Consider the following 56036-nt stretch of genomic DNA (forward strand, 5'->3'; position numbering starts at 1 on the left):
GAACACCGGCGGAGCCGGTGCCAGGCACCGCGTCGGATTCTTCGCGGGCACGCCCGCTCCCACACGGTACGCGGACCGCTTGCGCACTGAGTTCTCTGCGCGACAGCGCAGCCCAAAGGGCTGGGCAATCTCCCACAGGTAGCGCGCTGCCCTTCAGGCCTGCGCTATCCCTGTGGGAGCGGGTTTACCCGCGAAGGGGCCGGTGAGCCCGGCATCAATTCCAGGCCTTACTCGCGGTTCAACAGCAACTGGCTGAGCGCCCGGGTCATTTGCACGTTATGCACGGTATTGACCAACAACCCGATGCCCGGTTCGCCAGCGTTGGCGCAGATGTATTCGTCGAGGGTGTCCTCGATGCCAAGCAGCAACTGCGAGACGTATCGCAGTGCCTCGGGTGAGGGCAAGTCGTTGTTGATGGTGTAGAACGGGCGGGAGCCAGGTTTTACAGGTGGATCGGGCACAAGTTTATTCATTGCGTTTCCCTAGGTCGGTCAGGAGCTACCACCCCATTCCCTCTCACAGGATCGGGTGGCAGCCGTACGCGGGGTGAGAGACCGGAGACCTAGGAACCCGGCCAGGACCAAGCCTGCCCGCGCACAGCTACCGTTGAGGTTGCAACCAGATCAGCACGGGCTCTCACACCCGGTCGCCATTTTTGACGACCCGGGGAAATTAGCCCTGATGCTCCTGTTCAACAACAGAGAAACGGCTGCGGCGCGGGTAGGATAATTCCCAAGCTACTTCCAGCTGAAGCATTTGGTTTCAGGTTGGGAAAAGTCTTACATCTGAGGGGGCCAAGGCGAGGGCTTCGCCCTCGATCGCCGGCAAGCCAGCTCCCACAGGGATGGCACATGGCTTGCCGGTGAAAGGGCCGCAAAGCGGCCTCGGAAATCTCAACCCAGACAGCGCGTCACATGCTTGACCGACTGGTAGGCCGACAACCCCCAAGGCCCCAGCTCACGCCCGATCCCGCTACCCTTGGTGCCACCCCACGAGGTCTCGACGAACACCGCCTGCACCGAGTTGATCCACACATGGCCAACCTCCAGCGCATCGGCCACCCGCTCGGCGCGCTCCAGGTCGGCGGAGCACACCGTAGCCACCAGCCCGAAGCGGCTATCGTTGGCCTCGGCAATCGCCTGTCCCTCGGTCGCAAAGCGACGCGCGCACAGCACCGGGCCAAAGATTTCCTCGGTCCACAGGCGGCTGTCTTTCGGCACATCGGCATACAGCGTCGGGCTGACGAACCAGCCATCCCGGTCCAGCGCCTTGCCACCGGCCAGGCAATGCAGGCCTTCTTCCCGCGCCGTGGCAAAGTAGCCGGCCACCTTCAGCCACTGCGCCTGGCTGGTCAGCGGCCCCATTTCGACCTCTTCGGTCAATGGATTACCGACCCGTAGCTGTTCCAGTGCCACCTGCAAGCGCGGCAGCAGCGCATCGGCAATGCCGTCCTGCACCAGCAGCCGCGAAGTGGCCGAGCACATCTGCCCGGCGTTCCAGGTAATGCCGGCGACGATCCACTCCACCGCCTGGCCCACGTCGCAATCATCGAACACCACGATCGCCGACTTGCCGCCCAGCTCCAGCGTCACCGGCCGGCACTGCGCCGAAGCGCTGCGCATTACCTGGCTGCCGACACTATTGCTGCCAGTGAACGACAGCTTGTCCAGGCCATTGTGGTTGCTCAGTGCAGCGCCGGTCTCGGCCTTGCCGTTGACGATGTTCAACACCCCGGCCGGCAGCCCCAGGGCATCGGCGATCTGGCCGTAGGCCTGTTCGATCAGCGGGGTGACTTCCGATGGCTTGAGCACCACGGTGCAACCGGCGGCCAGGGCCGGGGCGAGCTTCCAGGCGCTGGTCACCAGCGGGAAATTCCACGGCACGATCAGGCCGACCACGCCCACCGGTTCCAGGCGGGTGCGAGCGCTGAAACCCGGTGCAGCCAACGGCACATCGCGGTTCTTCGATGGCAGTTGCTCGGCCAGTTCGGCGTAGTAGCCGAAGGTGGCGATGGCGTCGTCCAGGTCGATTTCCGCCTCGTGACGTGGCTTGCCGTTGTTGCGCATCTGCAAGGTGATCAACGCTTCACGGCGCTGCCCGAGCTGTTCGGCAAAGCCGCGCAGGTAGGCGGCGCGTTCGCTGGCGCTGGTGTTTTTCCAGGCGGGCAGGGCGCCACGGGCAGCGGTCACGGCCTGGTCTACCTGGGCGATGCTGGCGGCCATCAGTTCGGCAAACGGTTGCCCAAGGGCCGGGTCATTGACGCTGATGCAGTCGCTGCCCTGGCCTTCGACCCAGCGGCCGGCAATGTAGTGGGAAGTGGTCATGGTCGTTTTCCAGTCAGGCCATTTCGGCGGTGGTTACCGGCGTGTGCGCGGTGCTTTTGCAACGCACCCAACGTGGGCCCAGGGGGCCATACACGCCGGCAGGTTCGGGGAACAGGTTGAGCAGCAGCAGGTACAGCACGCCGGCCAGCCCCAGGGTGACCGGCAGGCTCAGGTCGATGCCGCCGGCCAGGTCGCCCAGCGGGCCGACGAACTGCCCTGGCAGGTTGACGAAGCACAGGCCCACCGCCGCGCTGGGGATCCACGCCCCCATGCCGCGCCAGTTCCAGCCATGCAGGAACCAGTAGTGGCCGCCACGCTGGCCGCGGGTGAACACCTGCAGGTCGTCGGCATGGTAGAAGCCGCGGCGGGTGATCAGGCCGAGGATCATGATCACCATCCACGGGCTGGTGCAGGTGATGATCAGCACGGCGAAGGTCGACACGCTCTGCACCAGGTTGAAGGTGAAGCGGCCGACGAAGATGAAGCCGATCGCCAGCACGCCGATCAGCAGTGTGGCACCGGCACGGCTGAGCAGGCGTGGGAACACGCTGGACATGTCCAGGCCGGTGCCGTACAGCGCCGTGGTGCCGGTGGACATGCCGCCGATCACCGCAATCAGGCACACCGGCAGGAAGAACCAGCTTGGCGCCACCGCCAGCAGGCCACCGACGTAGTTGTTGGCAGCGATGTAGTCCGGTGCCTGGGTGGCCACCAAGGTGGCGGTGCACAGGCCGAACAGGAACGGGATCAGTGTCGCGCCCTGGGCCGCGATCACCGCCAGCATGATGCGCGCCTTGGGCGTTTCACGCGGGATGTAGCGCGACCAGTCGCCGAGGAACGCACCGAACGACACCGGGTTGCTCATGGCCAGGATCGCCGCACCGACGAATGCCGCCCAGAAGCCCGCCTGGCCGAGGTTTACGCTGCCCGCGTAACCGGCATCGAACGGCCCGGCAAAGGCAACGATGCCCAGCAGGAACAGCAGGCTCGAGGCCCACACGGCGATCTTGTTGACCCACAGCATGAAGCGGAAGCCGAAGATGCACACCACCAGCACCAGCACCGCGAACAGGCCATAGGCCAAGCCCAGGGTCAGGTCGGTTTCCGGCAGGCCGGCCAGGCGCTTGGCGCCGCCGACCAGGGCGTCGCCCGAGCTCCACACCGACAGCGAAAAGAACGCCACCGCGGTGAGCAGCGACAGGAACGAACCGACGATGCGCCCGTGCACGCCAAAGTGCGCACCCGACGATACTGCGTTGTTGGTGCCGTTGAGGGCGCCGAACAGGCCCATGGGCGCAAGGATCAGCGCGCCCACGCCGACGCCGAGCAGGATCGCCCACACGCCGGCCTGGAACGACAGCCCGAACAGCACCGGGAAGCTGCCCAGCACGGCCGTGGCGAAGGTATTGGCGCCGCCGAAGATCAGGCGGAACAGGTCCAGCGGGGAGGCGTCGCGTTGATCGTCGGGGATCTGTTCGACGCCGTTGGTCTCGATACCGGTCGAGTGGCTCATGGTGATGCTCCAGCGCGGTTGTTGTGGGCCGGCGCAGTACGCGGGCCTTATTGTGGGTGCGATGGCAGGGCGGCAGGGCCGCGTAAATGGATGATCAGGCCGGCGATACGACCGACAGGTGCTCGTGGCAGGCCAGCCACTGTTCGCCGTGGCGGCGGAAGACAATGGTTTCGCGCTCGCTCAACTGGTGTTCTTCGCCGGCGATGCGGATGTGCGTGGCCACATCATGCATGAAGATCGCCACGTCACCTTGCAGGCTCACCTGGGCATTGCCCGATTCGCAGGCGAGCACGGCAAACCCGTCGGCCTGCCACTGGGCCCAGAGTTGCTCGTAGGCATGGCGCGACAGCAGCGGTTGCGGCAGGGTGTGGAAAAGGAAGGTGGCGTCTTCGCTGAAGCAGGCGAAATAGCGAGCAGTGTCGTTGCTGGCGAACGCCGCAACGAGGTCGGCGGCGGCTTGCCGTACCTGGAGTGTCTGGTCCACGGGAGTGGCCTCACGGTTCTTGTGATTGTGGTGAAGCGATTCTGGTGGCGGTTGGCGAGAGGAAAAATCGCTGCAGGCAAATAATCAGTTCAGGAATTTGTGAAGTGATGGCTGCGCTTTCTTTACCCCCGTGTGATCTGTGGATTAAGGTGGCAGCTGATCCCCATGGGCTGTAGGCAATGAGCAATTACCAGCCACCACTGACGGTGACCCCCCGCATTCTGGCTTTGGTTGCCGAAATCAGCGAGCAAGTGGGATTGTTGACTGCCTACCGTGATGGCGCGCTGACGCCACAGCTGCGCCGAGGCAACCGTATCCGCACCATCCAGGCGTCGCTCGCCATCGAAAACAACACCCTGAGCGTGGAGCAGGTAACCGCCTTGCTGGATGGCAAGCGGGTTCTGGGCTTGCCACGTGAAATCCAGGAAGTCCGTAACGCGTTCGCGACCTACGATGCGATGCCTGGTTGGCGCGCTGAGTCCCAGGACGATCTGCTCACTGCGCACGGCATGCTGATGTATGGGCTTATAGATGACGCTGGCCGCTACCGGCGTGGAGGGGTGGGCATCTATCGCGGCACTCGCCTTCTGCATATGGCGCCACCGGCCAGTCGGGTGGCGACGCTGGTGCAGGATTTGTTGCACTGGCTCGCGAACAACGATTGGCATCCGCTGATTACCAGTTGTGTATTCCACTACGAGTTTGAATTCATCCACCCATTTGCTGAAGGTAATGGGCGGATGGGACGGTTATGGCAGACCCTTCTCCTCAGCCAGTGGCGGCCGGTGTTGGCGTACCTGCCGGTGGAAACCGTTATTCGTGAGCAGCAGGACGCTTACTACGCTGCCCTGGCCGCCGCCGACCAAGCTGCTGAAGCAACCCCATTTGTCGAATTCATGCTCGAAGCCTTGTTGCAGGCGCTTATCGAAGCAGAAGACAGTGACCAAGTAACCGACCAAGTAACCGACCAAGTAGCGAGTCTCTTGAATGTGCTGCCTGCAGGCGTTGCTTTGAAGAGCAGCGAATTGATGCACCAGCTGGGCCTCTCGCACCGTGCCACATTCCGCAAGAGTTACTTGTACCCGGCACTCGCTGCCGGGTTGATCGAAATGACCGATCCCGAATCACCACGGAGCCCCAAACAGCAGTATCGGCGGGTTGCAAGGTAGGTTTCGCGCCGCGCACCTTGTGGGAGCGGGCGTGCCCGTACTCATAAGGCTGCACATAACTCATTGAATTAGCAGGGACCCTGTGGGAGCGGCTTTAGCCGCGAACACCGGCGCAGCCGGTGCCAGGCACCGCGTTGGATTCTTCGCGGCTAAAGCCGCTCCCACAGGGTATGCGGACCGCTTGCAAATTCGGCTCTCTACGCGACAGCGCAGCCCAAAGGGCTTTCCGCTATCCAGCTGTCATCTGACTGCAACGAATGTTCAGCAACCTTTCTGCCATCTCCCCGTGCCTCATTGCGAGTTCGAATGGGCCATCCCGCGTTGCATCTGCCACAGGAGCACGACCTGTTCGGCCTGCTCTACGCCTTCGCCTTCCGCCCTGGCCAGCCGGGGCGCGAAATCGATTCGGCGCAGTTGTTGCGCACGCTCGGCCAGCCGCTGGAACCTGGCGAGTTTCTGTGGGTACACCTGAACCTGGCCCATGCTGCCTGCGAGCGCTGGTTGCGCACCCACCTGCAGTTGCCCGAAGCCTTCTTCGAAACCCTGCGCGAAGGTTCGCGCTCGACCCGTATCGAACACGCCGACTCGGCGCTGCTGGCAGTGGTCAACGATGTGGTGTTCAACTTCGGCCTGGTGTCCTCGGACATCTCCACGCTGTGGGCCTGCGCCAGCAGCCAGTTGCTGGTGAGCGCTCGATTGCAGCCGTTGCATTCGGTGGACAAGCTGCGCTCGTCGGTCAAGCATGGCGAGCGCTTTCATTCGTCCATCGAGTTGCTGGTCCATCTGTTGCGCGACCAGGGTGATGTGCTGACCCAGATCGTGCGTGAAACCACCACCAGCGTCGACCGCATCGAAGACCAGTTGCTGTCTCAGCGCCTGAGCGACAACCGCGCCGAACTGGGCAGCATGCGCCGGGTGCTGGTGCGCCTGCAGCGCCTGCTGGCGCTGGAGCCAGGGGCGTTGCTGCGCCTGCTCAACCGGCCGCCCGACTGGCTGCAGGAACAGGACATACGCCAGCTGCGGGCGGCCACAGAAGAGTTCACCCTGGTGATCAGCGACCTCACCGCCCTCGGTGAGCGGATCAAGCTGCTGCAGGAAGAAATCGCCGCCAAGCTCAACGAACAGACCAACCGCACCCTGTTCACCCTGACCGTGGTGACCGTGCTGGCGCTGCCCATCAACATCATCGCCGGCTTCTTCGGCATGAACGTCGGGGGTGTGCCGCTGGCGGAAAACCCCCACGGCTTCTGGGTGCTGGTGGCCCTGGTGGCGACCTTCACCGTGCTGGTGGGGCGCTGGGCGTTTCGCAAGCGGCGCGAGTACTGAAGCGACAATCGTCGGTCAGTTCGCCTCCCGTACTGCACTGAGGAACGCCCGGGTCCGCTCCTGTTGCGGGTTTTCGTAGATCTGCGCCGGCGTCCCCTGCTCGTGGATCTGCCCCTTGTAGAAGAAGCACACCCGATCCGCGAACTCCCTGGCAAAGCCCATCTGATGCGTCACCATCAGCATGGTCAGGTTGTGCTCGCTGCCCAACCGGCGGATCACGTTCAGCACCTCGCCACACAGTTCCGGGTCCAGCGCCGAGGTCACTTCGTCGAACAGCATCACCTTGGGCCGCATCGCCAGCGCCCGGGCAATCGCCACGCGCTGTTGCTGGCCACCGGACAACTGCGACGGGTAATGCTCGAACTTGTTGCCCAGGCCAACCATCTCCAGCAGCTCGGCAGCCCGTTCGCGCGCCTCGGCCGGCTTCACGCCCAACACCTGGACCGGGGCCTCGATCACGTTCTGCAAGGCACTCATGTGCGGGAACAGGTTGAAGCTCTGGAACACCATGCCGATCTTCGCCCGCACTTTGCGTACATGGCGCTCGTTGGCGATGAGCTGCGCGCCGTTGCGCCCGGGCATGTGGGTGAGCGATTCGCCATCGACTTCGATCATGCCTTGGTCGATGCCCTCAAGCGTCATCAGTACCCGCAGCAACGTCGACTTGCCCGAGCCGCTGGGGCCGATGATCGCCACCTTTTCACCGGGGGCGACATCGAGGTTGAGGCCGTCGAGCACGGTGAAGCTGCCGTAGCGTTTGGTCACGTCCTTGAAGCTGACGATCGGTTGGGCAATGGCCGGTGTGGGCATGTGGGTGTCCAGCGGCTGGGTGGCGGTAGCAGTGGCGAAGTGGGTCACAGGGGCGATCATCAGCGGAGCTCCAGGCGCACTTCAAGGCGCCGAACGAGGTAGGCCAGAGCGACGCTCAAGGCCAGGAAGAACAGACCGACCAGGGTGATCGGCTCGAGGTAGCGGAAGCTTTCGGAGCCGACGTTCTTGGCCTGCTGCATGATTTCCACCACGGTGATGGCCGACAGCACCGGGGTGTCCTTGAGCATGGCGATCAGGTAGTTGCCTAATGGCGGCAGGATCGGCCGAATCGCCTGGGGCAGGATGACTGCCCGGTAGGCGGTCCACGGCGCGAAGTTGAGGGCGACCACCGCTTCCCACTGGCTGCGCGCCACCGAGTCGAGGCCGCCACGGTAAACCTCGGCCAGGTAACAGGCGTAGTGCACGCCGATACCGATGATGCCGGCCTGCATGGCCGTCATGTTGACCCCGTAGTTGGGCAGCACGTAGTAGAGGAAATACACCTGGATCAGCAGCGGCGTACTGCGGATGAACTCGATCAGCAATGCCACCGGCCACGACAGCCAGGCCTGGCGGCTGCGTCGGGCGATGGCCAGGAACAGGCCCAGCACCACTGCGATCAGGAAGCCAACCAAGGTGATGCCCAGGGTTTTCAGCGACGCCTGCAGCAAGTCGGGCAGGATTTGCGCGACGTAGTTCCAGTCCCAGAAATTCATGACAGGCTCCCCCGCAGGCGACCGCGGCTCAGGCGCCGTTCGACCCGACGCATGAGGAAGTTGATGACCTGCGCCAGGACGAAGTAGAGCAGCAGGGTGAGGCTGAAGATTTCCAGGGTCTGGAAGGTCGCCTGGTCCAGCTGACGGGCGCGGAAGCTAAGGTCCGACAGGGTGATCAGCGACACCAGCGAGGTGTTCTTCAGCAGTTCGATCAGCAGGTTGGTGCCAGGTGCGATGGCCGCCAGCAATGCCTGCGGCAGGATGATCCGCCGGAAGCGGGTGGTGGCGGGCATGTTCAGCGCGGTGCAGGCTTCGTACTGCCCCTTGGCCACCGAGCTGATCGCCCCGCGCATCACTTCGGCACCGTAGGCACCGATATGCAGCCCGAGGCCGACGATGGCCACGGTGTAGGCGCTGAGTTCGAGGTTGAACGGTGGCAGCGGCAATACGAAGAACAGCCAGAACAACTGCACCAGCAACGAGGTGCCGCGGAACAGTTCGATGTAGGCCACGCACAGCCAGCTCAATGGCCGCCATGACGAACGCCGGCCAAGGGCGGCGAGGATCGCGGCGACGATGGCTAGCAGCGAGCCGAAGAAGGTGACCTGGATGGTGATCCAGGCGCCTTGCAGTAACAACGGTATCAATTCACCCATGGTTCGACCTGAATAATCGGATTACACAGGGAATGGCACGGCAAGCGCCATGCCACCTCGATTCACTGCTGGGCACAGAGCTCGGCGGCGGTCTTGTCAGTCACGTTGCTGCGGTCGAAGCCGAACGGCGCGACGGTCTTCAGATGCTCCTCGCTGCCCAGCCACTTCTTCATCTCGGCGTTGACCGCGTCGCGCAGGGCTTTGTCCTCGGGGCGGAAGGCCAGGGCACCGTAGCCGGTGTGGGCCGGGTCATCGGTGAAGTCGCTGATCGCCTCGACCTTGTCGCCACCCTTTTTTGCCAGGCCCTTCATGGTCAGCTGGGTGCCCACGGCAGCATCGGCGCGGCCGGCGCGCACGGCCTGCAACTGGGCTGTGGTGTCCGGCACCTGAAGGATCTGCGCATCCGTGATGCCGGAGTCGCGGGCATAGGCGAGGTTGACCGTGCCGGCCATGATCGCCAGCTTCACGTCCGGGTTCCTGGCGATGTCGGCGTAGCTGTGCAGGTTCTTCGGATTGCCCTGTGCCACCAGCAGGGTGTCGGGCAGGGCGTACTGCGGGTCGGTGAAGATCACCTGCTTGCAGCGTGCCGGGGTGATGTACATGCCGGCGGCAATCACATCGAAGCGCCCGGCGCGCAAGCCCGGGATCAACGAACCCCACTCGGTGAGCACGCCATCGACCTGTTTGATGCCCATCTTTTCGAAGATGATCTTGGCGATTTCCGGTGACTCCCCGGTTACCCGGCCATCGGTCTCGGTGAAGGCAAACGGGGTTTCGTTGGCGTAGCCGATGCGGATGTGGCTGGTTTCCTTGATTTCGTCCAGGCTGGCGGCCTGGGCGCTGGCAAGCACACCGAAGGTGGCACAGGCCATCAGCAGGCGCTGGAAGGGGCGTGGAACGTTGAAAGGCTGGCTCATCAATGAAGCTCCTGTTTGTTATAAAAACCGTCGTCGACGGCTCTGTGTTAGGAGGCAGTGGAGCAAAACAGCGAAAGCAGGTCGGTCTTTTGTTCGAGGCTGCCAGGCAGCGGGAGTTCGACCTTGGGCCGAGCATACAAAAGCTGAAACGGCGATGGCATTGCACTAGGACAATTGCCCGAAGCACTTGTACGGGGGATGCTGTGACCCTGGCCCTGGCAAGTGAAGCGAACATCATGATGCACAGTTGGAAGGCAGCCCTGGACGCCGCCCGCATCGGCGAGTCCAAATACAAGATCCTGGTCCAGGCCGTCACCGGCGAGATCGAGCGCGGCGTATTGGTACATGACCAGCGCCTGCCACCGCAGCGGCAGGTAGCCGATGCCCTGGGCATCAGCGTGCAGACCGTGACCAATGCCTACAAGGAACTGGAGCGCCAAGGCCTGGTGCGTTGCGAGATCGGCCGTGGCAGTTTCGTCAGCCGGCGCATGAGCGACCGTGTGTCGGATGACATCATCGACCTGCCCGAGCGTACCCTGGTCGACTTCTCCATCACCCGCATCCTGCACACCCAGGTGCATGAGCGCATCTGGCGCGACACCTGCGCCGAGCTGGCCGTGGAAGAGGAGCAGCCGTGGATCCATGCCTACCGCCCCATCGCCGGTTTCGAGAGCCACCGCGAGGCCGCGGTGCGCTGGCTTGCCGGCCTGGGCATGCAGGTCGAGCGTGACGATGTGCTGGTCACCAACGGCGCCGCCCACGCCATCTTCCTGGCCCTGGCCTCGCTGGCCGGGCCGGATGATGTGGTGCTGTGCGAGGGGTTGACCGACCATGGCGTGATCGGCAATTCACAGGTGCTCGGTTTTACCCTCAAAGGCCTGGAGATGGACCGCGAGGGCATCAACCCGGAGCATTTCGAGGACATCTGCAGCAACGAGCGGGTGACCGCGCTGGTGTGCACCCCCAACCTCAACAACCCGACCGTCAGCCTGATGCCTGACAGCCGGCGCCAGGAGATTGCCGAAATTGCCCGGCGCTTTGGCGTGCATATCATCGAAGATGACGTTTACGGGCCGCTACTGGGTGGCAGCCATGCCAGGCCACTAAGTTCCTATGCGCCGGAGCTGTCGTTCTACTGCACCAGCATGACCAAGTCGGTGCTTACCGGCCTGCGCGTGGGCTACCTGGCCATGCCCAAGCGCCTGGCGCTGCGCACCGAGAGCATCTTGCGGGTCAACAGCTGGATGGCCACGCCCTTGGTGGCGGAAATTGCATCGCGCTGGATCAACGATGGGCGCGCGGCGCAGCTGGTGGCGCTGCAGCGCACCTTGCTGGGCGAGCGTCAGGCGTTGTTGCGTGAGTACCTGGGGGATTATGTGCGTGGTCAGCACGCGCATGCCCTGGGGGCGTGGCTGAACATTCCCGAACGCTGGGAAGTGGACAGCCTGGTGCGTGCCTTGCGCCGCCGGCAGATTGCGGTGACGCCGCCGGAGCCGTTCCTGGTGCGCGGTACACCGCGGCCACGGGCCGTGCGCTTGTGCGTGGGCGCCGAGTGTTCCGAGGCAAAGCTGCGCCAGGCCTTTGGCGATATGCGGGAGTTGTTCGGGCAGTATCCGCAGATCCACGAGCTTTGAGCGGCCTGTACCGGCCTCTTCGCGGGTAAACCCGCTCCCACAGGTTCCGTGCGAGGTTCAGGAAATGCGCGACTCCTGTGGGAGCGGGTTTACCCGCGAAGAGGCCGGTACAGGCTAAAACAAATTCCCACGCAAATTGCCCTAGTACATTCATCACGACAATTTTCGCCTCATACACTCCGCCCAACATCAGCTCACTTGTTGGGTCCCGGTCATGTCAGCGCTCTCGCTTCACGATCTCTACCTCGCCCGCCAGCGTATCCACGGCCTGGTGCGCAGCACGCCGCTGGAACTTTCCCCCAGCCTGTCGCGGCACCTGGGCACGCCGGTCTACCTGAAGCTCGAAGCCCTGCAGACCACCGGCAGCTTCAAGCTGCGCGGCGCCAGCAATGCCATCGCCGCACTCAGCGCTGAACAACGCGCTTGCGGCGTGGTTACGGCCTCCACCGGCAATCACGGACGGGCGGTGGCCCACGCTGCTGCGCAACTGGGCGTGAAGGCAACCGTGTTTCTTTCGCAACTGGTGCCAGCCAACAAGGTCCAGGCCATCCGCGACCTGGGCGCCGAAGTGTGCATCGTCGGCCACTCCCAGGACGATGCCCAGCAGGCCGCGCAACAACATGGCGAGCAACAGGGCGCAACGCTGATTCCACCTTTCGATCACCCTCAGGTCATCGCCGGCCAGGGCACTGTGGGCCTGGAAATCATCGAGCAGTTGCCCGAGGTGGAGCAGGTGCTGATTCCGCTCTCCGGTGGTGGCCTGTTCGCGGGTGTGGCGTTGGCCATGAAAAGCATCAAGCCGGCAATCACCACCCATGGCATCAGCATGCAGCGCGGCGCGGCGATGTACGCCAGCCTGCAGGCCGGCAGGCCAGTCGAGGTAGAGGAGCTGCCGACACTCGCCGACTCGCTTGGCGGCGGCATCGGCCTGGGCAACCAGCACACCTTGAGCATGACCCAGCGTCTGCTCGACCAACTCCACCTGCTGCCGGAAGCGTCGATCGCCAATGGCATGCGCCACGCCTACCAGCACGAACGGTTGGTACTCGAAGGTGCCGGCGCAGTCGGCATCGCCGCGCTGCTCGACGGCCTGGTGACGGCTCGCGGCCCGGTCGTGGTGGTGGTCAGCGGGCGCAACGTCGACAGCGCACAGCATCAGCGCGTCCTCAACGGCGGCGACGCCTGAAATTCACGTTTCCTTCACTGGAGGTATTCGAATGCCGGCCATCACCTTGCTCAGCGAAGCCGACCTGCGTAGCTGCATCACCCTCGACCGCAACGCGATCGATGCCATCGAACAGGCCTTTGCCCTGCTTGCCACGGCCAAGGTGGCGATGCCGCCGATCGTGCGCCTGGATGTGCCCGAGCACAACGGCGAGGTGGACGTGAAAACCGCCTACCTGCCAGGGCTGGAGCGTTTCGCGATCAAGGTCAGCCCGGGCTTTTTCGACAACCCCAAGCTTGGCCTGCCCAGCCTCAACGGCATGATGATGCTGCTGTCGGCCCGCACTGGCCTGCTCGATGCCTTGCTCCTCGACAACGGCTACCTCACCGCCGTGCGCACCGCTGCAGCCGGTGCGGTAGCTGCACGCTGGCTGTCGCGGCAGGACAGCCGCAGCGTGGCCTTGATCGGCAGTGGCGAACAGGCACGCCTGCAGCTGCAGGCACTGCGCCTGGTGCGGCCGATCGAGCAGGTCAAGGTGTGGGGGCGCGATGCGCAGAGAACCGCAGCGTTATGTGATGACCTGGGGCGTGATGGGCAACTGCAGGTACAGGCCTGCGACAGTGTCGACCAGGCCATGCAGGCGGTCGATATCGCCATCACCTGCACCCCCAGCCGCGAGCCGCTGATCCAGCCGCATCACCTGCAACCGGGGCTGCACATCACTGCCATGGGCTCGGATGCCGAGCACAAGAACGAGATCGCGCCCACGGCCCTGGCCCGGCTCGACCGTTATGTCGCCGACCGCCTGAGCCAGACCCGCGTGCTGGGCGAACTGCACCACGCCTTGCGCGCTGGCGCGGTCAGCGAGCAGGCCGTTCATTCCGAGCTGGGCCAGATCATCGCCGGCCTGCACCCGGGTCGTGTGCAGGCCGAAGAGGTCACCCTGTGCGACCTGACCGGCACCGGGGCCCAGGACACCGCCATCGCCAACCTTGCCTTCGAACGCGCAATCGCCGCCCACAAAGGCCTGGCGTTTCACAGCTGACAGTTTTCACAACCCACTCACAAGAAGGGCATCCGTATGTCACAGACAGTGGTCAACCTGCCGTTCGGTCGGCAGGAGTACGCCCAGCGCCTGGCCAAGACCCGAGCTGCCATGCAGGCACAGGGCCTGGAGCTTTTGCTGGTTACCGATCCATCGAACATGGCCTGGCTCACCGGCTATGACGGCTGGTCGTTCTACGTGCACCAGTGCGTGCTGCTGGCGCTCGATGGCGAGCCGATCTGGTTTGGCCGCGGCCAGGACGCCAATGGCGCAAGGCGCACGGTGTTCATGCAGCACGACAACATCGTCGGCTACCCGGACATCTATGTGCAGTCACGCGAGCGCCACCCGATGGACTACCTGTGCCAGGAGGTGATTCTGGCCAAGGGCTGGGGCGGCCTGAGCATCGGCGTGGAGATGGACAACTACTACTTCAGCGCGGCGGCCTACCAGGCGCTGTGCAAGCACCTGCCACAGGCGCGTTTCAGCGATGCCGCCGGGCTGGTCAACTGGCAGCGGGCGGTCAAGTCGCCGCAGGAAATCGAATACATGCGTATCGCCGCGCGCATCGTCGAACAGATGCACGGGTGCATCCTCGAACGCATCGAGCCCGGCATGCGCAAGAACGAGCTGGTGGCCGAGATCTACCGCAGCGGCATCCTCGGTGTCGATGGCCATGGCGGCGACTACCCGGCCATCGTGCCATTGTTGCCGACCGGCGCAGATGCCAGCGCGCCGCACCTTACCTGGGACGATTCACCGTTCACCCGCGGCGCCGGCACGTTCTTCGAGATTGCCGGCTGCTACAAGCGCTACCACTGCCCGCTGTCGCGCACCGTGTACCTGGGCAAGCCGCCGCAACACTTTCTCGATGGCGAAAAGGCGGTGGTCGAAGGTATCGCGGCCGGCCTCGATGCCGCGCGGCCAGGCAACACCACCGGTGACATTGCCAGGGCGTTCTTCCGCGTGCTGGAGAAGTTCGGCATACACAAGGACAGCCGCTGTGGTTACCCGATCGGTATCAGCTACCCGCCAGATTGGGGCGAGCGCACCATGAGCCTGCGCCCGAGCGACACCAGCGTGCTGCAACCGGGCATGACCTTCCACTTCATGCCGGGGCTGTGGATGGACGACTGGGGCCTGGAGATCACCGAAAGCATCCTCATCACCGAGACCGGGGTCGAGACCCTGTGCAACGTGCCGCGCCAGCTGTTCGTGAAGGACTGACCCATGAATGCGATCGCACAGGCCGCCGCCACGGTGGCCAACCCCATCACCTGTACCTTGGATTTCGAGCAGGACGGCGTGCAGCACGGCTTCCTCAAGCTGCCGTACTCGCGTGACGACTCGGCCTGGGGTGCGGTGATGATTCCGCTGACGGTGGTCAGGAACGGCAATGGCCCGACAGCCTTGCTCACGGGCGGCAATCACGGTGACGAATACGAAGGCCCGGTGGCGCTGAGCAAGCTGGCCCAGCAGCTGCAGGCCGGGCAGGTAAGCGGGCGGGTGATCATCGTGCCGTTCATGAACACACCGGCGTTCCAGGCGGGCACCCGCACCTCGCCGATCGACCGGGGCAACCTCAACCGCAGCTTCCCTGGCCGGCCTGATGGCAGCGTGACGGAAAAGATCGCCGACTATTTCCGCCGCACCTTGCTGCCGTTGGCCGATATCGTCCTGGACATCCACTCCGGTGGTCGCACCCTCGATTTCCTGCCGTTCGCTGCATGCCATGTGCTGCCCGACAAGGCCCAGCAGGCCCGTTGTGAAGCCGGCATGCAGGCCTTCGCCGCGCCCTACAGCATGCGCATGCTCGAACTGGATGCGCAGGCGATGTACGACACCGCGGCAGAAGAGCAGGGCAAGGTGTTCATCACCACCGAACTGGGCGGTGGTGGCACCTCTACGGCGAAAAGCGTGGCCCTGGCGGAGCGCGGCGTGCGCAATGTGCTGATCCACGCCGGCATCCTCGCCGGCGAAGTGGAGCAGGGCGAGACAACCCTGCTGGACATGCCCGATGGCGATTGCTTCATCGCCAGCGAGCACGACGGATTGCTGGAGATGTGCCGCGACCTGGGAGAAACGGTCAGCCAGGGTGAGGTGATCGCCCGTATCCATGACATCCGCCGCACCGGCAGCGCCCCGGTCGAGTACCGCGCTCGACGCAATGGCTTGCTCGCAGCCCGGCACTTTCCCGGCCTGGTGCAGTGCGGCGACACCCTGGCGGTGATCGCCGACGTACTGGCCTGAACCTGGCGCCACGACAACGAGGTATGGAGAACAGTCATGTCACACCACTACCCATTCAACAGCCTGTGCCACGTCGATGGCCAATGGCTGCACAGCCACAGTGGCAACAGCGTCGCCGTGCATGACCCGGCCAACCGCCAGGTCATCGGCCATGTGCCGCTGCTCGACCATGAGCAGATCGTCGCCGCGGTGGATGCCGCCCAGCGGGCTTTCCCGGCCTGGCGCCAGCAGAGCCTGGACAGCCGCGCTGCGCTGTTGCGGCGCTGGGCCGAATTGATGCTCGAGCACCAGGAGGCTCTGGCGCGCATTCTCAGCGAGGAGCAGGGCAAGCCGCTGGCCGAAGCACGCGGTGAAATCGCCTATGCGGCAAGCTTCATCCCCTGGTTTGCCGAGGAGGCCCGGCGCCTCAACGGGCAGACCATCCCCAGCCATATTCCGGGTGCCCAGCTGAGTACGCTGAAGGAGCCCGTCGGGGTCTGCGCGCTGCTCACCCCGTGGAACTTCCCCAGCGCCATGATCACCCGCAAGGCGGCTGCGGCGTTGGCGGCCGGCTGCACGGTGGTGGTCAAACCAGCCCACGAAACACCGTTCTCGGCGCTGGCCCTGGCCCAGCTGGCAGAGGACGCCGGCTTCCCGCCGGGGGTGTTCAACGTGGTGATCGGCGAGCCGCAGATGGCCATGGAAACCCTGGTGCGCGACAGCCGCGTGCGGGCGGTCAGCTTCACCGGCTCGACCCGGGTCGGCAAGCTGGTGCTGCAAGCCGCGGCTCAGGATGTGAAGAAAGTGGCGCTGGAGCTGGGCGGCAACGCGCCGTTCATCGTCTGCGCCGATGCCGACCTGGAGTTGGCCGTGCGGGTGGCCGTGGCCGCCAAGTTCCAGACGTCTGGCCAGGACTGCTGCGCGGCCAACCGGATCATGGTGCAGCGGCCGTTGTACGAAGCATTCCTGGCGCGCTTCGCCGAAGCGGTGCGGGCGCTGAAGGTTGGCCCGGCGATGGTCGATGGCGAGGAGACGGCGGCAGAGGTCGGCCCGCTGATGCACCAGGCCGCGTTCGACACCACCCAGGCCCGGGTCGAGGACGCCCTGCAGCGTGGCGCCCGGCGCCTGGTCGGTGGCGAGGGCCATGCGCTGGGTGGCTGGTTCTTCCAGCCGACGGTGCTTGCCGATGTCACGCCGGCGATGCGCATCTACCAGGAAGAAAACTTCGCGCCGATTGCCGGGGTCATGCCGTTCGACACGCTGGAGCAGGCCATCACCATGGCCAATGACACCGAGTACGGCCTGGCTGCCTACATCGTCGGCAACCGCCTCGATGTCGTGCACCCGCTGGTGCGCCGGCTCGACCACGCGATGGTGGCGATCAACGGCGTCAAGTTCACCGGCCACCCCATCCCGTTCGGCGGCATGAAGGCCTCGGGCCTGGGCCGCGAAGGCGGCAGCGAGGGCTTCGAACCCTTCGTCGAAACCAAATACGTTTGCTTGCACCACCACGGTCAGTTCTAAGGAGTGTTTGCCATGAGCCAAGATTTCAGCCAGCTGTTCGAACAGGACCGCGCCCACTTCATGCACCCCTCGACCCACGCCCATGACCACGCCAGCGGCGCGCTCAAGGGCCGGATCATCACCGGTGCCGAGGGCATCCGCCTGCGTGACCATGAAGGCCGCGAACTGATTGATGCCTTCGCCGGCCTGTACTGCGTGAACATCGGTTACGGGCGTACCGAGGTCGCTGACGCCATCCATCGCCAGGCCAAGGAGCTGGCGTATTACCACACCTACGTCGGCCACTCGACCGAAGCGATCATCGAGCTTTCCAGCCGCATCATCGACTGGGCGCCGGCCGGGATGAAAAAGGTCTATTACGGCCTGTCGGGGTCCGATGCCAACGAGACCCAGGTCAAGCTGGTGCGCTACTACAACAACATCCTCGGTCGCCCACTCAAGAAGAAGATCATCTCTCGCGACCGCGGCTATCACGGCTCGGGCATCATGACCGGCAGCCTTACCGGCCTGCCCAGCTTCCACCAGCATTTCGACCTGCCGGTGGAAGGCGTCAAGCATACGGTCTGCCCGCACTGGTACCGCAAGGCACCGGCCGGCATGGATGAGCAGGCCTTCGTGCGCTATTGCGCCGACGAGCTGGAGCAACTGATCCTGGCCGAAGGGCCCGACACCGTCGCCGCGTTCATTGGCGAGCCGCTGATGGGTACCGGTGGCATCATCGTGCCGCCGAAGGGCTACTGGAAGGCGATCCAGGCCGTGCTCGATCGCTACGACGTGCTGCTGATCGCCGACGAAGTGGTGTGCGCCTTCGGCCGCCTGGGCTCGAAGATGGGCAGCCAGCGCTACGACATCCGCCCGGACCTGATCACCACGGCCAAGGGCCTGACCAGCGCCTATGCGCCTCTGTCGGCAGTGATCGTTGGCGAGAAGGTGTGGAACGTGATCGAAGAAGGCTCGCAGAAGGCCGGCCCGATGGGCCACGGCTGGACCTACTCCGGGCACCCGATCTGCGCGGCGGCGGCGCTGGCCAACCTGGATATTCTCGAGCGCGAGAACCTGACCGAGAATGCCGAAGTGGTGGGGGCATACCTGAACCGGCGCATGCGCGAAACCTTCGAAGGCCACCCGCTGGTAGGTGAAGTACGGGGTGACGGCATGCTTTGCGCGGTCGAGTTCATGGCCGATCGCGAGGCGCGCACGGCGTTCGACCCGGCGTTGAAAGTCGGGCCACAGGTGTCGGCAGCGTGCCTTGAGCGCGGGATGATCGCCCGGGCCATGCCGCATGGTGACATTCTCGGTTTTGCACCGCCGTTGGTGCTGAACCAGGAGGATGCTGAAAAGATCGTCGCCATCACCAAGGCGGCGGTCGATGAGGTGGCTGGCAAGGTGCTCGGCTGAGCATTGCAGGGGCCGTCATGCGGCCCCATCGCCGGCCTCGGCAGGCGAACCGACTGACGGTCCCACCCACCCCGCATCCTTGCCTACGCTGATATTCCAACCCGCTGAAGCAAGGAGAACCGTCATGGCCTTCCAATACAAGCGTCTGGACAAGAACAACGCCGCCGTGCTGCTGGTCGACCACCAGACCGGCCTGCTCTCGCTGGTAAGGGACATCGACCCCGACCGCTTCAAGAACAACGTCCTGGCCCTGTCGGACCTGGCCAAGTACTTCAAGCTGCCGACCATTCTCACCACCAGTTTCGAGACCGGCCCCAACGGCCCGCTGGTGCCCGAACTGAAAGAGCAGTTCCCCGACGCCCCGTACATCGCCCGGCCTGGCAACATCAACGCCTGGGACAACGAGGACTTCGTCAAGGCCGTCAAGGCCACCGGCAAGAAGCAGTTGCTGATTGCCGGCGTGGTGACCGAAGTGTGCGTGGCCTTCCCGGCACTGTCGGCGCTGGAGGAGGGCTTCGAGGTATTCGTCGTCACCGATGCCTCCGGCACCTTCAACGAACTGACCCGTGACTCGGCCTGGCGGCGCATGGAGGCCGCCGGGGCGCAACTGATGACCTGGTTCGGCGTGGCCTGCGAACTGCACCGTGACTGGCGCAACGACATTGAAGGGCTGGGGACCCTGTTCTCCAACCATATTCCGGACTACCGCAACCTGATGACCAGCTACAACAAACTGGCCAAGTAATCCGGCCTCGAAGGCACCCCCGTACCTTGTGGGATCGGGTTCACCCGCGAATGCGTCGGTAGCTTCAATGACGCATTCGCGGGTAAACCCGCTCCCACACCCTCCCAGGAACACTCACCAGCACTTGCAGAATCAATGAGATAGAAGCAAGCCTGCGAAATCCACAAGCGAAGCGGCAAACTGCCATGGATCGACCATACTGACTCTTCATTCGCCCTCAGGAGAGTGCCATGTCGAAGTCGTCCAGGAAAAAAGACCTCAAGGACCAGCCGGAGAAACTGGGCGGCAAGGCGTACGAGAAGGCACTCAAGCAGCTGCATGTGGAGCTGGTGAAGCTGCAGGAATGGGTGGTGGCCAAGGGCCTGAAGGTGTGCATTGTCTTCGAGGGCCGCGATGGCGCCGGCAAGGGCGGTACCATCAAGGCCATTACCGAGCGCGTCAGCCCGCGAGTATTCCGCGTGGTGGCGCTGCCGGCACCGACCGAGCGGGAAAAGACCCAGATGTATGTGCAACGCTACCTGGGCCACTTGCCTGCCGCGGGCGAGGTAGTGATCTTCGACCGCAGCTGGTACAACCGCGCCGGTGTCGAGCGGGTGATGGGCTTTTGCAGCGAAGAACAGAGCAGCAAGTTTCTCACCGTGGTGCCGCTGTTCGAAAAGATGATGGTCGAGTCGGGGATCATCCTCATCAAGTACTGGCTGGAGGTCAGCGCCGAAGAGCAGACCCGTCGCCTGCAGGACCGCATCAACGATGGCCGCAAGCTGTGGAAGCTATCGCCGATGGACCTCAAGTCGTACACCCGCTGGGATGAATACACCCGGGCCCGCGACGACATGTTCGCCGCCTCCGATTCGTCCTGGGCACCGTGGTTCATGGCCCATTCCAACGACAAGCGCCGTGCCCGGCTGAACATCATCAGCCATCTGCTGACGCGCATCCCCTACAAGGACATTACCCGCGACGGGCTGGTGAAGTTGCCCAAGCGCGGCAAGATCGGCAAATACAAGGCCGTCAACTACCCGTTCAAAGTCGTCGAAGAGCGTTTCTGATCTCTCCCCACGGGGAGCAGCGAGGGTGCGAGCCTATGCCACATGATGGCAGCCTGTTGCAGGCGACGGTGGTGTTCCTGCTGGCCGTGGTGCTTCTGGTACCGCTGGCGCAGCGTTTGAAAATGGGGGCGGTGCCCGGCTATCTGCTGGCGGGCATCCTGATAGGGCCATCGGTGTTTGGCCTGCTGAACAACCCGGATAACGTGGCACGCCTGTCGGAGATGGGTGTGGTGATGCTGCTGTTCGTCATCGGCCTGGAGCTGTCGCCGCGGCGTTTGTGGAGCATGCGCCGGGCGCTGTTTGGCGTCGGCTCGCTACAAGTGGGCCTGAGTGCTGTGGTGCTTGGCCTGCTGGCGTACTGGCTGTTCGGCCAGTCGAAGCCGGCTGCCATCGTGCTGGGCCTGGGCCTTGCGCTGTCGTCCACCGCGTTTGGCCTGCAGGTACTGGCCGAGCGCAAGGACCTGGGCAAGCCGCACGGCCGCCTGGCCGTGGCGATCCTGCTGTTCCAGGACATTGCCGCGATCCCGCTGATTGCCGTGGTACCGCTGCTCGGTGGTGATGTCAGCACCGCCGACGAAGGTGCCTGGCCGGTGCTGGCGGTGGTGGTTGGCATAGGTGTGCTGATCATCTTTGGCCGCTACCTGTTGACCCCTGTCTTCAAATGGACAGTCGGTTCGGGCCTGCCCGAGCTGTCGACCGCTACCGCCTTGCTGGTGGTGCTGGGCACCGCCTGGGTGATGGAGCACGTGGGCGTGTCGATGGCGCTGGGGGCGTTTCTGGCGGGCGTGTTGATGGCCGAGTCGCCTTTCCGCCACGAACTGGAAACCCAGATCGAGCCCATCAAGGGTTTGCTGCTGGGGCTGTTCTTCGTTGGCGTGGGGATGAGCGCCGACCTGCGCCTGCTGTTCGGCATGCCGTTAATGGTGCTGGGGCTGACCCTGCTGCTGGTGGCCATCAAGTTGCCGCTGCTGTATGGCTTGGGCCGCACGGCGGGTGGGCTGAACCAGGCCCAGGCGCTGTGCCTGGGCGTGGTGCTGGCCTCTGGCGGCGAGTTTGCCTTCGTGGTGTTCAAGCTGGCGCTGGACCATCAGGTGCTGGCGCAGCAGGTGCATGACCTGCTGGTGCTGGCCATCACCTTGTCGATGGCGGTAGTGCCGTTGGTAATGATGGCCCTGGCGCGGCAGTTGCGTGACGACAGCCCCACACAGGCAACCCCTGAAGCGGGCCACTGAATCGCGCCACACGGCGCACCTGGAGTTCGGAGGTGATGCATGCAACCGGGTATCAAGCTGGACAGCCGCCTGTCGCGGGGCTTGCTCGATGTGCTCATCAAGGCCGGCCTGGTGGCTGCGCTGGTGATATTCGCCTTCCAGACGTTCCAGCCGTTCCTGGAGCTGATGCTGTGGTCGGTGATCCTGGCGGTGACCTTGTACCCGCTGTATTGCCGCATCCAGCGCCGCACAGGGCTCAAGGACGGGCTTTCGGCGACGCTGGTCGTTTTGCTGGTACTGGTCGTGCTGCTGGTGCCGATCTACTTGGTGGTGATGTCCATCGGCGAATCGGTGGACAGCCTGGTGACGCTGCTGAAAAGCGGGGCCTGGAGCGTGCCGGCACCTCCCGATTCGGTAGCGGCCTGGCCACTGATCGGGCCGAAGGTGCATGCCCTGTGGCTGGCAGCCTCGGAAAACATGGCCGGTGTGCTGAACCAGTGGATGCCCCAGCTCAAGGATGCCGGGCGCACGGTGCTGGGGGCTGCAGCCAGCGCAGGCGGCGCGTTCCTGTTGTTCATCGCGGCGATCATCGTCTCGGGCATCATCATGGCATTCGGTGACCGCGGCGAAATCGCGGCGCAGCGCATAGCCATGCGGGTGTCGGGCGAGGAGCGCGGCAAGCCACTGGCCAAGCTGTGCACCGCCACCATTCGCGCGGTGGCCCAGGGCGTGATCGGCATTGCCTTCATCCAGATGCTGCTGATCGGTGTCGGCTTCGTCATCAAAGGGGTACCGGGGGCCGGGATGCTGGCCATCGTCATCCTCATGCTGGGGATTGCCCAGGCACCGGCCACGTTGATCACGGTGCCGGTGATCATCTACATCTTCAACGTCGAAGGCTTTACCGTGGCGACCATCATCTTCGCCATCTACAGCTTCGTCGCCGGGCTTGCCGACAACGTGCTCAAGCCGCTGCTGCTGGGGCGCGGGGTGGATGTGCCGATGCCGGTGGTGCTGATCGGGGCATTGGGCGGCATGGTGGTCAAAGGCATCATCGGCCTGTTCATCGGCCCGGTGATCCTGGGCGTCACTTATGTACTGTTCTGGCAATGGGTGGCGCTGCAGGTGCCGGAAAACCCCGTCGAGCCGTCGGCGTGAGCCAAGGCCTGCCATGCCCGGACGCCTCTGTGGTTGCGCACTGAGCCTGGCTGCCACGTTGGTGGGCTGTACCCAGGTCGGCCCGGATTTCCAGCCGCCGCAGGACCCCTGGCTGAGCACCTGGAACACCCCGCTGCTGGAGCAAGCCGGGCAGCAGGCCGCGGCGCCCGACCTGCGCCAGTGGTGGGCCGTGTTCGCCGACCCGGCCCTGGATGCCTTGATCGCCGAGGCCGATGCCAACAACAGCAACCTGCGCGTGGCCGGCTTGCGCATTGCCGAAGCCCGCGCCCAGTTGGCCATCGTGCAGACTGGGCGTTATCCACAGCTGCAGCAGCTGCGCGCCCAGAGCTTGTACCTGAAGCAGGACCAGTCCGGCACCGCCACCGCGCGTGATTCGGTGTTCTGGCAATCCAGCGCGGGCTTCGACATCGGCTGGGAAATCGACTTCTGGGGGCGCTTCAGCCGCGCCATCGAAAGCGCCGACGCCGTCTACTTCGCCTCCCAGGCCAATTACGCCGATGCCATGTTGCTGTTGCGTGCGCAGGTGGCCGACACCTACTTTGCCCTGCGCACCACCGAGGCGCGGCTGGATATCGCCGAAGAAAACGCCCGCCGCCAGGCGCGCAGCCTGGAGATAACCGAGCGGCTGTTCCGTCATGGCGAAAACGACGAACTCGACTGGCAACAGGCGCGCACCCAGTACCTGGCTACCCAGGCCACCATCCCCGAGTTTCAGAACCAGCTCAATGCCCTGCGCAACGTGCTGTGCTCGCTGCTGGGCCGGCCGCCCGGGCCGCTGCCACAGCTGGATGCCGGCCACGGCCAGCTGCCGTTGCCGGACCGTGCCGTGCTGCAGGGCGTGCCCGCCAGCCTGCTGCAGCGTCGCCCGGACATCCGCGCCGCCGAGCAGGCGGTGGCGGCGCAGTCGGCGCTGGTCGGGGTGGCCGAGGCCGATCTTTATCCACAGCTGAGCCTGCTGGGCAGCATCGGCTGGAGCTTCGTCACGGCCAATCACCTGCCCGATACCTTCGACATCGCCGCCGGGCCCAGCCTGATCTGGAACCCGTTCGACTACGGCCGGCGCAAGAACGCCGTGCGCGTGGAAGATGCCCGCTTGCAGCAGTTGATCGAGCTGTATCACCAGGGCGTGCGCGAAGCCGCCCGCGAGGCCGACGATGCCGCCAGCGGGCTGGTGCGTTCGTTGCAGAGCGCAAGCATCCGCGACCAGGCCTCGCAGGCCGCGCAACGCTCGCTGAGCCTGGCCAGCTCGCAGTACCGCGAAGGCTTTGCCGACTTCCAGCGCGTGCTCGACGCCCAGCAACTGCTGCTGCAGCAACAGGACGGCTACCTGGTCAGCCGCGGCAATGCCGTCAGCAGCCTGGTGACGCTGTACAAGGCCCTGGGCGGCGGCTGGGACGCCAGCCGCGCACCGATCGACCCGGCCACCCGCCAGCAGATGCAGCAACGCACAGATTGGGGCGAACTGCTCGACGAGCCAGCCCCCAGCGCACATGCACAAGGTGAAACGAAATGAGCGACGCTACGCCGACGCCACCCCCGCCAGCCCCCGATCGTGGCATGCGCTGGGTGCTGCTGCTGATTGCCGTGAGCCTGCTGTGGTACCTGCTGGCCGACCGTTTCACGCCCTATACTCAGCAGGCCCGCCTGCAGGCCTACGTGGTGCCGGTGAGTGCCGAGGTGGCCGGGCAGGTGAAGCGTGTGGCGGTGGGCAACAACCAGGAAGTACGCAAGGGCGATGTGCTGTTCGAACTGGACCAGGAACAGTACCGCATCGCCCTGGCCCGCGCCGAAGCCGACCTGGACACGGTACGCCGGCAGATCGGCGCCCATACCGCTGGCATCGACTCGGCCCAGGCGGCGCTGGTGGCGGCCCAGGCCAACGAGCGCAAGGCGCGGCAGGACGCCGAGCGGCTCAAGCGCCTGATCGATGAAGACCCAGGCACGGTGTCGGTGCGCCGCCTGGAGGGTGCCCAGGCCAACCGCGACCAGGCCATCAGCCAGGTCGCGGCAGCCCGTGCCGAAGTGGAGCGGGCCCGTGAGCAGCAGGGCGGGGCGCAGGACGACAACGCCCAACTGCGCAGCGCGGCGGCCAATGTGGAAAAAGCCCGGCTGGACCTGGCGCGCACCGTGGTACGCGCCGATGCAGACGGGCTGATCACCGACCTGCGCACCGACGTTGGCCACTATGTCGGCGCCGGCAGCCCGATGATGACCCTGATCGCCATCCATGACGTGTGGATAAGTGCCGACATGACCGAGAACAACCTCGGTCGGCTGCGCCCTGAAACCCCGGTGTTGGTAGTGCTCGATGCGCTGCCCGGCACGGTGTTGAAGGGGCGCATTCGCAGCATCGGCTACGGCGTGAGCGTGGGCCAGAGCAACCCGCCGGGCACGTTGCCGACCGTGCAGAACAGCCGTGAGTGGCTGCGCTCGGCGCAACGCTTCCCGGTGATCGTCGAACTGGAGCGTGACCAGTTGCAGAACAAGAGCGGTTTACGGGTCGGCGGCCAGGCCGAAGTCATGGCCCTGCCAACCGAGGGCAACCCTTTGAACCTGCTGGGCCGGCTGTTCATGTGGCTGATGAGCTGGCTGTCGTATGCCTATTGAGCTGCGCCGCCTGCGCGCCCTGCGCCTGGCCTGGGGCGTGGCGCTGTGCCTGGCGGTGAGTTTCGGCATCGGCTTGCCGGTGCCGATCCTGGCGCCGGTGTTCGCGGTGTTGTTGCTGGCCATGCGCAGCCAGCCCTTGCCCCTGCGTGCGGCCCCGGCCCTGGCGGTGCTGGTGCTGCTTGCCTGCGGCAGCGGGCTGCTGCTGATTCCGCTGCTGCGCCATGCCCCGGTGAGTGGGGTGTTGCTGGTGGGGGTGGGGGTTTTCCTGACCTTGCGTTATGCGCTGAAGGGCGGCAACGGCCTGCTGGCCAATTTGCTGGTGATCGGCCTGACCATGATCGCTGCCGCCGGCACCAGCGACTTCAGCCTGGCGCTGTCGGTGGTCGAAGCGCTGGCCAAAGGCATGCTGCTGGCGGTGCTGGGTACCGCGGCAGCGCATGTGCTGTTTCCAGAGCCGGCCGATGCGCCGGCGCAACCGGCACCGCCTCTGCTCGACAGTGACCAGGTGAGCTGGGTCGCCTTGCGTGCCACGCTGATCGTCATGCCGGCCTTCTTGCTGGCGCTGATCGCACCGGACCAGTACATGCCGCTGATCATGAAGGCAGTGAGCCTGGGGCAGCAGGCCGGCGAAACCCGCGCGCGGCATGCCAGCCGCGAGCTGATCGGCTCGACCTTGCTTGCCGGGTTGCTGGCGATACTGATGTGGGGCGCGTTGAGCCTGTTCGTGCACCTGTGGATGTTTTTCCTGTGGGTGCTGCTGTTCGTCCTTTGGCAGGGGCGCAGGCTCTACCGTGCGGTGGATACCAGGCAAAGCCCGGCGTACTGGGTGAGTTGCCTGACGACCATGCTGATCTTGCTGGGGCAGTCGGTGCAGGACAGCGCGGGCGGGCAGGATGTGTACCGCGCCTTTGCCGTGCGCATGGCGCTGTTTCTGGCGGTGTCGGTGTATGCCAGTGCCATGCTGATCTGGATCGACCGGCTTCGGATGCGGCGTGGGCTTCTTCGCGGGTGAACCCGCTCCCACAGGTATCGCGTTGCCCATGGGATCACGCAATTCTTGTGGGAGCGGGTTTACCCGCGAAGAGGCCAGCCCAGGAAAACCTAGGGCTTCCAGTCAACCCCACTCTCTTCCAGGTAGGCATCCACCGCTGCCCCAACAGTGGGATGAAACGCCGACTCCCCCATATGCTCGAACAACTCGAACTGCCGCATCTTGTCCTTTACCGGGTCCTTCATCTCGGCAAACTGCAACTCCACCCCCCGCGCCTCCAGCGCCCGGTCCAACTCGGCCAGCATGTCCGCCGAGGTGATATCGATGCTGGTCACCGGCTCTGCCGCAATCACCAGCCGTTGAACCGGGGTAGGCGATGCATCCACCGCCGCCATCACCGTGCTCTGGAACTGTTCGGCATTGGCAAAGAACAGCGGCGCATCCCAACGCAGCAGCACCAGCCCCGGAATGCGTCGGGCCTGTGGATAACGCTGCACATCATGGTAACCGCGGGTGCCATCCACCCGTCCCAGCACCGCATGATGCGGCCGCCAGCCGTCCCACAGGAACTCGATCACCGATATCGCCACGGCAATGCAGATGCCGGGAATGGCCCCGAATACCGCTACGCCGACGAAGCAGGTGAACGACAGCCAGAACTCCCATTGCTGCATGCGGAAGATGCGCTTGAGGTCGGCAAACTCGAACAGGCCCAACGCTGCGGCAATCACCACCGCCGCCAGGGCGCTGTTAGGCAGGTGTTGCATCAGGTTGGGCGCCACCAGCAGCAACAGCGTCACCGCCAGCGCGCCGATGATGCCGGTGAGCTGGGTCTGCGAGCCGGCCGCTTCGGCCACGGGGGTGCGTGACGAACTGCTGCTGATAGGGATGCCCTGGAACAGCCCCGAGGCCAGGTTGGCCACGCCCAGGCCGAACATTTCCTGGTTGGGGTTGACCGGGGTCTTCATGCGCGCGGCGTAGGAACGTGACAGCACGCTGGTATCGGCGAACGACACCAGTGCCACCGCGATGCCGCCGAGCAGTACCTCCACCAGGTCGATATCGCTGACCCAGGGGAACACGAAGCTGGGTAGCCCCTGCGGCAGTTCGCCGAGCACTTTCACGCCTTGCTGGTCGAGCCCCAGCAGGCTCACCGCCAGCGTGGCCAGCACCACTGCAATGAGAATGCCCGGCAAGCGCTTGAACGGCTTGAGCAGCAGGATCAGCGCCAGGCTACCGCCACCGACCACGAAACTTGGCCAATGGCCCTGGCCGGCGAGCAAGGCCTGGATCAGGTTCCAGGTATCCCGCAGCGGGCCCTGGCTGTCGACCGACAGGCCGAACAGTTTGGGCAACTGGCTGATCAGCACCGTGAGGGCGATGCCGTTCATGTAGCCATAGCGGATCGGCTTGGACAGCAACTCTGTGATGAAGCCCAGGCGCAGCAGACCGGCGATCACGCAGAACGCCCCGGCCACCAGGGCCATCATGCTGGCGATGGCGATTGCCCGTTGCGGGTCGCTGGCGGCGTACTGCACCACCACCGCCAGGATCGGCGCGGCCAGTGCCGAGTCCGGGCCCAGCACCAGGATGCGGCTGGGGCCGAACACGGCATAGGCCAGCAGCGGGATGATGGTGGCGTACAGCCCGTAGATGCCGGGCACGCCAGACGCTTCGGCATAGGCGATGCCCACCGGCACCAGCATGGTGGTGAGCACCAGGCCGGCGGCGATGTCTTTGGGCAGCCAGGCGGGTTGGTAGTGGAGCAGGGTGACCAGGCCGGGTAACCAGCGTTGCCAGTCGAGGCGGGGTTTTTCAGGCATGGGGCGTGCGTCCAGGGGAGGGTGCTGAATCACAGCTTAGATGCTGAATTCCGGGGCCGCTCTGCGGCCCTTTCGCTTTGATGCGAGGTCCAGAAAATGCGTGGTACCTGTGGGAGCGGGCATGCCCGCGAACACCGGCGCAGCCGGTGCCATGCACCGCGTTGGATTCTTCGCGGCTAAAGCCGCTCCCACAGTGGGCGCGTGCTGCTTGCCAGATGCCAGAAAAAACAAAACCCCTTGAGGCGTTGGCCTCAAGGGGTTCGTGGGTACTGCAGTCTGCCGCTTAAACGTTGAAGCGGAAGTGCATCACGTCACCGTCCTTGACGATGTAGTCCTTGCCTTCCAAACGCCATTTACCGGCTTCCTTGGCACCGCTCTCACCCTTGAACTGGATGAAGTCGTCATAGGCCACCACTTCAGCGCGGATGAAGCCTTTTTCGAAGTCGGTGTGGATCACGCCAGCGGCTTGTGGTGCAGTGGCACCGACGCGCACGGTCCAGGCACGTACTTCCTGCACGCCGGCAGTGAAGTAGGTCTGCAGGTTCAGCAGCTCGTAACCGGCGCGGATAACGCGGTTCAGGCCAGGTTCTTCCAGGCCCAGGGCCTCGAGGAACATGTCCTTCTCTTCACCGTCTTCCAGCTCGGCGATTTCCGCTTCGATCTTGTTGCACACCGGCACCACTACCGCGCCTTCTTCCTCGGCGATGGCCTTGACCACGTCCAGGTGCGGGTTGTTGTCGAAGCCGTCTTCGGCCACGTTGGCGATGTACATGACCGGCTTGCTGGTCAGCAGGTGGAAGCCGCGGATGACCGCCTTGTCTTCGGCGCTCATGTTCTTCATCAGGCTGCGCGCAGGCTTGCCTTCGGTGAAGTGCGGGATCAGCTGTTCGAGGATGGCCTTCTGCGCCAGGGCTTCCTTGTCGCCGCCCTTGGCGTTGCGGGCAACCTTCTGCAGTTGCTTCTCGCAGCTGTCGAGGTCGGCGAAGATCAGCTCGAGGTCGATGATCTCGATGTCACGCTTGGGGTCGACGCTGTTGGAAACGTGGATCACGTTCTCGTCTTCGAAGCAGCGCACCACGTGGGCAATGGCGTCGGTCTCGCGGATGTTGGCGAGGAACTTGTTGCCCAGGCCTTCGCCTTTCGAGGCACCAGCCACCAGGCCGGCGATGTCGACGAACTCCATGGTGGTCGGCAGGATGCGGTTTGGCTTGACGATCTCAGCCAAGGCATTCAAGCGCGCATCGGGCATCGGCACGATGCCGCTGTTAGGCTCGATGGTGCAGAAGGGGAAGTTCTCCGCCGCGATGCCAGACTTGGTCAGGGCGTTGAACAGGGTGGACTTGCCGACGTTGGGCAGGCCGACGATGCCGCAATTGAAACCCATGGGTATTCCCCTCTCTAAAGGAAATCAGGCCTTCTGGCTGTGCAGCTCGCGCATCGCCTTGGCGAAGTCGCCGGCAAGCACGTCCGGCAGCACGCCGAGGGCAAAATCGATGCTGGCGTCGAGCTTCTCCTGCTCGGCGCGCGGCGCGCGGCCCAGGACGAAGTTGGAGACCAGTTTGGCGTCGCCCGGGTGGCCGATGCCAAGCCGCAGGCGGTGGAAGTCGTTCTGGTTGCCGAGCTGCGCGATGATGTCGCGCAGGCCGTTGTGCCCACCATGGCCACCGCCGCGCTTGAGCTTGGCGACGCCCGGGGGCAGGTCGAGTTCGTCATGCGCCACCAGGATCGCTTCCGGCTTGATGCGGAAGAAATTGGCCAAGGCCGCCACGGACTGGCCGCTACGGTTCATGTAGGTGGTGGGGATGAGCAGACGAACGTCGTTGCCCTGATGGCTGAACTTAGCCGTCAGGCCGAAATATTTGCGGTCAGCGGTCAACGAGACGCGCTGGGCGCTGGCAATGCGTTCAACGAAAAGAGCCCCTGCGTTATGCCGGGTCTGTTCGTATTCGGGGCCGGGGTTACCCAGGCCGACGATCAACTGGATGGCGGTCACGTCAGGGGCTCTTCCTTGGAGTTGGTGGGTTACAGGGCGCGCGGCACTGTAACCCGATCAACGCCGGCGCGCGAGTGGATTACTCGGCAGCGCCTTCTGCTTCTGGAGCAACGCGTGGAGCGTGAACGTTGGCAACAGCTTTGTCATCACCGTGGGCCAGAGCTACGAACTCTACGCCTTTCGGAGCTTTCAGGTCCGACAGGTGGATGATGGTGCCGATTTCAGCGTTGGCCAGGTCGACTTCGATGAACTCAGGCAGGTCTTTGGCTTCGCAGGAAACTTCGATCTCGGCTTCTACGTGGGAGATCTCGCCGCCTTTCTTGACCGGGGCTTCTTCGTTGATGAAGTGAACCGGTACCTTGGCGGTCAGTTTCTGGCCAGCAACGACGCGAACGAAGTCGGCGTGCATGATGAAACCTTTGGCCGGGTGGCGCTGCAGAGCCTTGACCACGACGTTTTGCTTGGCGCCGTCGACGTTCAGTTCCAGAACGTGGCTGAAGGCAGCCTCGTTTTCGAACAGCTTGGTGATTTCCTTGGCCAGGATGGTCAGGGACTGGGCGTCCTGGTTACCACCGTAGACAACGGCTGGGATGTTCGCGGAGTGACGCAGGCGGCGGCTCGCACCTTTCCCCAGGTCAGTACGCGCTTGGGCGTTCAGAGTGAATTCGGTCATTTTGTTTCTCCAAAATAGCCCCCCGAGGGCGTTTGCGACCAGCGCCAACGGGGATGGCAAAAAAGCCCCGCCCCAACAACCAGTGTTGGGGCGGGGCGCTTTTCGTCAGCGTGTGTTCCGCTTAGCGGAACATCGCGCTGATCGATTCTTCGTTGCTGATGCGGCGGACCGCTTCAGCGACAACCGGTGCGATATCCAGCTGGCGGATACGGTCACAGGCTTGAGCAGCGGCGGACAGCGGAACGGTGTTGGTCACCACCAGCTCGTCCAGTACCGACTTCTCGATGTTCTCGATCGCGCGGCCCGACAGGACAGGGTGCGTGCAGTAGGCGTAAACCTTGGCAGCGCCGTGTTCTTTCAGGGCTTTGGCCGCGTGGCACAGGGTGCCGGCGGTGTCGACCATGTCGTCTACCAGGATGCAGGTGCGCCCTTCGACGTCGCCGATGATGTGCATCACCTCGGAGTGGTTAGCCTTCTCGCGGCGCTTGTCGATGATACCCAGGTCGACGCCCAGGGACTTGGCGACGGCACGTGCGCGCACGACACCACCGATGTCCGGGGAGACGATCATCAGGTTCTCGAAACGCTGGTCCTCGATATCGTCGACCAGTACGGGCGAGCCGTAGATGTTGTCGACCGGGATATCGAAGAAACCCTGGATCTGGTCAGCGTGCAGGTCGACGGTGAGTACACGGTCGATACCTACGACAGTGAGCATGTCAGCGACGACTTTGGCGCTGATGGCTACACGTGCCGAACGCGGACGGCGGTCCTGGCGGGCGTATCCGAAGTAAGGAATCACGGCGGTGATTCGGGATGCTGAGGAGCGGCGGAAGGCGTCGGCCATCACTACCAGTTCCATCAGGTTATCGTTGGTCGGGGCACAGGTCGGCTGAATAATGAAGACGTCTTTACCGCGGACATTTTCATTGATCTCAGTGCTGATCTCGCCGTCGGAGAACTTACCGACAGAGACGTCACCGAGAGGGATATGCAGCTGACGTACGACACGCCGAGCCAGATCGGGGTTGGCATTCCCCGTAAAGACCATCATCTTGGACACGCGCAGTACCTGAAGGCTGAGGGTAACCTGGATGAGTATAAGGAAAATGGCAGGGGCGGCTGGATTCGAACCAACGCATGGCAGGATCAAAACCTGCTGCCTTACCGCTTGGCGACGCCCCTGTATCTGTTGCTGCGAACGCTTATGCGCTCGACTTCTTGACCAGACTTTGCAGCTTGCGATGCAACATCGAAACGTTGCTTCCTTTCGCCACAAACCCTGTTTGGGTCGCTGAAAGAAGGGCCAGAACTTTATCAGCTTCGGCTTTGCTTGGGAAGGCCCCAAACACACAACTTCCAGTACCGGTCAGTCGAGCCTCAGTGAATTTACCCAGTGAATTCAACGCATTGCGAACTTCCGGGTAACTCTGCTCTACCACCGGTTGGCAGTCATTTCGACTGTTTCCCTCGGGAACGGGGCGCATCTTAAGGGGGAGTGAATCACGTGTCAACTGTGGATGTGAAAAAATTTCTACTGTGCTGACAGACACTTGCGGCACCAGCACGACATACCACGGCTCTTCCGGGTCGACCGGGGTCAGTTGTTCACCCACGCCCTGGGCGAACGCCGCGTGGCCGCGCACGAATACCGGTACGTCGGCGCCCAGGCTCAGGCCCAGTGCGGCCAGGCGGTCTTCGTCCCAGTCCAGTTGCCACAGGTGGGCGAGGGCCAACAGGGTAGTGGCGGCATCCGAGCTGCCACCGCCGATGCCGCCGCCCATGGGCAGCACCTTGCTCAGCCAGATGTCGGCGCCCATCGTCGTGCCGGATTCTTCCTGCAGCTTGCGCGCGGCACGCACGATCAGGTTGCTGTCGTGCGGCACCGCCTCGATCTCGGTATGCAGGCGGATCACGCCGTCATCACGCACGGCAAAGCTGAGTTCGTCGCCGTGATCGAGAAACTGGAACACGGTTTCCAGCTCGTGATAGCCGTCCGCGCGGCGGCCGATGATGTGCAGCCACAGGTTGAGCTTGGCCGGGGCGGGCAGGGTGAGGGTTTGCATGTATCAGTGCCCCAGCTGGCGCGGCTGCCAGTCCTTGACCACCAGGGTCACGTCGAGGTTTTTGCCGTGCAGCTTCAGGCGCTCGGGCAGCCAGTAGCCGTTCTGCTCGGTGTAGCTCAGGTACTGCACCTGCCAGCCATCCTGGTCGAGGCTGGCCAGGCGGCTGTCGCCGTCCAGGGTCAGCTTGCTCTTGCTGTCGGGGGCGGGCAGGCCGCGTACCCACCAGACCAGGTGCGAGACCGGCAACTGCCAGCCCAGTTGTTCTTCCAGCAGTGCTTCGGGGCTGGGGGCCTCGTAGCGACCCTGGTTGGCCACTTCCAGTACCACGCCGCCGGGGCGGCCGGTCAGGCGTGCGGCGCCACGGCCCAGAGGGCCGGCCAGGCGAATGTCGTAGTAGTCCTGGCGTTGCAGCCAGAACAGCGTGCCGCTGCCCGAGTCGCGCGGGGCACGGATGCCGACCTTGCCGTTGATCTGCCAGCCATCGAGGCTGCTCAGCTGCTCTTTATGGGCGCGCCACTGCTGCGGGTCGCCGTGGCCCTGCAGGGCCTCGCGGCTACCGAAGCCGGCACAGCCGGCCAGCAGGGCGATCAGGGTGAAGGTAATGCAATGGCGCAGGAACATGGCGTTAGAGAGTCTCGGATCCGGTCAGGCGCAGGATGGTCTTGCGCAGGATGGGGCTGTCGGCCTGGGCTTCGAAGCCCTTGGCCCAGACCTGGCGGGCTTCGCGGCGCTTGCCGTTGGCCCATAGCACTTCGCCCAGGTGGGCGGCCACTTCGTGGTCGGGGAAGCTGGCAAAGGCCTTGCGCAGGTAGGTTTCAGCCTCGTCGAGGTTGCCCAGGCGGTAATTGACCCAGCCCAGGCTGTCGAGCACCGCCGGGTCGTCCGGGGTCAGCTGGTGGGCCTTGTCGATCAGCGCCTTGGCTTCGCTGTAGCGGGTGGTGCGGTCGGCCAGGGTGTAGCCGAGGGCGTTCAGGGCCATGGCGTTTTCCGGTTCGCGGGCGATGATGGCGCGCAGGTCTTTTTCCATCTGCGGCAGGTCGTCACGCTTTTCCGCCAGCATGGCGCGGGTGTACAGCAGGTTGAGGTCGTCCGGGTAGCGCTGGATGGCTTGCTGCAGCACCTGGCTGGCCTGGGCGTCCTTGTTGTTGTTGCTGTAGCTTTCCGATTCGATCAGGAACAGCTGGATGGCGTAGTCCGGCTGGGCTTCGCGGGCATCGGCGAGCAGGCGCGAGGCTTCGGTACCACGGCCGTTGGCAATCAGGATGTCGGCCTGGCGCAGTTGCGCCGGCAGGTAGTCGGGGCCTGGCCCGACCAGCGCGTATTCACGCAGGGCGCCTGCAGGGTCGTGGCGCTCTTCGCGGATTCGGCCCAGGTTCAGGTGCGCGGCGTCGACGTTGCTGTCGCGCTCGATCAGCTCCTGCAGGTAGCCCTCGGCTTCATCCCAGTCCTTGTTCTCCAGGCACACCAGGGCTAGCGAATAGCGCAGCTCGTCGTCCTCGGGGTATTGCTGGACCAGGCTGAGGAACTCGCCCTTGGCATCGGCGATGCGGTCCTGTTCGACCAGGGTGCGGGCGTAGGTCAGGCGCAGGCGCTTGTCGTCCGGGTTGTCGCGAATCGCCCCGCGCAGCAGTGGCAGTGCTTCGGGGCCGCGGTCCAGGGCCTGGAGCAGGCGGGCGCGCAGCAGGATCGGGGCGATTTCGCCGTTTTGCGGCGGGTGCGACTCGAGCAGTTCCAAGGCTTCTTCGGCCTTGCCGTCCTGGTTCAGCAACAGGGCCTTGCCGAACACCAGTTGACCGTTGTCCGGGTACTTCCCCAGCAGGCGTTCGAAGCTTTGCAGCAGGCCGTCGCGAGTGCTCTGGTCGGTTTCGGCGGCGGACAGGGCGAGGAAATCGAAATGGGTGTCGCCCTGGCCTTGCAGGACCTTTTCCATGTACGTCATGGAGTCGTCATAGCGGCCGGCGCGGGCCAGCTGGATGGCGGCGGCGCGCTGGGCATCGAGGTTCTGCGGGTCGTTGCGGGCCCAGACCAGGGCGTTGTCCAGTGCCGGTTCGTCGGCGCCGAGGTATTCGGCAATGCGGTAGGCGCGCTCGGAAACCCCCGGGTCCTGGGTTTTCGCGGCCTGGTCGGTGTAGTTGGCCAGGGCGATGTCGAAGCGGTTGCGCTGGCCGGCCAGCTCCGCCACCAGCAGGCTATAGAGCGTGTCCTGCTTGAACGAGCCATACACCACGGGCTTTTCCGCCTCGCTCTTGCCGGCCTCGGCGACGGGGGGCTCGGCCTTTTGCGGGGCCAGGCTCTGGCAGCCCTGGAGCAGGGCGAAGGCAAGCAGCAATGCGTATGGTTTGTTCATAGAAGGCTTTAAGAGGACTCACCGGCGGTCGGAGCATGATGACACAAGCGCGGGGGCAAACCCACCTGCGAAGGTCGTGGTTTACAGGCTGGGTGGTGCAGAGTGGGACAGCGGGGTGGGGGAGAGGTTCGAAGGGGCTTCTGACACAATGACCCAGCCCCTGCCTGTATATTTTATGGCCTGGAAGCAGGAAATGGGAGAGCACAAGCGCCATGAGAAGCGTAATGTGCGGAGTTAGGGGCTGTTCCCGTTTTGCGGGTGTTGCCGGCTTGGCTTTTCCCTATGGCCTCAACCTTGCCACTGGCAGCACCGGCACTGTGCGGGTGGGCCTTGGCATAGCTGCCATCAATGAACATCCACTCCATGTCCGGTTCGGCCACCAGAGCCTGAAAAACCTTGAGCCATTTACCTAATGCGGACCAGGCGTACTCGTCAACTTCTGTAGCTGTCATATTCCGGGGACTTTTACTGTACCCAATTTTCACTTGGTGTGAGAGACACTCAAACGGTCGCGGTAGTAACGGTAGTTACCCGCTGCGATCCTCGAATCTACCTTCAGAGTTATAAGTCGCGAGTTCAAGGCCGTAAAGTGAGGACAGCGCGCGCAGGAAGCGATTGCCCTTTTTCGCCGCAGCGTAGGGGCAGTCGTCCTCAACGATGACGTGGCCAATTGTGCCGATGTTGCCGCTATAGACGTTTACCGCCTGGCCAGGCGCAACGTGGGCGGTGCAAAACCGGATGTTGTACTTGTCCAGTAATGGCTGTAGGGAGTCGGGGGCGTAGTCGTTGGCGATATGACCGCCATTGCGGGAGGCGACAGTTACGACGCTACCTGCGCGCTGAAGCACTGAGTCGTCAATTAGAATGGGCTCGCCTAGGTGCAGACGGACTAACAGTTCGAACGGGTCGATGCCGGTCAGCATCCGGTACATCTGCGGCGCTACGCTACCCATCATGCGTGCGTTGATCTCCACTAGACAGGGCCCTTTGGCATCGCGCAACAGTTCAACATGATAAAGGCCAACATCCAGCCCCAGAGCGCTGAACACTGCCTGCACATATGCTTTGATCTCGTCGCGCTGTGCTGCGTCAAGGCCTGACGGCATGGTCGCGGTCATTTCTAATATTTCGCTATGGTCGGCGCGGAAACGGATGGTGGTCGCAAAGCAGGAGACTTTGGCGTCTTGGACGATGACTTCCGCTGAATGCAATGTACCGTCGATGTATTGCTCGACCAGATAGTCGCGGCTTATCAAGTGGTCGATCATAGGATCAGCACCCTTGCGACTCTGGCGCAGCTCGGCGAGAAAGGCGTCAAAGTCGGCCTGGCTATGGCAAATGGCGGAAAACTGCTTGGCGAATCCGCGGGTCGGCTTGACAACGAATGGCAGCGACAAACTCGGAGCGACCCCGTTGATCAGTTGCTCTTCGCTCAGTACTTCAAAATCAGGAGAGCGTAGTCCGTGTGCCCGCAGCGTCTCGCGCAATCGACTCTTGTATACCGCCCCGCACAGAGCTTCGTACCTCGGGTAGAGGGTGCCGATACGCTGGGCCTCACGCGCCACCGGTACTATGGCTGCTTCAGAGGTAGAGATGAGGGCGTCAATAGGACGCTCTGCGTGCAGGTTGGCCAACAACTGGCTGAGTTCGCCGTCTTCCAGGTTATCGATACGCAAATAAGTATCCACATATCGCAGGTAAGGCTCGAGACGGGAGGTGTCGTCCTTGATCGAGATCGTCAGGAACGAGGCGTCGCGCTGATGAATGAAGGTGACATGGCAGCCAAGCCGTTTGGCTGCCTCAAAAGCCAGCAGGCCGCTTACGGTGCTGTCGACGAAAACCACGTGTTTCATTGGAACCTCGGATTACCAGGGATGAAAGTAAATGGTGCTGAGCCCGAACAGCATTGCGAAGCAAGCGACCGTCGAAGGTGCGCCATACTTGGGAATTCTCAAGCTGGTGACTTGGAGGATGCCGACCAGGGCCACCAGGCAGACGATCACACCGGCACCGTAATGCCCGGCCGATAGCCCCATCAGCGCCAGCGCAAAGACAAATCCTGAATATGTGGTGGGTAGCCCCTGATATCCCTCGTCAGCCGACGTGCTGGGCATGCCAAACAGCGATAGCCGCAAAATGGCCGTGAAAACCAGAGTTGCTGCGGCCAGCGTGGCCAAAAGAGACTGGTCGAGGATTAGGATGACAAGGGCTGGCGTGATGCTGAAATTGAGCAAGTCTGCAAAACTGTCTAGATGCTTGCCGAAGGCCCGTTGCGCGCTGTTCGCCGCCAGGTAGCGTCGGGCTATGTGGCCGTCAAGGAAATCGAGCATCGCGGCCAGGCAAATCACCGTTGCCGCCAGAACGAACCGTCTTTGCAACGCAAAATAAACAGTACCGAAGGCCAAACCGATATTGAACATTGTTAATATGTTCGCCAAGTCCAAAAGACGGACGAACGGAAATACACGCGCTAATGTGGGCATATTGTTCTCCTTGAAGAAACTATTTAGACGGGTTGTTTTCCCTTGATCGCAACTGTCTTTCGAAGGGCGTTGGTTGCGATGAAATAGAAAGCAACGAAGATAACGCTCGTGCTGAACAGGCCTGCATACTTAACCAGAATTGAACCGGCGAAGATGGTAATTATCATGCCTAAGTACACCCCGGCATACTGGACAGATGCCATCAACGGCATGGCACTGGTAGGTGTGCTCCTGACAAGATCGGCTTGCAACTTGAAAAATGTCAGTTCGAAAAAGAATATGTATAAAAAGTACGCGATGTAACTGGACTGAATATCATGGCCGAACGCTGCGAGCATCATGAACAGGCCGCTGACTACAGCCATCGGCATAGGTAGCGGTCGCAAATTGTACTTGTCCAAACGATAGAACAGTACTGCGCCCACCAAAGCTGCCACACTATTGACGGCCTGCAACAAGCCGACATACACCTCTCCCAAGCCCAGCACATGGGCCGGTAACAGCACCCTGGATACATTGAAGAAACCCTGAAAAAGGCTGACGAAGACGATGAACTGATAGAGGCTGAGGCGTAGCGCGGGATACTCCTGCAAAAGCGAACCAAGGGCAGTCAATAGTCTTGGTGCGACCTGCACGGTGATCGGAGGCTTTGTTGGCGCAGGTAGTAGATAGGCCGCCAAGGCCGCGATGGAAAAAAGACTGACAGTAATGAGCAGGGCTAACCCAGGCGTCATGTTGGCTTTGAACAGTACCAGACTGATGCCTGCCAGGCCGCCGGCAATGAATTGTGCGGTGAGTGTCAGAGGCACTGAGCTGGCGATTTGCGAACTCGGGAAATAACACTTGATGGCAACAATACGCCCTACCCGTTGCAGCGCATCCAGGGCGCCAATGACTACCGCGCCTAACACGGCGACTTCCACATGATGTGGCAGGATCTTGTAGGTGGCCGCCGCGCAGCCCAGCGACAGCAAGTTGGCACTCCACAGCAAGGTGCGTGGCGCTAGATAGTCAGCCAGGCGGTAGATAGGAGCGACAAGAATTACCGGCAGAACCATTGGCGCAAACAGCACCACTTGGGAAAGTATTAGGCTGGCAGTATTAGCATAAATATAGTAGGAAAGATAAATATAACTCAGCGTAGAGGCCGAAATGGCACACAAGTTAACGCCCCAAAGGAGCACTGAGTGCCTACGAGATGCTGCAAACTCTTCCATTGCTCGCGCCTATTATATAGCTTCCTGCCATGCATGAAGCATACCCTGCATAGAAAATCGTTTTAAGATAGGTTAAACAAGAATTAAAAAATGCTTGTTTTGGGTGCGTCACCAAGTAAATGTGCATCATTGCAGTCCGTCAACATCTTTACTAATCCTCACCAACATAGCTTCTAATCATCAGCAAAATTAGTAGATAGAAATAAGCCGACTGACTGATAAAGCCATGCTATCCCACTCGTATCGCTGTCTCGGTGAGGAATATCGATGTAGCGGCGTCAAGACTAGGTGCGGAAGGAGGGTAGGGCAACAGCTGGGCATGTATTTGGGAAATGGACTACAAGACTGTGGATAAGTCTTATGGACATATGTCAAAAGTCTTCTCGACCTAGTCGGCGTAGTTGGCTAGGGCGATGTCGAGCCGATGGCTCTGGCTTTTGCTGTGACTGTTGCTTCTAAGCGCGCGGTAGATCAGGTGCTGCAGATTGTGACTTCAGGAGGCCCAGCGTAGGGCTTGCTCCCGGGAGGACTGCGCTGCAGGCCTCATTCTGGGGCCCAGCGCTTGACGGGCATCCATGCCCGTCACCTCCATGCGCAAGGCCTGCGTTCGGCCTCCTGCAGTCGCGAAGATCAAGATCAGGATCAAAAGCCGGAAAGACCTGAAAACACCGCTAGGTCAGGCTACGAAAAGGCGATAGCCGCACGACTATCAGCGCAATAGCGAACGGTGGTTGTCCAAAAACCTGCGAAAGAGGACAATTATCGGCTTCCCGTCACAACCAGCGACCTTGCATGGCCTTTCTTGCACTTGGTATCAACCATAAGACTGCCTCGGTAGACGTACGCGAGCGCGTGGCGTTTACCCCAGAGCAGCTGGTAGACGCCCTGCAGCAGCTCTGCCGGCTGACATCCAGCCGCGAAGCGGCGATTCTGTCGACCTGCAACCGTAGCGAGCTCTATATCGAGCAGGACCACCTGTCCGCCGATGTGGTGCTGCAATGGCTCGCCGACTACCACCGCCTCAGCCTGGACGAGCTGCGCGCCAGCGCCTACGTGCACGAAGAGCACGAGGCGGTGAAGCACATGATGCGGGTGGCCTCCGGCCTGGACTCGCTGGTGCTCGGCGAGCCACAGATCCTCGGCCAGATGAAGTCCGCCTACGCCGTGGCGCGTGAGGCTGGCACCGTCGGCCCATTGCTCGGGCGCCTGTTCCAGGCCACTTTCAGTGCCGCCAAGCAGGTGCGCACCGACACCGCCATCGGCGAAAACCCGGTGTCGGTGGCGTTTGCCGCGGTCAGCCTGGCCAAGCAGATCTTCAGCGACCTGGGCCGCAGCCAGGCCCTGCTGATCGGCGCCGGCGAAACCATCACACTGGTCGCCCGCCACCTGCATGAGCAGGGCGTGCGCCGCATCGTCGTGGCCAACCGTACCCTTGAGCGGGCCAGCATCCTGGCCGAGCAGTTCGGTGCGCACGCCGTTCTGCTGGCCGACATCCCCCAGGAACTGGCCAACAGCGACATCGTCATCAGCTCCACCGCCAGCCAGTTGCCGATCCTCGGCAAGGGCGCGGTCGAGAGCGCGCTGAAACAGCGCCGGCACAAGCCGATTTTCATGGTCGACATTGCTGTACCGCGCGATATCGAAACCGAAGTCGGCGAACTCGACGACGTCTACCTGTACACTGTCGATGACCTGCACGATGTGGTGGCGGAAAACCTCAAGAGTCGCCAGGGCGCGGCCCAGGCCGCCGAAGAGCTGGTGTCGGTGGGGGCCGAAGACTTCATGCTGCGCCTGCGCGAGCTGGCCGCGGTGGACGTGCTCAAGGCCTATCGCCAGCAAAGCGAGCGCCTGCGCGACGAAGAACTGCAAAAGGCCCAGCGACTGCTGGCCAACGGCGGCAACCCCGAAGACGTACTGGCCCAACTGGCCCGGGGGCTGACCAACAAACTCCTGCACGCACCCAGCGTGCAATTGAAAAGGCTCTCGGCCGAGGGCCGCCTCGATGCGCTGGCCATGGCCCAGGAACTCTTTGCCCTCAACGAGGGCTCGACGGACAAATCCCCGCAATGAAAGCGTCGCTGCTGAACAAACTGGAAATCCTCCAGGACCGCTTCGAAGAACTCACCGCACTGCTCGGTGATGCCGAGGTCATTTCCGACCAGACGCGCTTTCGCGCCTATTCCCGTGAATACGCCGAAGTCGAGCCGGTCTACGCTGCTTATAAAGAGTGGCGCAAAGTCCAGGACGACCTCGAAGGTGCCCAGGCGCTGCTCAAGGACAGTGACCCGGACCTGCGCGAAATGGCCGTGGAAGAAGTGCGTGAAGCCAAGGAACAACTGCTGACGCTGGAGTCGCAGCTGCAACGCATGCTGTTGCCCAAGGACCCCAACGACGGCCGCAACGTGTTCCTCGAAATCCGTGCCGGCACCGGTGGCGACGAGGCGGCGATCTTCTCCGGCGACCTGTTCCGCATGTATTCGCGCTACGCCGAAAAGCGTGGCTGGCGCCTGGAAATCCTCTCCGAGAACGAAGGCGAGCACGGCGGCTACAAGGAAATCATCGCCCGCGTCGAGGGTGAGAGCGTGTACGGCAAGCTCAAGTTCGAGTCCGGCGCGCACCGCGTACAGCGCGTGCCCGAAACCGAATCCCAGGGCCGTATCCACACCTCCGCGTGCACCGTGGCAGTACTGCCCGAGCCGGACGAGCAAGCGGCCATCGAGATCAACCCGGCCGACCTGCGCGTGGACACCTACCGCGCATCCGGTGCCGGCGGCCAGCACGTCAACAAGACCGACTCGGCGATCCGTATCACCCACTTGCCCACCGGTATCGTGGTCGAGTGCCAGGAAGAGCGCTCGCAGCACAAGAACCGTGCTCGCGCCATGTCCTGGCTGTCGGCCAAGCTCAACGACATGCAGACCAGCGCCGCGCAGAACGCCATCGCCACCGAGCGCAAGCTGCTGGTCGGCTCGGGTGACCGTTCCGAGCGCATCCGTACGTACAATTATCCACAGGGCCGGGTGACCGACCACCGCATCAACCTGACCCTGTACTCGTTGGACGACATCCTCGCCGGCGGCGTGGAGGCGGTGATCGAACCACTGCTGGCCGAATACCAGGCCGATCAACTGGCCGCCCTGGGGGACTGATGACCATCATCGCCAGCCTGCTGCGCAACGCGCAGTTGCCAGAATCGCCCACCGAGCGGCTGGATGCCGAGCTGCTGTTGGCCGCGGCCATCGGCAAGTCGCGCAGCTACCTGCACACCTGGCCCGAGCGAATCGTCAGCAGCGAAGATGCCGAGACCTATGCCGGCTACCTGCAGCGCCGCCGTGGCGGCGAACCGGTCGCCTACATTCTCGGGCTGCAGGGCTTCTGGAAGATCGACCTGGAGGTGGCGCCGCATACCCTGATCCCGCGGCCGGATACCGAGCTGCTGGTCGAAGCCGCGCTTGAACTGCAACCCGCCACGCCGGCCAAGGTCCTCGACCTGGGCACCGGCACCGGCGCGATTGCCCTGGCCCTGGCCAGCGACCGCCCGGCCTGGCAGGTAACTGCAGTTGACCGGGTGGAGGAGGCCGCCGCCCTGGCCGAGCGCAACCGCCAGCGCCTGGGCCTGGCGAACGCCCAGGTACGGCTCAGCCACTGGTTCGACAGCCTGGCCGGCGAGCGTTTCGACCTGATTGTCAGCAACCCGCCCTACATCGCCGCCGCAGACCCGCACCTGGTCGCCGGTGATGTACGCTTCGAACCCAGCAGCGCGCTGGTGGCCGGCGCCGATGGCCTGGACGACTTGCGCGTAATCGCTGCCCAGGCCCCCGCGCACCTGGTACCGGGTGGCTGGTTGCTGCTGGAACACGGCTACGATCAGGCAGCGGCGGTGCGCGCCTTGCTGGCTGAACAAGGCTTCATCGAGGTCGCCAGCCGCACGGACCTTGGCGGCCATGAACGCATTACCCTGGGGCGCCTGCCATGCTGAGTGATCAGGAACTGCTGCGTTACAGCCGGCAGGTATTGCTGGCCCAGATCGACATCGACGGCCAGTTGCGGCTCAAGCAGAGCAAGGCGCTGATCGTCGGGCTCGGTGGCCTTGGCTCGCCAGTCGCCTTGTACCTGGCCGCAGCCGGGGTGGGTGAGCTGCACCTGGCCGACTTCGACACCGTCGACCTGACCAACCTGCAACGCCAGGTGATCCACGACAGTGCCAGCGTCGGCATGAGCAAGGTCGATTCGGCCTTGCAGCGCTTGCAGGCGATCAACCCGGAAATCAGCCTGGTTGCCCATCGCCAGGCTCTGGACGAGGACTCGCTGGCGGCGGCTGTGGCAGCGGTGGACCTGGTGCTGGACTGCTCTGACAATTTCGGTACCCGCGAGGCGGTCAACGTCGCCTGTGTCGCGGCTGGCAAGCCGCTGGTCAGCGGTGCGGCGATCCGCCTGGAAGGGCAGTTGTCGGTATTCGACCCACGGCGTGACTACAGCCCTTGCTACCACTGCCTGTACGGCCATGGCAGCGAAGCCGAACTGACCTGCAGCGAAGCCGGTGTGATCGGCCCGCTGGTGGGCCTGGTGGGCAGCCTGCAGGCGCTGGAGGCGATGAAGCTGCTGGCCGGGTTCGGCGAGCCGCTGGTCGGCCGCCTGCTGCTGATCGATGCTCTCGGCACTCGTATCCGCGAATTGCGGGTCAAGCGCGACCCGGCCTGTGCGGTCTGCGGCAAGCGCGATGGCTGAGCGCTCGGCGCCGGTCGGCGTGATGGATTCCGGGGTCGGCGGCTTGTCGGTGCTCGCAGAGATCCAGCGCCTGCTGCCCAACGAGACGCTGCTTTACGTGGCCGATTGCGGGCACATACCCTACGGCGAGAAGTCGCCGGACTATATCCGTGAGCGTCTCCGACGCATTGCTGCGTTCTTCCATGAGCAGGGCGCCAAGGCCATGGTACTGGCCTGCAATACCGCCACGGTGGCGGCGGTGGCCGACCTGCGCGAGTTGTACCCGACCTGGCCGCTGGTGGGCATGGAGCCGGCGGTGAAGCCCGCTGCCGCCGCCACGCGCTCGGGCGTGGTCGGTGTGCTGGCCACCACCGGTACCCTGCAGAGCGCCAAGTTCGCCGCCTTGCTCGACCGCTTTGCCAATGACGTGCAGGTCATCACCCAACCTTGCCCGGGCCTGGTCGAGCTGATCGAGACCGGCGACCTGGCCAGCCCGGCGCTGCGCCAGCTGCTGCAAGGTTATGTGCAGCCGTTGCTGGCCGCTGGCTGCGACACGTTGATCCTCGGCTGCACCCATTACCCCTTCCTGCGCCCGTTGCTGGCCGGCATGGTGCCAGCCGACGTGGCCATCATCGACACCGGTGCCGCAGTGGCGCGCCAACTGCAGCGGCTGCTGGGCGCGGATGACCTGCTGGCCGATGGGCCAGCCCGGGATACCCGCTTCTGGACCAGTGCCGATCCGCAATCACTCAGACAAATCCTACCTTTGCTGTGGCATAAGTCCGACAGTGTGCAAAGCTTTTCATTGTGAAAAAAATGTGAAAAGAAGCTGAACTATCGTACCACTGCCGTTTTCTATCGCTTTGCCTGACATGAGGCGGATACCAATAACAGCAAAGAAGGATGTTGCTCATGAAGAAGCTGCTTGGCTTGGCGGCGGCTGCCGTCTTCACCCTGGGGCACTCACTGTCGGCGCAGGCTGCCGACGTTTCGTTTTCGGTGGGGCAGACCGGTGACTCGACCATGGTCTATCGGTTGGGGCTGCAATCGAATTGGGATGCGAGCTGGTGGCAGACCAGCGTCGGGCGCCTGACGGGGTACTGGGATGGGGCCTACACCTATTGGGATGGTGACGAGACCGCGAGCAACCATAGCCTGTCGTTCGCGCCGGTGTTCGTCTATGAGTTTGCCGGGGAGTCGGTGAAGCCTTATATAGAGGCGGGGATTGGCGTGGCGGCATTCTCCAGCACCGAGCTGGAAGACAACGAGCTGGGCTCGGCATTCCAGTTCGAGGACCGTATCGGCTTTGGATTGCGCTTTGCCGGTGGGCATGAGATTGGCGTGCGGGCTATTCACTATTCCAACGCAGGCATCAAGCAGCCCAACGATGGGGTGGAGAGCTATAGCCTGCATTACCGCATGGCGCTCTGAGCTCTCCTGTGCCGGCCTCTTCGCGGGTGAACCCGCTCCCACAGGGGGGGCTTACATAGCTTGACATCTATGAGCTACCTGGGGGAGCAACTGTCTTGCTCCATTACTCAGGCTACCTCATCACCTTGTAGGAGCAGCCTTGTGCTGCGAAGAAGCCATTGCTGCAGAAGAACATCTGCTGCCCTACTGCCCTCTTCGCAGCACAAGGCTGCTCCTACAGGTTATGCGCATGACTTCAAGCCGATGCGGTCGAGGTGGGAGCCGGCTTGCCGGCGATAGGGCCGGAACGGTCACCACATCGATTACTTGAGTGGCAAAGGCCACAGGCTAGTCAGATCCAAAGCCTCCAGCACAAGCTCGGGCTCCCTCTGCGGCCACCGCCGCAGCAGCTCTTCTGCCGCATTCTGCGGCGTCCACGCCTCCGGTATTGCCTGCGCCGGTGTCACAGGTGTCTTCAACGACTGCGGCGCCACCACGGTCAGCTCAACCCCCTGCGCCTTCAACGCCTGACGCTGCTCGCGCATCCACTGCGGCATGTTGTTCCAGCCCGCAGGCGCCTGCGTCGGTGCATGCAGCTGCAGCGCCGAATAACGGTTGAACACCGCCATCACCTGGGGTGAGTCACCCTTCGCCAGCAAAGGCAGCGCTTTGGCCAGGCAATGCTCGCCGGCCAACTGGTTGTCAGTGACGATCGCCTCGAACAACTCGCTGTCCGCCACATCGTCCGCCAGGTAATCGCTGGTACCGGCATTGATGATCAAACCGTCCAGCGCGCACCAGGCATGGCATATCTGCTGGCTGGCCTGGGCCGCCTGGTGTTCTTCGTGCAACTGCCACGGCAAGCGCAACAGCTGGCTGCCATAGCGTGCGGCCAAGGCATCCAGTGCCTCGCCATGCCTGCCGCTTGCAGCTACCCGGTGCCCTTGCTCGAGTAACCCTTCCACTAACGCCAGGCCTAGTCCATTGCCTGCTCCCGTCACCCAGATACTGCGTGCGTTGTTCAAGATGCTGCCCTCTGATCCTGCCGGCGCGGGAGGTTCTTGAATGCCTCCAGTGCGCGCTGACGACTGCTGTCGAGATCGACAATTGGACTGTGATAGGAATATCTAGCAAAAAGATCGGCCGACTTCACAGGGAAATGAATGGCTTTTTCATCCAGCCCCTGCAATTCCGGCAGCCAGTGCCGAATGAAACGCCCTTGCGGGTCGAAACGCTGCGACTGTGAAACCGGGTTGAAGATGCGGAAATAGGGCACTGCGTCGGTGCCAGTGGACGCGCTCCACTGCCAGCCACCGTTGTTGGCGGCCAGGTCGCCGTCTATCAGGTGGCGCATGAAATGCCGCTCGCCCTTGCGCCAGTCGATCAACAGGTTCTTGCTGAGGAACATGGCCACGATCATGCGCAGGCGGTTGTGCATCCACCCGGTATCCAGCAGTTGGCGCATGGCGGCGTCGATGATCGGGAAGCCGGTCCGGCCCTGTTCCCAGGCTTCGAGGTCGGCCGGTGCATCGCGCCAGGGCAGGGCTTCGGTCTGGGCGCGGAAGGCGCGGTGACGCGAGACCTGTGGATAACCGGTCAGGATGTGTTTGTAGAATTCGCGCCAGAGCAGCTCGTTGATCCAGGTTTGCACGCCGCTGCTACCGCTGTCGAACTCGCCGCGGTTGCTGGCCAGGGCGCCGTGCAGGCACTGGCGCGGCGAGATCACGCCTGCGGCCAGGTAGGCGGAGAGCTGGCTGGTGCCGGGCTTGGCAGGCAAGTCGCGCAGCTGTTGGTAGTCGTCGATGGTTTCGTCGAGAAAACGGGTCAGCCGCGCCTGCGCTTCAGCTTCGCCGGCCGGCCAGTGGTCGCGCAGTGCTTGCGCGGTTTTTTCGAAGCCGTCCACGTGCTGGGGGATCGGGTCGCTGCTGACCTGCAGCGGTGCCTGGCGTTTCACCCGCTGGGCCAGTGCGGGGAGGCCGCGGTGCAGGTGCTCCAGGCAGTTCTTCTTGAACTGGCTGAACACCTGGAAGTAGTCGCCGCTGCGGGTAAGGATGGTGCCTGGGCTGAACAACAGTTGGTCGAGGTGGCTGCGGGCCTGGATGGACGACTTTTCCAGCAACGCGCGGGTGGCGTCGTCGCGACGTTGCTCGTTGATGCCGTACTCCTCGTTCCAGTGCACGCTTTGCACCAGATGTTGGCGGCAGACATCGAGTACGGCCTGTGGCGCCTGGTCCCAGGTGTCGATCCTGCGGATCAGCAGGGGGATGTTCAAGCGCTCCAGCGCCTGGCGCAGTTCGCGCAGGTTGCGCAGCCAGAAGTCGACTTTGCAGGCGGCGTCGTCGTGGGCCAGCCATTGCCCGGGGCTGACCAGCCACAGGGCGAGGGTCGGGCCGCGTTCGCAGGCGGCGCTGAGCGCGGTGTTGTCATCGATGCGCAGGTCGCTGCGCAGCCAGGTCAGGTGCATGGTGCGGTCATCTCTCCAGGCTGGCGGTCATGGGCTTGCAGCAAACGCAATGCCGCCTGAGGGGTATCGAACAGGGCAAGGTTGGGCAGCCTGAGGGCACGCAGCCGGGCTTCGTGCAGCGCCAGCATCGGCCCGCCGGCCAGGGTCGGCACGGGCAGGTTGGACAGGGTGCGTTGCAGCGCCTTGTCATCGATGCGTGGCCCCAGGTGCAGCAGCACGGCGCGCGGCTTGAGCATGGTTACGGCGCGTTGCAGGTGCGCGCCGGCAATGGTGTGCTCCAGTACTTCGACTGGCAGGCCGTTGCTGGTGAACAGCCAGGCGCACAACCACAAATCGGGGCTGAAGGTGTGTTCGCTGTCTTCGGTCAGCAAGATGGCAGGGCCTTGCAGCAACTGGTTGTCGTGGTAGACCCGGGCGCCCAGCTTGCTGCGCAGCCAGCTGTGGAAAAACACCTGCTCAAGCCGTGCATTGAAATAGTTGCGCCAGCGCAGGTCGAGGAGGTCGAGCAGCGGCAACAGCAATTGCTCGCACAGGGTGACGGCCGGGTACAGGGCCATCGCCTGGTTGAGCTGCTGGTCAAGGGCGCGCTGCGACAGCGTGGCGATGGCCTCGACCAGTTGGAACTGCCGGGCTTGCCAGTCGCCTTTCGGTGGCGTGCTGGCCGGTTTGTCGAGCAGCTCGCGTACCTGGCCGACGGAGGCGCCGCGTTGCAGCCAGGCGAGGATCGCTTCGACGCGTTCGACCTGCTCCAGCGGATACAGGCGATGGCCTTTGGCGGTACGCTGGGGCTTGAGCAGGCCGTAGCGGCGCTCCCAGGCGCGCAGGGTGACGGGATTGACGCCCGTGCGGCGAGCCAGCTCGCCGATGGGCAACAGGATTTCAGACGGCATTGCGCAGGCCCAGGCGCTCGGGGTGCGGCTGCAGGTAGGCCTGCTGCTGCAGATACGGGTCGGGGTGCTTGCGCAAATGGTGCTTGAGCAGGGTCAGAGGCACTACCAGCGGTACCACGCCTTGCTGGTATTGGCCGATGATGGCTTGCAGCTCGGCTTTGTCCTGCTGTGTGAGGGTGTCCTTGAAGTAGCCGCTCAGATGCTGCAGCACGTTGCAATGAGTGCCACGGCTGGCACAGCGACGCAGGGCCTGCATCAGCTGGCTGAAATAGCGCGGGCCGATGCTTTGCGGGTCATCATCCTTGCTCATGCTGCCGAGCAGGCGCCCAAGGCTGCGATAGGCCTGCGGGTTGTTGGCCATCAGTAGGTACTTGTAGCGCGAGTGGAACCGCACCAGGGCGCCACGGCTCAGGCCTTCGGCCAGCAGGCGCTGCCAGTCGGCATAGGCGTACACACGGCTGATGAAGTTCTCGCGCAGCACAGGGTCGTGCAGGCGGCCTTCTTCTTCCACCGGCAGGTCCGGGCGCCGTGCGCAGAACGCCTGGGCATACACGCCCCGCCCACCGTGGAAGGCCGGGTGGCCATTGTCCTGGTACACCTTGACCCGCTCCAGGCCACAGGAAGGCGATTTCTGCATGAAGATGTAGCCGCAGATATCGTCGAGTTCGGCTGCCATTTGCTCGCCGTAGTTGCGCAGCGGGCCGGTCAGGTCCATGCCGGGGTTACGGGTGCCTACCACTTCCGGCTGCTCGGGGTTGCCGACCAGTCGGATCGGGTCGCGCGGCACGCCCAGGCCGATGGCCACCTCCGGGCACACCGGCAACCAGTCGAAATGTTCCTCGAGTTGCATACGGCACAGGTCGGAGGCCTTGTGGCCACCGTTATAGCGCACGCTGTGCCCGGTCAGGCAGGCGCTGATGGCGATACGCGGCTTGCTGTGGGCAAATGAGTCGTGCATGGGCTGCCTCCAAAAACCTGTACGAGACTAAAAAATTGTACAGGTTCATTCCAGCACAGCCCGGAAGTTATGCAAACCAGTTTTTTTGTATAACCCTACATCACTCGAGGTGTTCGAGCAGCCGACGCGCCGCTTCCTGGCCACTGAGCCAGGCGCCCTCGACACGGCCGGACAGGCACCAGTCGCCGCAGGCGTACAAGCCCTGGTCAGCATCGGCCAGTGCGCCCCATTCATGGTTGCTGCTCGGGCGGGCATAAAGCCAGCGGTGGGCCAAGGCAAAAGTAGGTGCCGGCACCACGCAGCCGACCAGTTCGGCGAACTCGCCCCACAGCTGTTCGATCACCTCTTCCTTGGGCAGGTCGATGTGTTGCCGGCTCCAGTCCGAGGTGGCGTGCAGTACCCAGGTGTCGAGCTGCTCGTCACGCCCGGGCTTGCTGCGGTTGCGCGCCAGCCAGTCGAGCGGGTTGTCCTGCACGAAGCAGCCTTGCATCGGGGTTTCCAGCGGGGTCTGGAAGGCCAGGGCGACGGCCCAGGTGGGCTCCATCTGCACACCGGCGGCCACGGCAGCGAGCTTCGGGGTAGCGGCCAGCAACGGCGTGGCCTGTGGTGCCGGCACGGCGATCACCACGCGGCTGTAGGGGCCGTGGCTGCAGCCTTCAGTGTCCTGCAGGTGCCAGTACTGCTTGCCGCGGAACACTTCGGCGATGCGGCAGCCGAAATTGACCGTCACATCCTTGAGCAGGCCGCGGGTGATTGCACTCATGCGCGGCACGCCCACCCAGCGTGTCTGCTCGTCGGGTGAAGGGGTGAGTTCACCATCGCGGTAATTGTACAGCTGTGGCTTCCATTGCTCGGCCCAACCAGCGGCAACCCACTGCTGTACCTGCTCGACAAAGCGCCGGTCACGGGCGGTGAAATACTGGGCGCCGAGGTCCAGCGCGCCAGCTTCGCTGCGCTTGCTGGCCATGCGACCGCCGCTGCCGTGGCCCTTGTCGAACAAATGCACGGATTGCCCGGCCTTCTGCAAGGCCTGGGCGGCTGACAGACCGGCGATACCGGCCCCGATGATGGCAATAGGTACTGTCATGATGGCCTCTTCAAACCTTGCTGTAAGCAGACTACGCTGTCAGGCAAACCTGTACAATGCTCAAATGTTGTATAAGGTTATTCCGTGTTGGCAGGCAGGTTGGCCTATGTTTATCCGAGAGCGTCGGGTCAAAAAAGTGCCTTGATGTTAAAAATAGACCACCGCCGCATTCTGCGAGGACACAGCCATGCATATATTGCTGACAGGCGGCACCGGGTTGATTGGCAAGCACCTGTGCCAGTACTGGCTCGGCCAGGGTCATCGCTTGACGGTGTGGAGTCGGCGACCTGAGCAGGTGCCGAAAATTTGTGGGAACGGCGTGCGTGGCATTGCCCGCCTGGAGCAACTGGAGGCGGATGATCACCTGGACGCAGTGATCAACCTGGCCGGTGCGCCAATTGCCGATCGGCCCTGGACGGCGGCCCGGCGCAACCTGCTGTGGGCCAGCCGCGTCACCCTTACCGAGCAGTTGCTGGCTTGGCTGGGCAGCCGCGAGCAGCGCCCGGAAGTGCTGATCTCCGGCTCTGCGGTGGGCTGGTATGGAGACGGTGGCGAACGCGAGCTGACCGAGGCTTCACCGCCGGTGCGCGAAGATTTTGCCAGCCAGCTGTGCATTGCCTGGGAAGAGACAGCGCTGCGTTCCCAGGCCCAGGGCATTCGCGTGGTGCTGGTGCGTACCGGGTTGGTTCTGGCCAGTGATGGCGGCTTTTTGTCGCGCCTGCGCCTGCCCTTCAAACTGGGGCTGGGCGGGCCTTTGGGCGACGGGCGGCAGTGGATGCCTTGGGTCCATATAGAAGACCAGGTCGCCCTGATTGATTTTCTCTTGCAGCACAAGGATGCCAGCGGTCCTTATAATGCCTGCGCCCCGGAGCCGGTGCGCAACCGCGAGTTCGCCAGGCGCCTTGGCCGCACCTTGCACCGGCCGGCGCTGCTGCCAGTGCCGGCACTGCTGCTCAAGGCCGGGCTGGGTGAGCTGTCGACCCTGCTGCTCGGCGGGCAGCGCGCCCGCCCGGTACGCTTGCTGGCGGCAGGCTTCACTTTCCGCTTCAACGATTTGCAATCGGCCCTGGACAACCTGTCCAGCCGCCTCTGACATAGGACGCTGCATGACCGATCACGCCCTGCTGCTGGTCAACCTGGGTTCCCCGGCCTCCACCTCGGTGGCCGATGTGCGCCGCTACCTCAACCAGTTCCTCATGGACCCGTACGTGATCGACCTGCCCTGGCCGGTGCGGCGCCTGCTGGTGTCGCTGATCCTGGTCAAGCGCCCGGAGCAGTCGGCGCACGCCTATGGCTCGATCTGGTGGGAGGAGGGCTCGCCGCTGGTGGTGCTGACCCGTCGCCTGCAGGCGGCGATGGTCGAGCACTGGCCCCATGGCCCGGTGGAGATTGCCATGCGCTATGGCCAGCCGGCCTTGCCCGAGGTGCTGGAGCGCCTGGTGGCACAGGGTGTGCGCAAGGTGACCCTGGCGCCGCTGTACCCGCAGTTCGCCGACAGCACGGTGACCACTGTGGTGGAACTGGCCAGGCAGACGGTCAATGAACGCCAGTTGCCGTTGCAGCTGCGCGTGCTGCAGCCGTTCTACGAGCACCCGGACTACATCGAGGCACTGGTCGCCAGCGCCCGGCCTTACCTGGAGCAGGATTACGATCACCTGTTGCTGAGCTTCCATGGCTTGCCGGAGCGGCACCTGAAGAAGCTGGACCCGACCGGCAAGCATGACTTCCAGGCGGCCGACTGCTGCAAGGATGCCAGTGCCGATATGCGCGCGGTGTGCTACCGCGGGCAGTGCCTGGCAACGGCCAGGGCCTTTGCGCAGAAAATGGGCATACCCGATGGCAAATGGTCGGTGTCGTTCCAGTCACGGCTGGGGCGGGCCAAGTGGATCGAACCCTATACCGAGGCGCGGCTGGACGAGCTGGCCAAGGCCGGGGTGAAGAAGCTGCTGGTAATGTGCCCGGCGTTCGTGGCCGATTGCATCGAGACCCTGGAAGAGATCGGCATGCGCGGGAGCGAGCAGTTTGTCGAGGCTGGCGGGCAGGAGCTGGTGCTGGTGCCTTGCCTGAATGATCACCCGGCGTGGGTGAAGGCGCTGGCGGGGATGTGCGAAAAGGCCTGACTTTCAGGTTGCCTGTACCGGCCCTATCGCCGGCAAGCCGGCTCCCACAGGTATTCCACAGTTCTCGAAATCTGTGGGGTACCTGTGGGAGCTGGCTTGCCGGCGATAGGGCCAGATCAGGCTAAAGCCGGATCAAGGCAACTGATCATCCAGCTTCTTGTGCTTCCAGCCATCATTGCCCGGCAAGATCAGGTTCAGGGCGATAGCCACGATGGCGCACAGGGCGATGCCCTTCAGGCCCCAGTCATCCGGGCCATCACCGCTGCCGATCAGCACGCCGCCAATACCGAACACCAGGGTCACCGACACGATCACCAGGTTGCGCGCTTCGGCCAGGTCGATCTTGTGGCGGATCATGGTGTTCATGCCCACCGCCGCGATCGAGCCGAACAGCAGGCACAGGATGCCACCCATCACCGGTACCGGGATGCTTTGCAGCAGTGCGCCGAACTTGCCGATGAAGGCCAGGGTGATGGCGAAGACCGCCGCCCAGGTCATGATCTTCGGGTTGTAGTTCTTGGTCAGCATCACCGCGCCGGTCACTTCGGCATAGGTGGTGTTGGGCGGGCCGCCGAACAGGCCGGCTGCGGTGGTGGCCAGGCCATCGCCCAGCAGGGTGCGGTGCAGGCCGGGCTTCTTCAGGTAGTCGCGGCCGGTCACGCTGCCGACCGCGATCACGCCGCCGATGTGCTCGATCGCCGGTGCCAGGGCAACCGGGACGATGAACAGGATGGCCTGCCAGTTGAACGCTGGCGCGGTGAAGTTGGGCAGCTCCAGCCACGGTGCGGCGGCGATCTTGGCAGTGTCGACCACGCCAAAGACGAACGACAGGGCAAAGCCTACCAGCACGCCGGCAATGATCGGCACCAGACGGAAGATGCCCTTGCCGAACACGGCGACGATCAGCGTTGTCAGCAGGGCCGGCATCGAGATCATCATGGCGGTCTTGTAGGGCAGCAGCACACTGCCGTCACCGGCCTTGCCCATCGCCATGTTGGCGGCGATCGGCGCCATGGCCAGGCCGATGGAGATGATCACCGGGCCGATCACCACCGGCGGCAGCATGCGGTCGATGAAACCGGTGCCTTTGATTTTCACCATCAGGCCCATGAAGGTGTACACGAAACCTGCGGCCATCACGCCGCCCATGGTCTCGGCCAGGCCGAACTGGCCCTTGGCGAGGATGATCGGGGTGATGAAGGCAAAGCTCGAGGCCAGGAACACGGGTACCTGGCGGCCGGTGACCAGCTGGAACAGCAGGGTGCCGATACCGGCGGTGAACAGCGCGACGTTCGGATCGAGGCCGGTGATCAGTGGCATCAGCACCAGCGCGCCAAATGCCACGAAGAGCATCTGCGCGCCCGAAACGACCTGGCGCCAGAGCGGGTCGTTGAAGCCGTCCTGCATGGTCAGGCGTCCTTTTGCTTGGTGCCGAAGATCTTGTCACCGGCATCGCCCAGGCCCGGCACGATGTAGCCGTGTTCGTTCAGGCGCTGGTCGATCGAGGCGGTGTAGATCTGCACGTCCGGGTGGGCTTTTTCCACCACTTCGATGCCTTCTGGCGCGGCGACCAGGACCATGGCGCGGATCTCTTTGCAACCGGCCTTCTTCAGCAGGTCGATGGTGGCGACCATCGAACCGCCGGTGGCCAGCATCGGGTCGATGATCAGGGCCAGGCGCTGGTTGATGTCCGGCGCGAGCTTTTCCAGGTAGGTGTGGGCTTCGAGGGTTTCCTCGTTGCGGGCAACGCCGACGGCGCTGACCTTGGCACCCGGGATCAGGCTGAGCACGCCGTCGAGCATGCCGATGCCGGCACGCAGGATCGGCACCACGGTAATCTTCTTGCCGGCGATTTTTTCAACTTGCACCTTGCCGCACCAGCCGTCGATCTCGTAGGTTTCGAGCGGCAGGTCCTGGGTGGCTTCGTAGGTCAGGAGCGCGCCGACTTCCTGGGCAAGTTCGCGAAAATTCTTGGTGCTGATATCGGCACGGCGCATCAGGCCGAGCTTGTGGCGGATCAGCGGATGGCGGATCTCACGAGTGGGCATAGGGGGGCTCCGAAAGGCGGGCAAAAAAACCGCGCTAGATTAATCTATTCAGCCTGTGCTGTCGTCTGGTCATTCTGGACGTTAGTCCATAAATGCTTGATCTGTGACGAGCGGATGCGTACCTTTGCCCGCTTTTCCAAAATGCACCCCCCGGAGAGCGCCATGTCCGCCGATCTCGAGCATATCCGTCAAGTCATGCGTGAAGCTGACTGCCTGTACACCGAAGCCGAAGTCGAAGCGGCCATCGCCAAAGTCGGCGAGCAGATCTGCAAGGACCTGCACGACAAGAACCCGGTGGTGTTCTGCGTGATGAATGGCGGCCTGATCTTCTCCGGCAAACTGCTGACCCACCTGCAGTTCCCACTGGAAGCCAGCTACCTGCACGCCACCCGCTACCGCAACCAGACCAGCGGCGGTGAACTGTTCTGGAAGGCCAAGCCCGAAGTGTCGTTCATCGACCGTGACGTACTGATCGTCGATGACATCCTCGACGAAGGCCACACCCTCAGCGCCATCATCGAGTTCTGCAAGCATGCCGGTGCGCGCTCGGTGCACACCGCGGTACTGATCGACAAAGACCATGACCGCAAGGCCAGCCCGGAGCTCAAGGCCAACTACGTGGGCCTGCCCTGCGTCGACCGCTACATCTTCGGTTACGGCATGGACTACAAAGGCTACTGGCGCAACGCCAACGGCATCTTCGCCGTAAAGGGGTTGTGATCATGCGCCAGCCTGCGTTCATCGACCAATCGCTGTTCGCCGGGCTGGCCGCACAGGCTGCCGCCAACCCGCGCGGGCGGCAGCATCACACCTTCCATGAGATGGAAGAGCCTTGCCACCGCATGGCGGTCGGGCTGCAACCGAGCACCTATATCCCGCCGCATCGCCACCTGAGCGCCGACAAGGCTGAGGCCCTGATCGTGCTCAAGGGGCGCCTGGGCCTGCTGATCTTCGATGAGCAGGGGGCGGTGACCGACAAGCGAGTGCTGCAGGCGGGCGGCGACTGCCTGGGTGTGGACCTCGCGCCTGGTATTTACCATGGGCTGGTGGTGTTGGAG

Annotated in this window: 52 protein-coding genes, 1 tRNA gene and 1 pseudogene (1 of these 54 running past the window's edge); 26 read left to right on the forward strand and 28 right to left on the reverse strand. The window is 63.5% G+C overall.

Annotated features, from left to right (window positions below; all coding sequences use genetic code 11):
- Positions 1-227: 227 nt before the first annotated feature.
- The 4 genes from RYH74_RS03010 to RYH74_RS03025 all read right to left on the reverse strand — a co-directional run bounded on the left by RYH74_RS03010 (position 228) and on the right by RYH74_RS03025 (position 4321).
- The gene (locus RYH74_RS03010; protein ID WP_075043733.1) at positions 228-473 is read right to left on the reverse strand and encodes a hypothetical protein; all 246 of its coding nucleotides are present in this window, start codon (positions 471-473) and stop codon (positions 228-230) included.
- A gap of 420 nt (positions 474-893) precedes the next feature.
- Positions 894-2324, reverse strand: coding sequence for an aldehyde dehydrogenase family protein (locus RYH74_RS03015; RefSeq protein ID WP_317408943.1), 1431 nt, complete (start codon positions 2322-2324; stop codon positions 894-896).
- Between the two features lie 13 nt (positions 2325-2337).
- Entirely contained in the window at positions 2338-3837 is a 1500-nt protein-coding gene (locus tag RYH74_RS03020; RefSeq protein ID WP_075043735.1) for a purine-cytosine permease family protein, read from the reverse strand.
- Positions 3838-3931: 94 nt separating this feature from the next.
- The gene (locus RYH74_RS03025; protein ID WP_075043736.1) at positions 3932-4321 is read right to left on the reverse strand and encodes a YybH family protein; all 390 of its coding nucleotides are present in this window, start codon (positions 4319-4321) and stop codon (positions 3932-3934) included.
- A 179-nt stretch (positions 4322-4500) separates the two neighbouring features.
- Here RYH74_RS03025 and RYH74_RS03030 point away from each other — a divergent pair, with 179 nt between their 5' ends.
- Both RYH74_RS03030 and RYH74_RS03035 read left to right on the forward strand, forming a co-directional pair.
- Positions 4501-5490: a Fic family protein gene (locus tag RYH74_RS03030; protein WP_075043737.1), complete on the forward strand. Its 990-nt coding sequence runs from the start codon at positions 4501-4503 to the stop codon at positions 5488-5490.
- 306 nt (positions 5491-5796) lie between these two features.
- On the forward strand, positions 5797-6816 hold the full coding sequence (locus tag RYH74_RS03035; protein ID WP_075043738.1) for a transporter: 1020 nt from the start codon (positions 5797-5799) through the stop codon (positions 6814-6816).
- A 15-nt stretch (positions 6817-6831) separates the two neighbouring features.
- Here the strand turns inward: RYH74_RS03035 and ehuA are convergent, their stop codons facing one another.
- The 4 genes from ehuA to ehuB all read right to left on the reverse strand — a co-directional run bounded on the left by ehuA (position 6832) and on the right by ehuB (position 9915).
- Complete coding sequence (ehuA, locus tag RYH74_RS03040; RefSeq protein WP_075046875.1) at positions 6832-7626, reverse strand: ectoine/hydroxyectoine ABC transporter ATP-binding protein EhuA; 795 nt, start codon at positions 7624-7626, stop codon at positions 6832-6834.
- 59 nt (positions 7627-7685) lie between these two features.
- On the reverse strand, positions 7686-8342 hold the full coding sequence (gene ehuD, locus RYH74_RS03045; RefSeq protein WP_003256382.1) for an ectoine/hydroxyectoine ABC transporter permease subunit EhuD: 657 nt from the start codon (positions 8340-8342) through the stop codon (positions 7686-7688).
- Positions 8339-8998: an ectoine/hydroxyectoine ABC transporter permease subunit EhuC gene (gene ehuC, locus RYH74_RS03050; protein ID WP_015268921.1), complete on the reverse strand. Its 660-nt coding sequence runs from the start codon at positions 8996-8998 to the stop codon at positions 8339-8341. Before ehuC ends, ehuD begins: the two co-directional genes overlap by 4 nt.
- 62 nt (positions 8999-9060) lie before the next feature.
- Positions 9061-9915, reverse strand: a complete 855-nt coding sequence (gene ehuB, locus RYH74_RS03055) for an ectoine/hydroxyectoine ABC transporter substrate-binding protein EhuB (RefSeq protein ID WP_015268922.1) — start codon at positions 9913-9915, stop codon at positions 9061-9063.
- A gap of 239 nt (positions 9916-10154) precedes the next feature.
- Here ehuB and RYH74_RS03060 point away from each other — a divergent pair, with 239 nt between their 5' ends.
- From RYH74_RS03060 to RYH74_RS03125, 14 genes are all read left to right on the forward strand, one after another.
- Positions 10155-11549, forward strand: coding sequence for a PLP-dependent aminotransferase family protein (locus RYH74_RS03060; RefSeq protein ID WP_025337665.1), 1395 nt, complete (start codon positions 10155-10157; stop codon positions 11547-11549).
- 214 nt (positions 11550-11763) lie between these two features.
- Positions 11764-12735 (forward strand): hydroxyectoine utilization dehydratase EutB, encoded by a 972-nt coding sequence (gene eutB, locus RYH74_RS03065; protein WP_317408946.1) that lies wholly within the window; start codon positions 11764-11766, stop codon positions 12733-12735.
- Positions 12736-12766: 31 nt separating this feature from the next.
- Complete coding sequence (eutC, locus tag RYH74_RS03070) at positions 12767-13759, forward strand: ectoine utilization protein EutC (protein WP_317408947.1); 993 nt, start codon at positions 12767-12769, stop codon at positions 13757-13759.
- A gap of 36 nt (positions 13760-13795) precedes the next feature.
- Complete coding sequence (doeA, locus tag RYH74_RS03075) at positions 13796-14986, forward strand: ectoine hydrolase DoeA (protein WP_085601899.1); 1191 nt, start codon at positions 13796-13798, stop codon at positions 14984-14986.
- Between the two features lie 3 nt (positions 14987-14989).
- On the forward strand, positions 14990-16009 hold the full coding sequence (gene doeB / locus RYH74_RS03080; RefSeq protein ID WP_025337669.1) for a N(2)-acetyl-L-2,4-diaminobutanoate deacetylase DoeB: 1020 nt from the start codon (positions 14990-14992) through the stop codon (positions 16007-16009).
- A 36-nt stretch (positions 16010-16045) separates the two neighbouring features.
- Entirely contained in the window at positions 16046-17512 is a 1467-nt protein-coding gene (locus RYH74_RS03085; protein WP_317408948.1) for an NAD-dependent succinate-semialdehyde dehydrogenase, read from the forward strand.
- Between the two features lie 12 nt (positions 17513-17524).
- Complete coding sequence (locus tag RYH74_RS03090; RefSeq protein WP_025337671.1) at positions 17525-18910, forward strand: aspartate aminotransferase family protein; 1386 nt, start codon at positions 17525-17527, stop codon at positions 18908-18910.
- 124 nt (positions 18911-19034) lie between these two features.
- Positions 19035-19655: an isochorismate family cysteine hydrolase YcaC gene (gene ycaC / locus RYH74_RS03095; protein WP_010951959.1), complete on the forward strand. Its 621-nt coding sequence runs from the start codon at positions 19035-19037 to the stop codon at positions 19653-19655.
- A gap of 230 nt (positions 19656-19885) precedes the next feature.
- A complete protein-coding gene (gene ppk2, locus RYH74_RS03100; RefSeq protein ID WP_075043745.1) occupies positions 19886-20704 on the forward strand; it encodes a polyphosphate kinase 2 in 819 nt (272 codons plus the stop codon).
- Positions 20705-20739: 35 nt separating this feature from the next.
- Entirely contained in the window at positions 20740-21936 is a 1197-nt protein-coding gene (locus tag RYH74_RS03105; RefSeq protein ID WP_317408949.1) for a monovalent cation:proton antiporter-2 (CPA2) family protein, read from the forward strand.
- A 39-nt stretch (positions 21937-21975) separates the two neighbouring features.
- The gene (locus RYH74_RS03110; RefSeq protein WP_025337674.1) at positions 21976-23073 is read left to right on the forward strand and encodes an AI-2E family transporter; all 1098 of its coding nucleotides are present in this window, start codon (positions 21976-21978) and stop codon (positions 23071-23073) included.
- 13 nt (positions 23074-23086) lie between these two features.
- The gene (locus tag RYH74_RS03115; RefSeq protein ID WP_317408950.1) at positions 23087-24607 is read left to right on the forward strand and encodes a TolC family protein; all 1521 of its coding nucleotides are present in this window, start codon (positions 23087-23089) and stop codon (positions 24605-24607) included.
- Positions 24604-25701, forward strand: coding sequence for an HlyD family secretion protein (locus RYH74_RS03120; protein WP_317408951.1), 1098 nt, complete (start codon positions 24604-24606; stop codon positions 25699-25701). Before RYH74_RS03115 ends, RYH74_RS03120 begins: the two co-directional genes overlap by 4 nt.
- A complete protein-coding gene (locus RYH74_RS03125) occupies positions 25691-26713 on the forward strand; it encodes a DUF2955 domain-containing protein (RefSeq protein ID WP_075043750.1) in 1023 nt (340 codons plus the stop codon). Before RYH74_RS03120 ends, RYH74_RS03125 begins: the two co-directional genes overlap by 11 nt.
- Before the next feature lie 89 nt (positions 26714-26802).
- On the opposite strand, the gene RYH74_RS03130 is transcribed toward RYH74_RS03125, so the two are convergent.
- From RYH74_RS03130 to RYH74_RS03190, 13 genes and pseudogenes are all read right to left on the reverse strand, one after another.
- On the reverse strand, positions 26803-28515 hold the full coding sequence (locus RYH74_RS03130) for a SulP family inorganic anion transporter (RefSeq protein ID WP_075043751.1): 1713 nt from the start codon (positions 28513-28515) through the stop codon (positions 26803-26805).
- 283 nt (positions 28516-28798) lie between these two features.
- Positions 28799-29899, reverse strand: a complete 1101-nt coding sequence (ychF, locus tag RYH74_RS03135) for a redox-regulated ATPase YchF (RefSeq protein ID WP_013970895.1) — start codon at positions 29897-29899, stop codon at positions 28799-28801.
- A 24-nt stretch (positions 29900-29923) separates the two neighbouring features.
- Complete coding sequence (gene pth, locus RYH74_RS03140) at positions 29924-30508, reverse strand: aminoacyl-tRNA hydrolase (RefSeq protein WP_008099045.1); 585 nt, start codon at positions 30506-30508, stop codon at positions 29924-29926.
- A gap of 79 nt (positions 30509-30587) precedes the next feature.
- Positions 30588-31181: a 50S ribosomal protein L25/general stress protein Ctc gene (locus RYH74_RS03145; RefSeq protein WP_013970896.1), complete on the reverse strand. Its 594-nt coding sequence runs from the start codon at positions 31179-31181 to the stop codon at positions 30588-30590.
- 121 nt (positions 31182-31302) lie between these two features.
- Entirely contained in the window at positions 31303-32244 is a 942-nt protein-coding gene (locus RYH74_RS03150) for a ribose-phosphate pyrophosphokinase (RefSeq protein ID WP_003247410.1), read from the reverse strand.
- A 47-nt stretch (positions 32245-32291) separates the two neighbouring features.
- Positions 32292-32366, reverse strand: a tRNA-Gln gene (locus tag RYH74_RS03155).
- A gap of 20 nt (positions 32367-32386) precedes the next feature.
- Positions 32387-33247 (reverse strand): 4-(cytidine 5'-diphospho)-2-C-methyl-D-erythritol kinase, encoded by an 861-nt coding sequence (gene ispE, locus RYH74_RS03160; protein ID WP_317408953.1) that lies wholly within the window; start codon positions 33245-33247, stop codon positions 32387-32389.
- A gap of 3 nt (positions 33248-33250) precedes the next feature.
- Complete coding sequence (gene lolB, locus RYH74_RS03165; RefSeq protein ID WP_075043754.1) at positions 33251-33868, reverse strand: lipoprotein insertase outer membrane protein LolB; 618 nt, start codon at positions 33866-33868, stop codon at positions 33251-33253.
- 4 nt (positions 33869-33872) lie between these two features.
- The gene (locus tag RYH74_RS03170) at positions 33873-35594 is read right to left on the reverse strand and encodes a tetratricopeptide repeat protein (RefSeq protein ID WP_286101028.1); all 1722 of its coding nucleotides are present in this window, start codon (positions 35592-35594) and stop codon (positions 33873-33875) included.
- 251 nt (positions 35595-35845) lie between these two features.
- Positions 35846-36019, reverse strand: a pseudogene (locus RYH74_RS03175) (IS5/IS1182 family transposase); the annotation flags it as partial.
- Between the two features lie 102 nt (positions 36020-36121).
- Complete coding sequence (locus tag RYH74_RS03180) at positions 36122-37447, reverse strand: ATP-grasp domain-containing protein (RefSeq protein ID WP_317408954.1); 1326 nt, start codon at positions 37445-37447, stop codon at positions 36122-36124.
- Between the two features lie 12 nt (positions 37448-37459).
- On the reverse strand, positions 37460-38077 hold the full coding sequence (locus RYH74_RS03185) for a CDP-alcohol phosphatidyltransferase family protein (RefSeq protein WP_317408955.1): 618 nt from the start codon (positions 38075-38077) through the stop codon (positions 37460-37462).
- 23 nt (positions 38078-38100) lie between these two features.
- The gene (locus tag RYH74_RS03190) at positions 38101-39294 is read right to left on the reverse strand and encodes a hypothetical protein (protein ID WP_286101031.1); all 1194 of its coding nucleotides are present in this window, start codon (positions 39292-39294) and stop codon (positions 38101-38103) included.
- Between the two features lie 792 nt (positions 39295-40086).
- On the opposite strand from RYH74_RS03190, the gene hemA reads away from it, so the two are divergent.
- The 6 genes from hemA to RYH74_RS03220 all read left to right on the forward strand — a co-directional run bounded on the left by hemA (position 40087) and on the right by RYH74_RS03220 (position 45432).
- On the forward strand, positions 40087-41364 hold the full coding sequence (gene hemA / locus RYH74_RS03195; protein WP_025337683.1) for a glutamyl-tRNA reductase: 1278 nt from the start codon (positions 40087-40089) through the stop codon (positions 41362-41364).
- Positions 41361-42443 carry a peptide chain release factor 1 gene (gene prfA / locus RYH74_RS03200; RefSeq protein ID WP_013970909.1) on the forward strand — a complete coding sequence of 361 codons (1083 nt, stop codon included), beginning with the start codon at positions 41361-41363 and terminating at the stop codon, positions 42441-42443. Before hemA ends, prfA begins: the two co-directional genes overlap by 4 nt.
- Complete coding sequence (prmC, locus tag RYH74_RS03205; protein ID WP_013970910.1) at positions 42443-43273, forward strand: peptide chain release factor N(5)-glutamine methyltransferase; 831 nt, start codon at positions 42443-42445, stop codon at positions 43271-43273. Before prfA ends, prmC begins: the two co-directional genes overlap by 1 nt.
- On the forward strand, positions 43267-44022 hold the full coding sequence (locus RYH74_RS03210; protein ID WP_025337684.1) for a molybdopterin-synthase adenylyltransferase MoeB: 756 nt from the start codon (positions 43267-43269) through the stop codon (positions 44020-44022). The genes prmC and RYH74_RS03210 overlap by 7 nt, the downstream gene beginning before the upstream one ends.
- The gene (gene murI / locus RYH74_RS03215; RefSeq protein WP_025337685.1) at positions 44015-44812 is read left to right on the forward strand and encodes a glutamate racemase; all 798 of its coding nucleotides are present in this window, start codon (positions 44015-44017) and stop codon (positions 44810-44812) included. The genes RYH74_RS03210 and murI overlap by 8 nt, the downstream gene beginning before the upstream one ends.
- A gap of 101 nt (positions 44813-44913) precedes the next feature.
- Entirely contained in the window at positions 44914-45432 is a 519-nt protein-coding gene (locus tag RYH74_RS03220) for an acyloxyacyl hydrolase (RefSeq protein WP_182329799.1), read from the forward strand.
- A gap of 302 nt (positions 45433-45734) precedes the next feature.
- Here the strand turns inward: RYH74_RS03220 and RYH74_RS03225 are convergent, their stop codons facing one another.
- The 5 genes from RYH74_RS03225 to RYH74_RS03245 form a co-directional block, all read right to left on the reverse strand.
- A complete protein-coding gene (locus tag RYH74_RS03225) occupies positions 45735-46436 on the reverse strand; it encodes an SDR family oxidoreductase (RefSeq protein WP_286101032.1) in 702 nt (233 codons plus the stop codon).
- Positions 46433-47875, reverse strand: coding sequence for a deoxyribodipyrimidine photo-lyase (gene phrB, locus RYH74_RS03230; RefSeq protein ID WP_317408956.1), 1443 nt, complete (start codon positions 47873-47875; stop codon positions 46433-46435). The genes RYH74_RS03225 and phrB overlap by 4 nt, the downstream gene beginning before the upstream one ends.
- Positions 47866-48765, reverse strand: a complete 900-nt coding sequence (locus RYH74_RS03235; protein ID WP_317408957.1) for a MerR family transcriptional regulator — start codon at positions 48763-48765, stop codon at positions 47866-47868. Before RYH74_RS03235 ends, phrB begins: the two co-directional genes overlap by 10 nt.
- Complete coding sequence (locus tag RYH74_RS03240; RefSeq protein ID WP_025337690.1) at positions 48755-49723, reverse strand: YbgA family protein; 969 nt, start codon at positions 49721-49723, stop codon at positions 48755-48757. The genes RYH74_RS03235 and RYH74_RS03240 overlap by 11 nt, the downstream gene beginning before the upstream one ends.
- Positions 49724-49823: 100 nt before the next feature.
- On the reverse strand, positions 49824-50810 hold the full coding sequence (locus RYH74_RS03245) for an NAD(P)/FAD-dependent oxidoreductase (RefSeq protein ID WP_075043761.1): 987 nt from the start codon (positions 50808-50810) through the stop codon (positions 49824-49826).
- A 187-nt stretch (positions 50811-50997) separates the two neighbouring features.
- Here RYH74_RS03245 and RYH74_RS03250 point away from each other — a divergent pair, with 187 nt between their 5' ends.
- Both RYH74_RS03250 and hemH read left to right on the forward strand, forming a co-directional pair.
- Positions 50998-51903, forward strand: a complete 906-nt coding sequence (locus RYH74_RS03250) for a TIGR01777 family oxidoreductase (RefSeq protein WP_317408958.1) — start codon at positions 50998-51000, stop codon at positions 51901-51903.
- Between the two features lie 13 nt (positions 51904-51916).
- Positions 51917-52930: a ferrochelatase gene (hemH, locus tag RYH74_RS03255; protein WP_075043762.1), complete on the forward strand. Its 1014-nt coding sequence runs from the start codon at positions 51917-51919 to the stop codon at positions 52928-52930.
- 132 nt (positions 52931-53062) lie between these two features.
- Here hemH and RYH74_RS03260 read toward each other — a convergent pair whose 3' ends face one another.
- Positions 53063-54337, reverse strand: a complete 1275-nt coding sequence (locus RYH74_RS03260) for a uracil-xanthine permease family protein (RefSeq protein WP_075043763.1) — start codon at positions 54335-54337, stop codon at positions 53063-53065.
- 2 nt (positions 54338-54339) lie between these two features.
- A complete protein-coding gene (gene upp, locus RYH74_RS03265) occupies positions 54340-54978 on the reverse strand; it encodes a uracil phosphoribosyltransferase (RefSeq protein WP_011532223.1) in 639 nt (212 codons plus the stop codon).
- Positions 54979-55140: 162 nt separating this feature from the next.
- Between upp and RYH74_RS03270 the strand changes: the two genes are divergently transcribed.
- The gene (locus RYH74_RS03270) at positions 55141-55698 is read left to right on the forward strand and encodes a hypoxanthine-guanine phosphoribosyltransferase (RefSeq protein ID WP_003256346.1); all 558 of its coding nucleotides are present in this window, start codon (positions 55141-55143) and stop codon (positions 55696-55698) included.
- A gap of 2 nt (positions 55699-55700) precedes the next feature.
- Positions 55701-56036, forward strand: partial view of a WbuC family cupin fold metalloprotein gene (locus tag RYH74_RS03275; protein ID WP_075043765.1) — the 5' portion only. Its footprint extends 138 nt past the window's final position; only the first 336 of its 474 coding nucleotides appear in the window; its start codon is at positions 55701-55703; the stop codon falls past the right edge of the window.

The organism is Pseudomonas sp. LSJ-87, assembly GCF_032971465.1.
Taxonomy (GTDB): Bacteria; Pseudomonadota; Gammaproteobacteria; order Pseudomonadales; family Pseudomonadaceae; genus Aquipseudomonas; species Aquipseudomonas putida_Z.

Excerpts from the sequence above, each read along its gene's own strand:
- RYH74_RS03030 (WP_075043737.1), top strand. The coding sequence starts at position 4,501 with ATGAGCAATTACCAGCCACCACTGACGGTGACCCCCCGCATTCTGGCT.
- RYH74_RS03035 (WP_075043738.1), top strand. The coding sequence starts at position 5,797 with ATGGGCCATCCCGCGTTGCATCTGCCACAGGAGCACGACCTGTTCGGC.
- ispE (WP_317408953.1), bottom strand. The coding sequence starts at position 33,247 with ATGCAAACCCTCACCCTGCCCGCCCCGGCCAAGCTCAACCTGTGGCTG.
- lolB (WP_075043754.1), bottom strand. The coding sequence starts at position 33,868 with ATGTTCCTGCGCCATTGCATTACCTTCACCCTGATCGCCCTGCTGGCC.
- RYH74_RS03260 (WP_075043763.1), bottom strand. The coding sequence starts at position 54,337 with ATGCAGGACGGCTTCAACGACCCGCTCTGGCGCCAGGTCGTTTCGGGC.
- RYH74_RS03245 (WP_075043761.1), bottom strand. The coding sequence starts at position 50,810 with ATGACAGTACCTATTGCCATCATCGGGGCCGGTATCGCCGGTCTGTCA.
- RYH74_RS03220 (WP_182329799.1), top strand. The coding sequence starts at position 44,914 with ATGAAGAAGCTGCTTGGCTTGGCGGCGGCTGCCGTCTTCACCCTGGGG.
- RYH74_RS03020 (WP_075043735.1), bottom strand. The coding sequence starts at position 3,837 with ATGAGCCACTCGACCGGTATCGAGACCAACGGCGTCGAACAGATCCCC.
- RYH74_RS03085 (WP_317408948.1), top strand. The coding sequence starts at position 16,046 with ATGTCACACCACTACCCATTCAACAGCCTGTGCCACGTCGATGGCCAA.
- RYH74_RS03270 (WP_003256346.1), top strand. The coding sequence starts at position 55,141 with ATGTCCGCCGATCTCGAGCATATCCGTCAAGTCATGCGTGAAGCTGAC.
- RYH74_RS03130 (WP_075043751.1), bottom strand. The coding sequence starts at position 28,515 with ATGCCTGAAAAACCCCGCCTCGACTGGCAACGCTGGTTACCCGGCCTG.
- eutB (WP_317408946.1), top strand. The coding sequence starts at position 11,764 with ATGTCAGCGCTCTCGCTTCACGATCTCTACCTCGCCCGCCAGCGTATC.
- RYH74_RS03250 (WP_317408958.1), top strand. The coding sequence starts at position 50,998 with ATGCATATATTGCTGACAGGCGGCACCGGGTTGATTGGCAAGCACCTG.
- RYH74_RS03190 (WP_286101031.1), bottom strand. The coding sequence starts at position 39,294 with ATGGAAGAGTTTGCAGCATCTCGTAGGCACTCAGTGCTCCTTTGGGGC.
- RYH74_RS03060 (WP_025337665.1), top strand. The coding sequence starts at position 10,155 with ATGCACAGTTGGAAGGCAGCCCTGGACGCCGCCCGCATCGGCGAGTCC.
- RYH74_RS03115 (WP_317408950.1), top strand. The coding sequence starts at position 23,087 with ATGCCCGGACGCCTCTGTGGTTGCGCACTGAGCCTGGCTGCCACGTTG.
- hemA (WP_025337683.1), top strand. The coding sequence starts at position 40,087 with ATGGCCTTTCTTGCACTTGGTATCAACCATAAGACTGCCTCGGTAGAC.
- murI (WP_025337685.1), top strand. The coding sequence starts at position 44,015 with ATGGCTGAGCGCTCGGCGCCGGTCGGCGTGATGGATTCCGGGGTCGGC.
- ehuB (WP_015268922.1), bottom strand. The coding sequence starts at position 9,915 with ATGAGCCAGCCTTTCAACGTTCCACGCCCCTTCCAGCGCCTGCTGATG.
- hemH (WP_075043762.1), top strand. The coding sequence starts at position 51,917 with ATGACCGATCACGCCCTGCTGCTGGTCAACCTGGGTTCCCCGGCCTCC.
- ppk2 (WP_075043745.1), top strand. The coding sequence starts at position 19,886 with ATGTCGAAGTCGTCCAGGAAAAAAGACCTCAAGGACCAGCCGGAGAAA.
- RYH74_RS03210 (WP_025337684.1), top strand. The coding sequence starts at position 43,267 with ATGCTGAGTGATCAGGAACTGCTGCGTTACAGCCGGCAGGTATTGCTG.
- RYH74_RS03120 (WP_317408951.1), top strand. The coding sequence starts at position 24,604 with ATGAGCGACGCTACGCCGACGCCACCCCCGCCAGCCCCCGATCGTGGC.
- ehuA (WP_075046875.1), bottom strand. The coding sequence starts at position 7,626 with ATGCCCACACCGGCCATTGCCCAACCGATCGTCAGCTTCAAGGACGTG.
- doeB (WP_025337669.1), top strand. The coding sequence starts at position 14,990 with ATGAATGCGATCGCACAGGCCGCCGCCACGGTGGCCAACCCCATCACC.
- ycaC (WP_010951959.1), top strand. The coding sequence starts at position 19,035 with ATGGCCTTCCAATACAAGCGTCTGGACAAGAACAACGCCGCCGTGCTG.
- upp (WP_011532223.1), bottom strand. The coding sequence starts at position 54,978 with ATGCCCACTCGTGAGATCCGCCATCCGCTGATCCGCCACAAGCTCGGC.
- RYH74_RS03125 (WP_075043750.1), top strand. The coding sequence starts at position 25,691 with ATGCCTATTGAGCTGCGCCGCCTGCGCGCCCTGCGCCTGGCCTGGGGC.
- ehuD (WP_003256382.1), bottom strand. The coding sequence starts at position 8,342 with ATGAATTTCTGGGACTGGAACTACGTCGCGCAAATCCTGCCCGACTTG.
- ychF (WP_013970895.1), bottom strand. The coding sequence starts at position 29,899 with ATGGGTTTCAATTGCGGCATCGTCGGCCTGCCCAACGTCGGCAAGTCC.
- RYH74_RS03170 (WP_286101028.1), bottom strand. The coding sequence starts at position 35,594 with ATGAACAAACCATACGCATTGCTGCTTGCCTTCGCCCTGCTCCAGGGC.
- RYH74_RS03180 (WP_317408954.1), bottom strand. The coding sequence starts at position 37,447 with ATGAAACACGTGGTTTTCGTCGACAGCACCGTAAGCGGCCTGCTGGCT.
- prfA (WP_013970909.1), top strand. The coding sequence starts at position 41,361 with ATGAAAGCGTCGCTGCTGAACAAACTGGAAATCCTCCAGGACCGCTTC.
- ehuC (WP_015268921.1), bottom strand. The coding sequence starts at position 8,998 with ATGGGTGAATTGATACCGTTGTTACTGCAAGGCGCCTGGATCACCATC.
- eutC (WP_317408947.1), top strand. The coding sequence starts at position 12,767 with ATGCCGGCCATCACCTTGCTCAGCGAAGCCGACCTGCGTAGCTGCATC.
- RYH74_RS03015 (WP_317408943.1), bottom strand. The coding sequence starts at position 2,324 with ATGACCACTTCCCACTACATTGCCGGCCGCTGGGTCGAAGGCCAGGGC.
- RYH74_RS03240 (WP_025337690.1), bottom strand. The coding sequence starts at position 49,723 with ATGCACGACTCATTTGCCCACAGCAAGCCGCGTATCGCCATCAGCGCC.
- RYH74_RS03235 (WP_317408957.1), bottom strand. The coding sequence starts at position 48,765 with ATGCCGTCTGAAATCCTGTTGCCCATCGGCGAGCTGGCTCGCCGCACG.
- prmC (WP_013970910.1), top strand. The coding sequence starts at position 42,443 with ATGACCATCATCGCCAGCCTGCTGCGCAACGCGCAGTTGCCAGAATCG.
- RYH74_RS03105 (WP_317408949.1), top strand. The coding sequence starts at position 20,740 with ATGCCACATGATGGCAGCCTGTTGCAGGCGACGGTGGTGTTCCTGCTG.
- RYH74_RS03145 (WP_013970896.1), bottom strand. The coding sequence starts at position 31,181 with ATGACCGAATTCACTCTGAACGCCCAAGCGCGTACTGACCTGGGGAAA.
- RYH74_RS03010 (WP_075043733.1), bottom strand. The coding sequence starts at position 473 with ATGAATAAACTTGTGCCCGATCCACCTGTAAAACCTGGCTCCCGCCCG.
- RYH74_RS03110 (WP_025337674.1), top strand. The coding sequence starts at position 21,976 with ATGCAACCGGGTATCAAGCTGGACAGCCGCCTGTCGCGGGGCTTGCTC.
- phrB (WP_317408956.1), bottom strand. The coding sequence starts at position 47,875 with ATGCACCTGACCTGGCTGCGCAGCGACCTGCGCATCGATGACAACACC.
- RYH74_RS03185 (WP_317408955.1), bottom strand. The coding sequence starts at position 38,077 with ATGCCCACATTAGCGCGTGTATTTCCGTTCGTCCGTCTTTTGGACTTG.
- RYH74_RS03090 (WP_025337671.1), top strand. The coding sequence starts at position 17,525 with ATGAGCCAAGATTTCAGCCAGCTGTTCGAACAGGACCGCGCCCACTTC.
- doeA (WP_085601899.1), top strand. The coding sequence starts at position 13,796 with ATGTCACAGACAGTGGTCAACCTGCCGTTCGGTCGGCAGGAGTACGCC.